Raw genomic sequence first — 57,137 nt, 5'->3', positions numbered from 1 at the left:
TTACCCAGAGCAAAAATTATTCGACAACTGGTCAGCCGAAATTCCTGCAGGCATCACGTTGGTGCGCGGCGGCGATGGACGTGGGAAGAGTAGTTTGCTGCGGCTTCTGGCCGGCGACTTGGCGGCACAAGCGGGGGAATTGCAAATCAACGATGTGCGCTTGAATGAGCAGCCCGATGTTTATCGGCGGCAGGTATTCTGGGTGGATCCGCGTTCGGAAGCATTCGACCAGATGACGGCGCATGAGTATTTTGCTTCGTTGCACGGTGCGTATCCCGGGTTTGATGATGCGCTGTTGCCAGTACTCACCGAAGGGTTGTCGCTGACGCCGCATCTGGACAAGCAGCTGTATAAGTTATCCACAGGAAGCAAACGGAAAGTCTGGCTGGCTGCAGCGTTCGCTGCCGGCGCCACGCTTAATTTGCTGGACGATCCGTTTGCGGGGTTGGATAAGGCATCGATTAATTTTGTTGTGAAGATGTTGAATCAGGTGGCTGGCAATCCGGGGCAGGTTTGGGTGATTGCGCTTTATGAGGCGCCAGAGGGAGTGCCGTTGGCGGCTACGGTGGAACTGGGAGATTGAAGGTTACGATGCGTCAATGGCGTTGGCTGGCATCCGTGACCGCCAAAGGACCGAATTCAAGCTCCGCAAATGACAAATAATTCTTGAAAAATCAATAAGTTGTGTAATTTCCACGTTGTTTTTATAAGTTAGTCTTTTTTCCCATGTCCCTTTGGCCATGAATGCTTGAAACCATCGAGTTTATGACGTACAGTTTCACTGTACGTGTACGTCACAAGGATATGGGGTCAATATGGAAACGAAACTTACGCTTCGGCTCGATGACAAGTTGATTAAGCACGCGAAGGCGCATGCAGAAAGATCGGGTAAATCCCTCTCTAAAATGGTTGGTGATTTTTTCGCGCTCCTGGATGACTTGGAACCAACTGCTGGTCAGCAGCCAGCCAAAGATTTGGGACTGCTCGATAATCTCCCACCCGTCACAAGATCCCTCTTAGGGATCTTGAAGCCAGGCCATGATGTTGACGATAAGCGAGATTACCGCGCGCACCTAGAGGAAAAATATCGGTGAAGATCCTCTATGATACGAACGTCATCCTTGATGTGCTACTTAATCGACAGCCGCACGTGACCTTATCTGCACCACTCGTGGCAAAAGTTGAAACCGGGAGAATAAGCGGCGCTATTTGTGCGACCACCGTGACCACGGTGTTCTATTTCGTAGAAAAACAACTAGGAGCCGCGGTGGCTCAGGCCAGCATCAAGAAGCTGCTCAGCATCTTTGAAGTGGCCGCCGTTACTCGCTCCGTGCTGGAGGCAGCACTAAATGACGGATTTACCGATTTTGAAGATGCAGTGCTTCACCAAGCGGCACTCAGCGTTGGCGCACAAGGCATCGTCACAAGAAACGGGCCGGACTTCAAAAAATCGACTATCACAGTGTATTCACCAGCCGAGCTGGAAGCTGCCGTAATCTTCTGATACGAAACCGCAACAACGAAAAACACCGCACAGGGTCCTATGCCGCGCTCTTTTGAGCGGAGTTTCCTGATGTCCTCTGGTTGGTAGGGGGCCGCTAGTGGCTTCAACAGAATTAGGGGATTAATCACGGAAACACTGAACAGAACCCGCAAATAAAGATTTTTCCAGGAGTGAGACGCTGGTCGTAAATTTCATTAAGCAGCTGTTTGGGACAAAAAAAACGGTTCTCCAGGAAGTAGATCCGGTAGCTATAGAGGTTAAGAACGACAAATTCCCCGGCGAATTTGATCCCTACACGGTGATGGATAGAAGCCCAAGGATCAGTGGTTGGTGCAACGAGGAAACCGGAGAATTGTATAAAGGGTTTCCGGTTTCTGAAAGTGACGTCGTTTTGGATGTGGGATGCGGCGGCGGCGGGAATGCTGCCTTTTGCGCGCGCCAGGGTGCTCACATCGTATTTGCTGATATCGACCAGGCGATGGTTGAGGAGACCGGGCGCTTGTTGCAGGGCACCCCGGCCCGAAAAATTGAAGCCATCGTGACGGATGCCGATCCTCTTCCGCTTCCGGATGAAACATTTACCAGAATCGTCTCAACGGAAGTTATTGAGCACGTCGCAGATCCAATGGTGTTCCTGAAAGAGTTGGTCCGGGTCGGGAAACCGGGCGCGTTGTATTTGCTGGCAGTGCCGGATCCTGCTTCAGAGGCGATTTTCAAACAAATCGCGCATCCGTCGTGTTTTGAACCGCCCAATCATATTCGAATTCTAGGACGCGATGAATTTGCTCAGCTGGTATCTAATCCTTGTGCCAATTGATTGATATCCGCTAATTTCTTAGAAAAAGGAAGCCGTAAGAGAGTCGTGGGAAATGCAAAACAGTCAAAAGCGTATGACTCCATCTCTGGATCACTGGCCAATACCGAAAGCATATCTCCCCATGTGCCTAAGCGTGATCCAGATAAACCATGTACGAAAAGGATTAACTTTTCCCCCGTTTTTCGCATTTCCATATTTATTTTTCTTGGTTAATTTTTTACAACGAATATTGTATGTCGCTCTACTCGTCTATGTGGTGAGGCCAGAGTCTTCATAGTCAGTCTTCCGACCTACCAACTGTTTCAACAATTCAGCTTTTTGATGCCCAATAGTCCCCTGCCGACGGACTATTGAAACGTACCGGAGTTGATTTATCAGGACCTGATAGCTTCCTACTCCAAGGAAAAATTTCTACATGTCTATGTTAAAAATATCTATCCTTACTAGTGAGTGTGAAAGTATGGACTTGCATTGAACCTTGTGGCCACCAGGTAAGTAACAGACGTTTCCGGCAAACAATCGTGTATGTCTTGGTGCACTCAGTTAAAAAAAATGCCAACCACGAAGGTTGACATTTTTGACAAAAATTTCTCACTTAGTTGGCACGTTTTCCAGTTTCAATGTCATCCGACAAATCAAACATCAATATTCCCAGCCTGCAGCGCATTCAACTCAATAAACGCTCTCCGAGGTTCAACATCATCCCCCATCAACGTCATAAAGATCTGATCCGCAGCAATAGCATCCTCAATCTGCACCTTCAACAACCGGCGCACAGTCGGATCCATCGTGGTTTCCCACAATTGCGAAGGATTCATCTCTCCCAGACCTTTATAGCGCTGCTTGCTAACGCCGCGTTCTGCTTCGTCACGCAACCAGGCCATGGCCTGATGGAAATCGATAATGGCTGATTCTTTGACTTTCTCACCAGCACCGCGACGGATCACAGCACCAGGACCAATCAAACCCTTGAACGTTTCTGCGGCGTTGACCAACACCGTGTAGTCAGGGCTAGCAACAAAATCACTATCGATAGCGCTGGCTTTGATGTTGCCATGATAGCGGCGATGAATACGCAGAGCATGCTTGTCGGACAGTTCATCCGATTTGACGAAGACTTCTACCGATGGCTCATTGATCGATGCTTGCAGTGCCTTCGCCGATGCTTGTGCATCTTCCAGCGTATCCAGCTTGAGAGTAACACCGGTCATAATGGAGGTGAGCGCTGCGCCATCCACCGCGCGGGTGAGGCGGGTAATGATCGAGTTCGCCATGTTGTACTGACGCACCAGCTCAGCCAGGGCCGGGCCACTGATCGGCAACGCGCCTTCGCTCGGTATCAGGGCGGCATCGTTCAACGCAACCTGCATCATGTAAGTAACTTCTTCAGCGTCATCTTTCAGATAGCGCTCGTCCTTGCCATGCTTAACCTTGTACAACGGCGGTTGCGCAATGTAGATATGACCACGCTCAACCAATTGCGGCATCTGACGATAGAACAAAGTCAGCAGCAGAGTACGGATGTGGGCGCCATCAACGTCCGCATCGGTCATGATAATAATGCGGTGGTAACGTAGCTTATCAGCGTTGAATTCATCCGCGCCGATACTGGTGCCGAGGGTAGCGATCAGCGTAGTGATCTGCTCCGACGACAGCATTTTTTCAAAACGTGCTTTTTCAACGTTAAGCACCTTACCGCGCAACGGCAAAATCGCCTGGAATTTACGATCGCGACCCTGCTTGGCGGAACCGCCCGCAGAGTCACCCTCGACGATGTAAAGTTCGCACAGCGCCGGATCTTTTTCCTGGCAGTCGGCCAGCTTCGATGACAAGCCAAGCCCGTCCATCACGCCTTTGCGGCGGGTCAGTTCGCGCGCTTTGCGGGCGGCGTCGCGGGCACGGGCGGCTTCGACGATCTTGCCGCAGATGATCTTGGCGTCGTTCGGGCGTTCTTGCAGATAATCATTGAGCGTCTTGGCGACGATTTCTTCTACCGGCAGGCGGACTTCGCTGGAGACCAGCTTGTCTTTGGTTTGCGAGCTGAATTTCGGCTCTGGCACTTTCACGGACAAGACGCAGGTCAGGCCTTCGCGCATGTCGTCGCCACTGGTTTCTACCTTGGCTTTCTTGGCAAAGTCATGCTCTTCGATGTACTTGTTGAGCACCCGGGTCATCGCGGCGCGCAGACCGGTGAGGTGGGTGCCGCCGTCGCGTTGCGGGATGTTGTTGGTGAAGCAGAGTACTTGTTCGTTGTAGGCGTCGTTCCATTGCATGGAGACGTCGACCGAGACGCCGTCTTTTTCGCCGGTGGCCTGGAAAATGGTCGGGTGCAGGACGGTTTTGGCTTTGTTGATGTATTCGACGAAACCGCGGGTGCCGCCTTCGAACGCGAAGTTTTCTTCCTTGCCGGTGCGCTGGTCGGTCAGCTTGATGTGCACGCCGTTGTTGAGGAAGGACAGTTCGCGGATGCGCTTGGCCAGGATTTCGTAGTGGAATTCAACGTGCGTGAAAATCTCTTCGTCGGCCCAGAAGTGGACTTCGGTGCCGCGCTTGTCGGTGTCGCCGATGACTTTGATCGGGGAGACGAGTACGCCTTCCTGCATTTCGGTTTCGCGATTTTGCGGTACGCCGCGCACGAATTCCATGTAATGCACTTTGCCGTCGCGGCGGATGGTCAGCTTGAGCAGTTTGGACAGGCCGTTAACGCAAGACACACCCACACCGTGCAGGCCGCCGGACACCTTGTAGGAGTTCTGGTCGAACTTGCCACCGGCGTGCAGCTCGGTCATGACGATTTCGGCTGCGCTGCGCTTTGGTTCGTGCTTGTCGTCGAACTTGATGCCGGTCGGCACGCCGCGGCCGTTGTCGGTGATCGAGATCGAGTTGTCGGAATGGATGGTGACGTGGATTTCGGTGCAGTGGCCAGCCAGCGATTCATCGATGGAGTTGTCCAGCACTTCGAATACCAGGTGATGCAGGCCGGTGCCGTCAGAGGTGTCGCCGATGTACATCCCGGGGCGTTTACGTACCGCTTCCAGGCCTTCGAGAATTTGGATCGAGGACGCTCCGTATGCATTGGGTTGCGGCTGATTGGTGTTGTCTTGAGGGGCTGATGACATGGCTACCTTCTGAAAAGCTTACTTCGGAACTACACATATTGGGGCAGGATGCTACTTTTGCAAGCAAATGCGGCCGTGGGGTGGGCACTTGGGCCCACGCTGTACGGTATCTGGTACACAGCGTGGGCAAAAACCTTGCCCACCCTACGAGACCGGGATTAGATTCGCATTGGCATTACTACGTACTTGAAATCGGCGTTTTCCGGCACGGTGATCAGTGCTGAGGAATTGGCGTCGCCGAGGGCGATGTTGACGTTGTCGCCTTTCAGGTTGTTGAGTACATCCAACAGGTAGGTGACGTTGAAGCCGATGTCGACGCTATCGCCGCCGTAATCGATTTCGAGTTCTTCAATCGCTTCTTCCTGATCGGCATTGGTCGAGCTGATTTTGAGGCTGCCTGGAGTGACTACCCAGCGTACGCCCTTGAACTTGTCGCTGGTCATGATGGCGGCACGTTGCAGGGAGCGCAGCAACTGGTCGCGGCTGATGGTGAAGTCGTTCTTGTAACCCTTCGGCACCACGCGGGTGTAGTCGGGGAACTTGCCTTCTACCAGCTTGGAGATCAGTTCGATATCGGCGAACGACAGCTTGACCTGGTTGTTGGCGATTTCGAGTTGGACCGGTTCGTCGGTTTCTTCCAGCAGGCGCTGCAGTTCGATGATGGTCTTGCGCGGAATGATGACTTCCTGGCGCGCAAATTCCTGCTCGGTGGCGACCTGGCAAAACGCCAGACGGTGGCCATCGGTGGCGACGGCTATAACGTTCTTGCCATCGAGTACCAGCAGCAGGCCGTTCAGGTAATAGCGGATGTCTTGCTGGGCCATCGAGAAATGGACCATGTTGAACAAATGCTTGAGGGTCTTTTGCGGCAGGGTGACGGTGGCGTTGTAATGATCTGCCTGGGCTACTGTCGGAAATTCTTCGGCGGCCAGTGTTTGCAGCGCGAAACGGGATTTGCCGGATTGCACAGTCATGCGTTTGTTGCTGAGGGTCAGCGAGACTTCACCGGTGTCCGGCAAGGCGCGCAGAATATCCAGCAGCTTGCGTGCTGCAACAGTCGTTGCTGCAACTTCGCTACCGCTGCCGACCTTGGCGTTGGTGGTGATTTGCACTTCGATGTCGGTTGACAGGAAAGAGACCTTTTCGCCGTCTTTGCGAATGAGGATATTGGCCAGAATCGGCAATGTGTGCCGACGCTCGACAATACCGCTCACGATCTGCAGTGGCCGGAGAAGGGTATCTCGGTTGGTTTTGACCAATTGCATAGCTATATCCTTGTTATTTAAAAATCAAATATTGCCGCTTGCTGGCATGCTTTGCTTATTACTTTGCGAATACTTTCAAGCAGTCTATAAATGTAACTTAATTCGACTGCCAACGACTCATAAAGCAGGTAAATCTGCGCCAGTTTCAGGTTTTTTTATAGTTTCCACCAGAACATCTTTATTTTGGCGTAGCGACAAAAAAACCACACTTGCAACCGATTTTCAAAATTGCCCTATCCAAACTTATCCACAGGATTGCAGGCAACCCTGGCTGTGGATAAGGCACTCTTGAAATCAGCCCTTGAGCGTTTGTTCCAGCACGTGCAACTCATGGTTGCACTCTGGATTCTTGGTACGGTCGCCGGCGATCTTGCGGACTGCGTGCAACACAGTGGTGTGATCGCGGCCACCGAACAATTCGCCGATTTCCGGCAAGCTCTTCTGGGTCAACTCTTTGGCTAGATACATAGCGATCTGGCGCGGACGGGCGATATTGGCCGGCCGCTTTTTCGAGTACATATCGGCAACTTTGATGTTGAAAAAGTCGGCAACGGTTTTCTGGATGTTCTCGACGGAGATCTGCCGGTTCTGCACCGACAGCAAATCTTTCAATGCATCTTTGACAACATCGATGCTGATATCTTTGCCATGGAAACGTGAGTAAGCAAGAATCTTGCGCAGTGCGCCTTCCAGCTCACGGACGTTGGAACGTAAATGTTTGGCAACAAAAAACGCGACGTCATCGGAGAAGGTGACGCCTTCCGATGCTGCTTTTTTAAGCAGAATCGCTACCCGCATTTCCAGTTCCGGCGGCTCGATGGCCACCGTCAGGCCGGAGTCGAAACGCGAAATCAGGCGGTCATCCATGCCTGTGATTTCTTTTGGATAGGTGTCGCTGGTGATGATGATTTGTTTCTTTGCGGCAATCAGCGCTTCGAATGCGTAGAAGAATTCTTCCTGGGTGCGACTCTTGCCGCCGAAGAACTGGATATCATCGATCAGCAGCAAATCAAGCGAGTGGTAATAACGCTTGAAATCGTCAAAACCCTTACGTTGGTAAGCGGTCACTACGTCGCGAACGTACTGTTCTGCGTGAATGTAGCGAATCTTGGAGTTCGGATTGTCGGCCAGCAGCTGATTGCCGATGGCGTGGATCAGATGGGTTTTACCGAGCCCGACACCGCCATACAAGAACAGCGGATTGTAGGAAACACCCGGATTATTCGCCACCTGGATAGCTGCCGCCCGTGCCAGTTGATTGGCTTTACCGGTTACGAAACTGTCAAAACTGAGTGCCGTATTGATACGTGACTGATCGCGCCGGGCGCTGACGGCACTGTTCTCGGTCTGCACTTCCGGCAGGCGATCGAAGTTGCTGTTGCCATAACTGCCACCACTGGCAGCGGACGACTGGCCGCTCGACTGTTCGCTATTGTTACTATTATTAATAGCGACCGGCATGCTGGAGCTGGCCGGTGCTGCGGTCGACTTGCGTGGATCGAGCACGAACACCACTTCGATCGGCGCTTCCCAATATTGGTGCGCCAGGGTCGTGATGCGGCTTGCAAATTGTGTTTTGACCCAATCCAGCTTAAAGCGATTCGGCGCAGCTATGCGCAACCGCCCATCCTCGTAATCGAGTGGCGCCAGTGGTTTTATCCACGCGCTAAATTGTTGAGGCGTCAATTCCTGCTCCAACTGGGTAGAGCAGCTCTGCCAGAAATTTTCCATGAATCGTTCTATGTGAAGGTGTGCGGGATGAGGTTCTTTACGCCCTGGCTGAGGGGGTTGTTGGACTTAGGATAATCGGCTGCAAAAACAGCTGGCCGGCCCATATTTCACCGCGCTCTCGGTCAATAGCTCGCTATTGACGCTTCGATCACGGCAAAATCTGGCCTCGCCCAGCTATTTTTTCGCTTCGATGACCTAAATCCAACAACCCCCCGTTATTTTTATTGCACGCTGGGTTCAGTAATGAATTTCGTACTACTGAGCAATGCATAACTGGCGGGCGTGCCACACATAAGCCGCTATTCTACCCTTGCCGGCGCAAGTTATCCACAGGCACGGCCAATTAATACCGACTATTAAAGTAAAAAGCCTAAGTGTAAAAAACCGCTAAGTGATTGACAAACAAGCAGAAAATGGGTTCTAATTCAAGGTTCACTGTCCGCTGAATTGCCGGTTTGCGTGTTGACTGCTCTCTGTACTTGTCCCGATTTCGTTATTCGAAACCGTGGCGACCAGGCTCAGATCCAATGGCGAAAGGGTAAAAACCCAGCGCTCTGAGTGTGAAGATCCGATTTATTTTTGCTGATTAGCGAGACCAACATGAAACGTACTTACCAACCTTCCGTCGTGCGCCGTAAGCGTACTCACGGCTTCCGCGCCCGTATGGCAACCCGCGGTGGCCGCGCTGTGCTCAATGCACGTCGCGCCAAAGGCCGCAAGCGTCTGGCAGCTTAATCTCAAGCCTGACGCTTAAAGCGTTGCTTGCGTGACAGAGAATTCAGACGACCGTTTAAAGAAGTGCGAAAACTGCGTCCAAGACTTTGCACGTAAACGGCGCATCGTTAAAACGGATGAATTTTCATCCGTTTTTCGTTTGCGCCCTGTCTTTAGAACGGCGCATTTCGTGTTGTATACCCGCCTTAATGCGCTGCCGCATGCCCGTCTGGGCGTAGTGGCGGCAAAACGGCTGGCACCACGCGCTGTGACGCGTAACACGGTAAAACGGGTTACGCGTGAGTTGTTTCGTCTGACACCATTGCCGCCAATCGACTGCGTTGTGCGTTTATCCAAACCGGTAAACACCAAAGCAGGCCCGGCTACGACTGCGCGCTTGAAGCGAGAGCTACATGGCGAACTAAAGCAGTTGTTCGCCTCGCAACGTCTGGCGGCTGGTACGCCGTAGCAGTGCAGCCTTGTAACGTCGTATTTGTATCGATAATTTCAGGGCTTGTATTGTTCCAGCCTGGCTATAGATAGCACTAGCCCATAGTCCAGGCCCGGAAGAAGAAGGAAAAAAGCTGTCATGAAAATGCCTCTACTGTTCCTGTTGCGCCTCTACAAACTGGGCATCAGCCCGTTTCTGGGACAGAATTGCCGTTTTTATCCCAGCTGCTCCGATTACGCAGCCGAAGCTATCCGCACGCATGGCGCCCTGAAGGGCAGCATGCTGGCCGGACGTCGCCTGTGCAAATGCCATCCGTGGCATGCAGGCGGACTCGATCCGGTTCCGCCACACCAGTCATCCACATCTCCCTCTGCAACCAAACCCGCATCGGTTTCCCGATCGTGTGGTTGCGGCCATTCCTGAATCATAGATAAATACTCTTATGGATATCAAACGTACCGTCCTGTGGGTTGTATTTTCGGTTTCGCTGTTGTTCCTTTGGGATCAATGGCAGCGCCATAACGGCCAGCCGTCATTGTTCTTCCCAAGTGCTAACCAGACTGTGCCGGCTGTAACCGGTCCTGCCGGCTCTGCCAGCGCTGTTGCGTCAGCCGACGCCAGCACTTCGGTGCCGCAAGCTTCTGCAGCATCTGCTGTCACCGGCGCCGCCGGTGCATCGGCTAGCGCCGTGCCTGCCACTGCGGCGGACACCAAAGGCCAAATCATCACCATCACTACCGATGTCGTCAAAGCTGACATCGATACGGTTGGCGGTGAACTGACACGCCTGGAACTGTTGCACCACAAGGACACGGTCGATCCGACCAAGAACCTGGTGTTGTTCGACCACAGCGCGATCCGTACCTATCTGGCTGAAACCGGCCTGATCGGCGGTCCTTTCCCTAACCACAAGTCGCCATTCACGGCCTTGCCGGGCGCCCGCACTATGGACAACGGCAACCAGGTGCAGCTGGTGCTGGAATCGACCGAAGGCGGCGTCAAGCTGACCAAGACCTACACCTTCAAGCGCGGCGATTACTCGATCGACATCAAGCACACAGTTACCAACGACAGCGCCGCGCCAGTGTCGCCTTCGCTGTACTTGCAACTGGTGCGTGACGGCAATGCACCAGAAGGCGAACAGCGTTTTGTGCACACCTTCACTGGCGCCTCGGTGTATACCGATGCCAGCAAGTTCCAGAAGTTTGCCTTCGACAAGATCGAAAGCGGCAAAGCCGACCATGCAACCAAGTCTGACGACGGCTGGTTTGCACTGATCCAGCATTACTTTGTCTCCGCGTTCATTCCGCAAGACAAGGCGCCGCGCGAAATCTTCACCAAGAAGATCGCTACTAACCTGTATGCAGTCGGCAACATCCTGCCGCTGGGCACGATTGCTCCGGGCGCCAGCGTAACTATGGATGCGCGTCTGTATTCCGGTCCGGAAGTGCAGGCTGACCTGGAAGCTATTGCTCCTGGCCTGGAACTGGTCAAGGATTATGGCTGGCTGACAATCATCGCCAAGCCGATTTTCTGGCTGATGACGCAAATCCACAAAGTCCTCGGCAACTGGGGCTGGACCATCATCGCGCTGACCGTGCTGATCAAACTGGCGTTCTTCCCATTGTCGGCTGCCAGCTATCGCAGCATGGCCAAGATGAAACTGGTCACGCCTAAGATGACGTCGATCCGCGAGCGTTTCAAATCCGAACCGCAAAAGATGAACCAGGCCATGATGGAGCTGTACAAGACCGAGAAGATCAACCCGCTCGGCGGCTGCCTGCCGATCGTGGTGCAGATTCCGGTGTTCATCTCGCTGTACTGGGTGTTGCTGGCCAGCGTCGAAATCCGTAACGCACCGTGGCTGGGCTGGATCCACGATCTGGCAGCACCGGATCCGTTCTACATCTTGCCGGTTGTGATGGCGATTTCGATGTTCATCCAGACCAAGTTGAATCCGACTCCGCCGGATCCGATGCAAGCCAAGGTGATGATGTTCATGCCGCTGATTTTCTCGGTCATGTTCTTCTTCTTCCCGTCCGGCCTGGTGCTGTACTGGGTCACCAACAACGTGCTGTCGATTGCACAGCAGTGGGTGATTACCCGCAAGATGGGTGCAGGTCCGGCCAAGGCTTAAAATCGGATATACCGATTGTCGTAAAAAAGCCCGTGAATTAAAAATTCACGGGCTTTTTTGTGGCCATTTGCTTATCGTTGTTTCTATTATCCAACAACCCTCGTAGAATAATTCCATGTCTTTCGATTCCTCTCCCATCGCCGCAATTGCCACCGCACCAGGACGCGGCGGCATTGGCGTAGTCCGTATTTCCGGCAAGCAGCTGGGCTCCCTGATTGAAGCCGTTTGCGGCGTTCCGGAAAGCAAGCTGACCCCGCGCCACGCCACCTATCTGCCTTTCAAGAATACCGACGGCAGTGTCATCGACCAGGGGCTGGCGATCTATTTCAAGGCGCCGCATTCCTATACCGGCGAGGACGTGCTGGAGCTGCAAGGCCATGGCGGCCCGGTGGTGTTGCAGATGCTGCTGACTCGCTGCCTGGAGGCAGGTGCAGATATCGGACTGCGGATGGCGGAGCCGGGCGAATTCACGCAACGTGCGTTTATCAACGACAAGCTGGATCTGGCCCAGGCTGAAGCGGTGGCCGACTTGATTGAAGCGTCCACCGAGGCGGCTGCCAAATCTGCTTCGGAATCGTTGTCCGGCGCGTTTTCCAAAGTGATCCACGCCTTGGTAGGGCAGGTTACCAATCTGCGCATGCTGGTTGAAGCGACGCTGGACTTTCCGGAAGAGGAAATCGACTTCCTGGAGAAATCCGATGCGCGCGGCCAGTTGGCGAATATTCGCAGTACGCTGGATAACGTGTTCAGCCAGGCCGCGCAGGGTGCTTTGCTGCGCGATGGCTTGAACATTGTGCTGGCGGGCCAGCCGAATGTCGGTAAATCGTCCTTGCTGAATGTGCTGGCCGGATCCGATGTCGCCATTGTCACGCCGATCGCCGGCACCACCCGCGACAAGGTAACTGAAACCATCCAGCTGGAAGGCATCCCGCTCAACATCATCGACACCGCCGGCATCCGCGAAGCCGAAGATGCCAACGACGAAGTGGAACGGATCGGCATCGAGCGTACCTGGGCCGCAGTGGCCAGCGCCGATGTAATCCTGCACATGCTGGACGCCAATCACGGCCCGTCGCTGGCGGATGAAAAAATCGTCGCCCGCTTCCCGAACAGCGCGCCGATCATCCGCATCTGGAACAAGATCGACCAGTCCGGCCACCGGCCTGCGGTCGATGTGATGAACGACGCTACCCATATTTACCTGTCAGCTACCGACCATCTTGGTATCGACCTGCTGCGTGGAGAGTTGCTACGCATCGCCGGCTGGCAGCAAACCGGCGAATCGCGTTACCTGGCCCGCGAGCGGCATTTGATTGCGCTTAAGGCAGCGCGGGATCATCTGGATATTGCCGATCAGCACGCGTCGCTCGACAACCGCGTCAACGATCAGTCGCTTGATTTGTTTGCGGAAGAGTTGCGGCTGGCGCAGGACAAGCTCAGCAGTATTACCGGGGCGTTTACGCCGGATGATTTGCTGGGGGTGATTTTTTCTCGGTTTTGTATCGGAAAATAAACAGTTATCCAATAACGTCCAACGACATCCACAAAACACCTTAAAAGCCTCATAAAGTATAAGGTAAATGCCCTGTGACGTCCGAAGCCGTCCGTTGACATCCAGTGGTTTTAAGTACACACTTGAGTACACAAATCTTGCGATATTTTTTACCGTGTACTCAAAATGCCAAAAATTGCCAACCCACTCAATGACACTCGTATCAAGGCTCTGAAACCAAAAGCCAAGCGCTATTCCGTTTCGGATGGTGAAGGTTTGACGCTTGAGATCATGACATCAGGCGCGAAGATCTGGCGGTACCGGTATCGGCTACATGGCAAACAGCAGCCTGTTGTTACTATCGGCGACTATCCAGCGGTCGGCCTACAAGATGCACGTGAGCGGCGCCGGCGCTACGCTGAGGTTGTCGCTAGCGGCGTTTCCCCGATCGCAGACGCCAAGAAAGATCGAGGCACATCCAAGGTGCTTAACTCTATACGGGAATTCGCTGACTACTGGTATCAAGCAGAGATCGCGCATAAATCGGAGTCCTATCGCACCATCACGAGGCGTCAGCTTGATAAGGACATATTTCCGGCCATCGGCAACAAAGCGCTATCCGAAGTAACAGCAGGCGACGTGTTAGCCATCTGTGATCGGATCAAGGGTCGCGGCTCACCACAGTCTGCGCTCGTCACTCGTAACGTCATTAAGCGTATGTATGAATACGCGATATCGCGGCAGGTAGCCACAGCCAATCCCGCACAGCAACTTGTCGCACGGTTTATCGCAACACCTCAAAGCCGTACGCGCGTTCTCACCCCCGACGAGATCGGCAGCGTGCTGCGCACCGTATATGCATCCGATATGGCGCGCCCTTCAAAGTTGGCGTTACACCTCTTGGTCATCACGATGGTGCGCAAATCTGAACTAATCGAGGCCGAGTGGTCCGAATTTGATTTCGTTACCGGCATCTGGCGCATTCCCGCTGAGCGAATGAAGAAGGACCGCGAACATTGGGTACACCTATCAAGCCAGGCGATTACCCTCTTAACCGAATTGTGGCAGCTGTCGCATAGTGACCGCTACATATTGCCAATGCGCCGCGGCTATTGTGAAGATCGACCAATCGCCAAATCTACCCTCAATGCCGCAGTTAGGGCCATGAATACCGATGTGCAACATTTCGTCATTCACGACTTCCGCCGTACAGCGTCGACGCACTTGCATGAAATGGGCCAGTCATCCGATGCCATTGAGAAGGCGCTGGCGCACTCAATCAAAGGAATCAAAGGCGTTTATAACCGCGCAGAGTATGCGGATGAGCGCCGCAAGATTCTGCAACTATGGGCGAATTTCGTGGATGCACAGATCAATGAAGGTCGCAAGGTTGTAATCGGGCAATTTGGTAAGGCGGCATAAGAATGCCCGCATTTGATTGGCCAAGATAGTTTTCTACCCGCTTCCTCACTAAGGAACCACGGCTTTATGCTTTATCTGTGCTGCTGAATCCAGCGGACAATCTCCTTATGTTGCGCGCAGGTGAGATTTTCAATCTGATCTAGTGGCAGCAGGAACGCAGCGGGTTTAGAGAGGAGAGGATTACTATATAAACCGCCCATTTTATTACTTGTACCCCTAGACAGTTCTGGACTAGAATTGCCGTCCCCCGACAGAGCTGGACAATGCCGAGGTTACGAGACGCTTTATTTTTTAGGAAATGCAATGAAATTAATTTGTAAAAACGGGCGCACGGTAAATCTATTAAGTGGTTTGGAAAGGGAAGGCGCCGTGACTAAGCTCCAAAGGTCGTATGGCAGTGATATTTATAACGCATGCATGTCTCGTCACGCTGGTGGCCCATCATACAAAGGTACGACGGCAGCAGTAACGGCTGATTGTGCAATTGAATCTCCTGGCAGCGACGGCGCGACCGCAGGAGCTGCTGGCGATGACGATGATGGTGGCGATGGCGATCCTGATAGTGATCGAGCGTCCCACATCCCGCAAAAATCCCGCTATACAGAAATACTTCAAACCGCGCTTCATAAAAAGCGTATCACCACGTCCAAACGCATCTTGCGAATGGCAGAGTTAAAAGTCCAAATCGGACTATCTCGCAGCACAATCTACGAATTCATAAAAAGTGGGAATTTCCCGCGATCAGTGTCATTGGGTTCTCGAGCCGTAGGATGGTTGAGTTCCGATATTGATGCGTGGGTAGAAAGTCGCGTCATTACCTCTAACGTAGCTTAAGGGGACGATATGACAGACAAAAAGAAAGCCACCGTTGGCGCGGTAGCTCATGAAATCACACGTCCCGACGAATCCAACATTAGCGGTGCGATATGAGCGCGCTAGTTCAATTGAAAGAAGCCGTTGATGCAGGCGGTATGCCTGACAAGCGTATTGTTTGGCTTGGCCTTGGTATCACGCCACCAAAATTCAACTCGATAAAAATTGAATTCGATGATCTGCCAACTGACGACGAATGTCTATCAGTAGCAGGCCTGGACGTAGTGCTAACCTATTGCGGAGACCTGATTCGATACAGCATTCTGTGGAAAATCTGCAAGGCGTTGTTAAAGGCAAGGCCTCGACGGCTGCAAATTGTTGACCTGGACACAAAGCGTGTTGCATTTCTCAAATTGGGGGCGGTATGAGCCCAGCCGCCATATCCGGGAAAATGAAAATCGTACCCGCCGAGCCGGACTTGATCGAGTTGCGAGAGCTACTGGCAAAGAGTCGCGCCGATCAACCTATTAAGCATATTGACGGTATGCCCAAAGGTTTTGTCGTATCTAAATCAGGCGTCTTTTTTACCCCCGACCAATCGGGAGACCGCGAGTCGAGGACTATTCGCGTGTGTTCTGAACTGTACGTCATTGCGTTAATTCGAGATCGTTCATCCGAGAACTGGGGGCGAGTGATCAAGTTCAATGATGCCGATGGAGTCTCCCATAAATGGGCAGTTCCCATGGAAATGTTGGCAAGTGATGGCGCAGATATGCGGCGGGAGTTGTCGCGTCAAGGATTGGCCATAGCACCCAGCATAACAGCCCGGAACAAGCTGGCGGAATACCTAATCGAATGCGTGCCCAAGGCCAGGGCGCGCTGCGTTCAGCAAACGGGCTGGTTTGATAACGTGTTCGTCATGCCAGATCGCACCATCGGGGAAAGCAAGGAAATTGTTCTGTATCAATCGGGAAGTAAGACGATCTGTCAATACCTGCAAGGCGGTACACTTGACCAGTGGCGCAACAGCGTAGCGCAGCTTTGCACCGGGAATAGTCGCCTAATCTTTGCTTTGTCTGCCTCATTCGCCGGGATGATTCTTCATCATGCCGGGCAGGAGTCTGGTGGAATCCATTTTGTCGGCGGCAGTTCAACAGGGAAGAGTACGGCGCAATTGGTCGCTGCTTCGGTCTATGGCAGTTCAGCATTTAAACAGAGTTGGAGGGCCACAGGGAATGCATTGGAAGGTACTTGTGCGCTTCACAACGATGCGGCGCTTATTCTGGACGAAATGGCCGAGGTAGACCCGAAAGAAGTTGGCAGCATTGTGTACATGATTGGCAACGGCACGGGCAAAGGGCGTGCCGGACGCACAGGTGAGGCAAAGCAACGAAAGACGTGGCGCTTGATGATTGTCAGCTCAGGTGAGATTGGACTGGCACAGCATATGCGCGACGGCGGCAGAATTGCCAAGGCAGGCCAAGAGGTACGCATGATCGACATTGCAGCCGATGCCGGTGCGGGTCAAGGCTTGTTTGAGGAGTTACACGGCTATGAGGGCGGCGCGAAGTTGTCGGATGCTATCAAAGAGGCCACCCAGACTTATTACGGCACGCCTGCAATTGCCTTCTTGGAGCAACTTACCGGTGATCTGGAAAATTTTCCAGCTGCTCTAAAAACGGCAATGAACGCCTTTGTCGCGAACCACTTGCCACGTGACGCAGGTGGACAAGCAGAGCGTGTCTGCAACAAGTTCGCCGTCATTGCCATTGCCGGCGAGTACGCAACCGGGGCAGGCATTACCGGATGGCAGCAAGGTGAAGCAGTAGCGGCGGCGGCAACATGTTTTCGGTCATGGCTCGACAGTCGGGGCGGCGGAGGGAATCAGGAGAAAACCGCGATTTTAGCTAGCGTAAAGGCGTTCTTTGAATCGCATGGAGAATCAAGATTCTCAGATATAAAGGACACCTCCGGTAGAGTCACGATCAATCGAGCGGGCTTCAGGAAAACGACAGACGAAGGACAGGAATATTTTGTGCTGCCCGAAGCATACAGGCGCGACGTATGTGCCGGGTTCGATACGAAGACCGTCACAAAGGTTTTGAAAGAAGAAGGGTGGCTGGAGTCTGACAAGGACGGGAAAACATCGCAGAAAAAACGATTGCCGGGAATTGGCTCAACGAGATGCTATGTGTTCACGTCAAAAGTGCTGGGGGACTGAATATGTGGCTAGATGCATTTAAACCAAAAGCAGGAAACATGCAAACAAATGGTGGGGCGGGTGGAACAAATGGAACACCGCCTTGCAAACCCAATGAATACAAGGATTTCACCGTTCCACCTGCGCACTCAACTGCAATAGGTCAAGATGGAACAAATGGAACAGAAATCTATCTTGTTCCACCTGGCCCATTATGTTCCACCGCGACAAAAACAAACTCGAACACTGATGCACTACCCCGCAAACCCAATGAACACCTAGGACTCGCTATTCCCGTTCCACTTGTTCCACCCGATCCACCGCAAATCCACGTCAAATCGGAAAATGAAGTCGGCACGGGAGATGTGCTGGCACGATTTCGATTTGATCTTGTGCAGCGGGATATTGCGTCAGGCTTTCCCGGAGAGGATCTACGGCGCGTCAATAACATTGCTTACCGATTGATTATGGCGCGTGGTTTCCAGTTTGAGGAGGCAATAGCAGAAGCGGGGAGGTGGGTTGCTGATAATCCGCCTCGCAGTGACGAAGCAGCGTTCGTTGATGTGATGGCCCTGATTGAAAGGGCAAAGCAATGACCGCTAGTTAAACAGGAAATCAATCGCCGGATGGACGCGCTGATGAGGGCCGACACACTGGGATGGTTTAATCCTGGCTCACTGGGCGACGTTCTTCTGGCGGAGCTTAAAGAAGTCTCGTACGACTTCGGTACCGGAATGGGGACCTCCGCCGATTCCTTGGCTCCGCTTTAAGCATTCAGTTCGAACTAGATTATGAGCATCATTACGGGTTAGAAAACTTCTACATCCGCTCCTATTGCGAGAAATTTTGTGTATAATTTTTTCACCTCTTGCAACTGAGGGGTTTGGGTATCTCTATGAAGAGTGCCTTTTTTGCCAGTCGGAGTGACTCTGCTGGTTCCCGTGATGTTGTGACAACGAGCGGGTTCCTTTAAATATCGGAGCTGCTCATGACTACCTCTCTATCTCGTCTTCGTTCTGTCGCGTTCACCCGCCAATCGGGCCGCTGTTTTTACTGTAATGTGCCAATGTGGCAGCGCGATCCCGCTGAACTCATCAAGAAACACAAAATTACAGTTGGCCAGGCCAAGCGTTTGCAGTGTACAGGCGAGCACCTACAGGCTCGTTGCGCTGGAGGGGCGACATTGCAAACAAATATTGTCGCCGCGTGTTTGTATTGCAATGGTACCCGCCACAAGAGCAAGCGTCCGCTTTCTCCAGATAAGTATAAAGAGCGAATACGGCGTCTGATGAATGCTCAGCGATGGCATGAGCGATGGGTTTTCAAACACGGTTTGTTTAAGTAGCCGGAAGCCTTTCGGTGCCGACTTTGACGAGGCCAAAACACATTACGAACTCGGGGTACCATTCCATTAGCCTCGGCCAGAAGCGGACCAATTCTCAGATCGGATTTCCTAATTCGATTGCAATTTGTTTAGTGCGTCGGTAGCTTCGGGATAACCAAGCTGCTGCGCCTGTTTGTAATAACGCGCCGCGTCCTTTGTATCCGGAGTCAAACCTATCGCTCCCACTTCATACCAGTATCCCAGTTGATAGTTAGCGACCGCATCTCCCGCGGCCGCAATTTTTTTCTGTTGCCGCAATGCCATTCGATAATAGGTCAAGGCTCGCTCGGGATTCTTCGCATTCCCGTAGACCCCGAAGGCGTAGGTCGATGCCGCATCGGTAAGGGCCTCAAAATCCTCGCCGGCTTCCGCTCTACGAAGCTGGATCCCGGTCGCGGCTTCGGATAATTTATCCTCGGTCGCCAAGCCGGCGTCCTTCTCGGCTTCAGGCAAGGTTCTCCAATACATCAACGCAGACAACTTGCTGCCGGCCTCCGCCGCTTTGATGTAATAAGTAGTGGCCATGCGAGTATTTTTTTGAATTCCATTGCTGCCTTTTTCCATGAACATTCCCATTTTCTGAAGCGCTCGGTACTCTCCTAGCGCTGCGCTTTTTTGATAAAGCTCGACGGCAAGCGCCATGTTTTTTGAAACCTGAGACCCCCTCTCCAACAGCGAGGCGTATTCGTACATGGCCTCGGCGTTGCCGGCGTCAGCGCCTTTCCTATACCAGTCGACGGATTTCTTCATGTCGACCGGGCCGGCAAGTCCTTGTTTCCAGAACATTCCAAGGCGCGCCATAGCCGCGCCGTCGCCGGCGGCAGCAGCATTTTCCAGAGACGGCATTTCATTGCGCCGCTTGGTTTCCATCGCGCTTTCACTGGTCTCAACAGCTTTATCGACGCGTGTAATGGCTTCCGCCCGGAACTGCGGACTCTTGTTGAAAACGACCTCTATCCGTTTGGCAACGCCCGCGCCAAGCGTGAAGCTTTGCTCAAATATCTGGTCGTAGTATTCGTCACGTTTTTTTGTTGCCCTGATCTGGATGAGGCCTGTCTTGACCTCCATGTCAATCGGGCATTCCCCTTTCAGAACGCCATTGACGCTCACCTGCGCGTCCATGCTTTTCCCTTCGCAAAAGACACGTATTGCCGACAGTTCCGCCGGCGCTTGCTTTGACGAGTTTGCCCCTTTTGCTTTGGCGGGAGACGCCGTTTCTGCAGAGCTGACTAGGCCGTGCGCAAACAGCAATGCAATCAATAGATAGCGGCGATTCATTATTTTTTCCATTTTATTTTCTCGCTGTTAACCACGGACCATACCGTAGCTCTTTCTGTAGATGTCTTTATGCAGATTTATTTCGGAACGCAGGTAAAAGTGCCGTCTGCGCGATCTTGAATTTCATCCTTGCCGAATGAAATTCCGCCTTCGCACGCAGCATAGTGATAGTTGTCGATAGCACGTGCATATTGTTTGTCTCCAGGCATCACGTTGATCGAATGCGTGTAGAAACTGTTGCCAGTGGGGCCGTCCCCGCAATGTTTGTTCGAATATTTGAGATCACCGCACCACACCACGAAGATCTGGATATTGCAAGTGTTGCTAAAAGCGACGTCTTCCTTTTCACGCGCGACGGAGACGCAGCGTATGGCGTCGCGTCCGGTATTGATCGAGTTCGATTTCTTTTGAGTTGTTGTTGTGGCCGCTGCTGTAGCCGGCGCCGCCTCGCGAACCGGTTTGCTCTCCGACGTACGTCTCGTTTCTGCCGCAACAGCCTGCGCACGTTGAGTTTCCTGCTGTGCTTGCACCAATTGAATACGCTGGGTTTCGGCCTGGCGTTGCTGCTGCTGGCGTTGTGACTCGATTTGCGAACGTTCCTGAGCCAGGCGTCGTTGATCGTTCGCTACGGTTCTCGCGGCCTCCGCCTGCTGCTTCTCAAATTGTCGATTGCGCGCCTGTTCTGCCGCCCGCACATTTGCCTGCGCGCGGATGGTTTGCGAATACACATTGCCTGCTGCAGCGATGCGATTGTTGAGGTTTTCACGTTCGTCGGCCTCCGCCTGCGCTTGCCGATCGGCATCGCGCGCACGTTGTTCGGCTTGCAGCAGCTGGGCCTCCTGCTCTTCCAGTTCGCGCTGGCGCTGCGCGATGACGCGCTCCTCTTCTCTGATGCGTTCTTTTTCCGCGAGAGAGGCGTCTTCGGCGCGTTTGAGTGTGCTTTTGGATTTACTGTCGTTGGCGAGCTTGCGTGCTGCGCGCAAATGGGTGTCGGCACAGTTGAAGTCGCGTGCAGCAATGCACTGGTTTGCCTTGGAAATCGAGACGTCGAAGTCGCCTTTGTCCATTTTGTCGAATTGGTCGCTCATGCGCAGAAGGTCCTGTGCATGTGGAGTTCTGCTATAACACGCCATTGCGCAACAGGCGAGAATCAACAGAGTACGTAAGCGGTAGGTGTCCCAGCTGAATTGGAATTTCCCCCCATCACAAAAATTTGCCTTGTTCAAAATGATTCTCCCCTGCCGCATGCTGATGCACGTCGGCTAATTGTTATAAATAGCGCTTTAGAAAATTGGAAACCGACCGTTACTCCGGACCGATGAATTTGTTTCGTTCGAATTTTCCGGCTGTGCGGGTACCGTCTGCGCTGATTAGCACGCCCTTGCCGTTCATCTGGCCGTTTCTCAATTCGCCTTCGTAGCGATCACCGTTCTTTTTGATCAGAATGCCCTTCACAGTTGTTTTCCAGTCCTGGAAGTCGCCTTCATAGCGATCGCCATTGGCGTACATCTGCACGCCACGTCCGCGTTGCTGACCTCCGACAAACATGCCCTCAAAATTTTCCCCGTTGTGAAAAATTTGTTTGCCCTGTCCTTCGATCTTTCCCTGAACGAAGTTGCCTGTGAGACGACCGTACTCCTGGATGCCGTCCACCGACCACACCAACTCTCCGGGGCCTGAGCCAGCGCCCCCCTTGCAAGCGCCGCTCCAGGACTTGACAGATGCATGCATATCCTCAGGCATATTCAAAAGGAAATAGCAGCCTTTGCTATCAGCTAGATAATTCAGCGCCAATTCGGCTTTGGCGAGCGGACTGCCGGCCGTGACCCCACGCATGAGCACGGGAAAAGGCGTTCTTCTTGCCCAGAAATTGTCCCATTCGGGCGGTTGGGAATAAGCAGGGGCTTTTGGCAATTCAATACGTTGTGCGACACCAGCGCCTAGAGGTACGTCCACGCTATAGACGAGTTTGTATTTACCATCTTTTTTTGTTGCGACTTCCAGTCGATGACTGCCCGGCTTGGTGGTGATATCCACCGGACATTTGCCTTTGTAATCGCCGTCCAGCACTACATCGGAACCTCTGTCCTCCTCATCGCAGGTCAAACGTACGTATGAGTCGGCAGCAAACGCATGTGCCGAAGTGAGAAGTACCGTTAAGCCTATAAGCCGAAGAGTAGTCATGGGAAGAGGACGAAAGTTTGCGAAATTGGATACGATTAAATGTATCTAATTGTTACATAGATCCATTTATTCTCCGTTGCAAAAATTGTCCTCTTCCCTATTCGTGCCACAGTTCCAGCACTTGAAGTATGGGCCGTACTTTCCGTTCGAATGATATGAGGCGGGCATGCTGCAGGAATAACATAGTTCGCCAATTCCTCGCCACTCTTGCCAAACCCGCCAGGCGTTGTAAGCCAGGCACAAGATGCTGGCCGCTATTGATGCGAGGCCAGCGTAATTTATCCGTGCCCAGTTTAGAAAGACAATCGTTTCCCTCGTCATTGAATTGATACTAACATTATATAAATGTAATGCCAGATTGCAACTTGTCACTTCTCTGGCAAATGGCATAATAAATTCCTCTCTACCTTTCTAGGGATCGATGTATGTGCGGACGAATCACCCAAACCAGAGAAGCCAGAGCATACGCCAAGAAAGTCGGCTGGTCGGAGGTTGACTATCGCGACCGTGACTGGCATCCAGACTGGAATATGCCACCTGGTCGCAACCCGTTCGTGTTGCATCTGCTTGGCGGGAAACCAGCAATTGATTCTGTACACTGGGGATATCACCCCAAATGGGCTGTCGAGCGAAAGCTGCCTATGATGATTAATGCACGGCTTGAAAAAGCGGCTACCGGCGCAGCATGTTTAAGTCTGGGCGGGTGATTGTCCCCGCCGAGGGGTGGTACGAATGGACGGGCGAGAAAGGTCACAAACAGCCGTGGTACATACGGCTAAAATCGGGCGAGTCGATGCTCATGGCTGCGATAACCGATTTCCGGCCAGGGAGTGAAATGCACGAAGGCTCGGGTTGGGCCGTTTCCAATTCCCGCTATTGCTCACGCGACAATTGGCGATCTATCCGCAAATTCCAGACTTGAGAAGAAGTGGCCGACTACTTGAAAGCAAAAACTAGAAAAAGTCAGTGCCCGTTTTCGCCTCAGTATGTGCTTGAGCCATCTCATGGAATCACCTCAATAGCACCAGTGGAATGTCGCGAAGATGCGGTAAGAATTGATGAGTCAGCGAGGGAAGCCAAGTACCTCCTCCGGAATTAGTTTCGTCGATTCCGTATTTATCAGCATGGGCGATGCCTGTGATTAGCGAACAGAAAAAGAAAGCTACAACGGTGCGCATCCGAAACCTATCATTTGAGGTGATGGGTATGAGAAGCCGAATTGGCGAGGTACGCGGTCTCTATGGGTTGAGGAGTGAGTGGCTGCAATACTCACTGAGTAGCGAGCAACTTCTTCTTCTGGGACTCAAACTCTGAGTCTGTAATCACGCCCGAGTCCTTCAAGTCTTTCAATTTTTTGAGTTCGGTGTACAAGTCTTTGGTCTCCTTGGTAGAAGAAGACTGCCGGACAGTTTGATCAATTTCGATTCTCTGGGTTGGGGGCTTCGTGCTATCGAAGTCACCTTTGCGCCCGAAGCTTGAGACCTTACCGCTTTGAATTGCTACGTAGTAGTCACCAGGCCGATTAGCATCGGCGGCTATAACAGTCTTTACCCAACTATATTGCATGTACTCGGTATCACCGCTTGCCGAAACGGACTTGGGTGGGCCGAGCAGCTTTAGCACATCACTCTTAGGCATGCCTATGGACAACTGGTTGAGTTGGTCCGCCGTGCCAAAGACCATGGCCATGCATCCGGTGAGCGAGAAAGCGAGCAAGATAGTGAGGAATCTGGTCATGCAAATACTCTCTTGATTTTTGAATGGTAACGACGAAACAGCTAAGCGACGCCATTGTTGTATGACTGGTCGCATTGTTTAATTTATATAGTAGCAATCTTTCTACATAAATAATACAACTATTGCAATGCGGTACGATGTACATCTATCAGAGTGTCAAATTGCCAGCGCAGTCGCTACGGCCGCCAAGTTGTCGGCCGACAGAAATAGACGCGCTATGAGCCTTTATCCAATGGGCGGCAAAGCAACAGCCAAAGCAACACGAAAACCGTAGTTGATATCATGCGACGACAGCGGGTTTGCGAGAATAGGGGTACTCCCAAATTTGGGGACACCCCCAACGGACAAGATGCCCCTGGAGAAAATTATCCGGATGCACGCGCTGGAGTTCAGCACTCACTAACAGCTGTGGGACTAATGAGTCTGACTTTTCAGGAGTCGTCGCGGAGAAGCGCTATTCAACATCCACCGATGGTGGTTAATCACGCCTGCGCACGCATGAGTGACACATTTAATCCTATCCACAAATTGTGGCTGGGATGCCTCGTGCACGCCCGCGAGTGACGCTGTCGAACCCTCATTGAGGAGTGGAACCGTCTTCCCAAAATTGAGGAGGCGGTACCGCCGACAATGAAAAGCCCGTGCGCCCGAGAGTTGGGTGCGATTCGGCTTGGTCGGATTTGAAATCCAGCCAAGTCCGTGCGCGCGCGAGTTCGGTGTTTCCAGTTCTGTTTCCACGGAAAAGGCTGCTGAAAATAGTTACTCAAATCCGCCTGGACGCTATAAACGGGGGCTTTTCAAGAGCGCTTACGCCATCCTTTGCGGCGTGAGACCCATCCAGAATTGGATGCATCTTTCCCAAGGCGCCCTCTAAATTTTTAGGAACGCACTCACCGATATCTTTCGGGCAATGAGAATGCAGATTCAAAATCCGACTTCTATGTCGCGTTTCAAACGCTACTTCCGCCATTGGCGGATGTTGAACGGACGGTGAGTATGGCGACTATTTTGTATCGATATAACGGTGGCTTCACGGTTAGGTAACGCTGAGCATTACTGGTACGCAAAGCAACGGTACGCAACGTGGTGCGCACGGAAACGGGCATTTCAAATGCGTACCTTGGTTCGCCAGTAATAACTAGCTTGCCGCAAGACTAGGTCAGCGCGGTAGCTCAAGCCGTTTCAAAGAGTCGCGTTCAAACGCTACCCCTCCGATACTTCAATCATAAATCGCCTGTCACCCGCATGATGCTGGCCCGGGATACACCATAGGTCCGAGACAGTGCACTTACGGATGCCCCGTTCTTCCGCATGTCGATGATCTCAGTGCGCTGCACGTCGTTTGTCTTGGTTGGCCGGCCAAGGGTCTTGCCTTCAGCCTTCGCACGGGCCAAACCAGATTGAGTCCGTTCGACCAGCAGATCCCGCTCCATCTCTGCGACGGCCGTCAACATATTCAGCATCAGCTTTCCGGCTGGCGATGCCAGATCGAGCGTCCCGAGCTGCAGGACTATGACCTGAATCTTCCGCGCGGCCAATGTCTTGATCGTTACGCCAACATCTTGGGCATCACGGCCGAGACGATCCAGTTTTGAGACCACAAGCGTTTCGGCATCGCGGATCTGGCCGAGCAGTGCTTTGAACTGCGGTCGTTGTGATGCATGGGTCTTTCCACTCACGCCCTCATCTGCATACCAGTAATCAACTTTGAAGCCCGCCTTCTCGATATCCCGGCGCTGATTCTCGGTCGTCTGGTCTTTTGTGCTGACTCGACCGTAAGCGAAAGTTGCCATGCTGCTGTTCTCCATTAATTTTGTGTTGCGGCAACGTCCATTGCCGTTCAATAATGTATTAAATATATATGAACATGTTCAAAAATGAAATGCATAAGTTATGAACAGTGTAAATAGTTCTTCCCGTCAGTGTTCATAAACGGTCGTTTTCGAACACGCATGCATCGAGCCAAACTGAGTGTCGTAGCAAAGTAATGCCCCGATACTGAAATCCTGTTGCTCAATAGAAAACGGTGGTGTACTTTGAAAACATGTTAAACAGATGACACTTCAGAAGAGCTGCGAGCAAAGGAAACTATGGCGCGCCGACGGTCAAATGCAGGGTTGATAGACGTCTTGCTGAAACTCCCAGCGTGGGTGAGTTTGCTCGTGGGATGTGTAGCTTTCGCGGGGATGCGCTGGATACTGCCGGCGATGTGGGCCGGCAATCTCTACCTGAAGAGTATCGCCGCAGGATTGCAAGCGATCGCTTGGATGCCGTTATTGGTCTTCGGGTTTGTTGGACTCATTGCCTTTGCCACTGCCAAGGCCGGCAAGGCAGTCGAAAATATTGATACGGGCAAACGGCCGCGATTCAAGCGCGAACCATTGAACCCGCCATCCGGTTCTACTCTGGATAACCGCTGGGGTGCTTCCAACCAGACCATCGATGAAGCTATAAGGGGTAAAGGTCCATCTGATGCCTGGAGTGTGGAAGCACTGAGATCACTGGAGTGGAAGCGATTCGAATTGCTGTGCGCGAAATACTACGAGGCAGTTGGATTTAAGTCCGAAACGATACGTTGCGGCGCCGATGGTGGAATTGACGTGAAATTGTTCAAGCACGATCCTGCCAAGCCGCTGGCAGTTGTGCAATGCAAAGCCTGGAACGCCCGCTTGGTAGGCGTCAAAGAAATACGCGAATTACTAGGGGTGATGACTTCAGAGAAGGTGGTACGCGGTGTGTTCATTACCACCGGCTCATACAGCAAAGATGCATTGGTATTCGGTGATGCCAATCCTATGCAGTTGTTGGACGGCCCAGGCTTCGTAAAGAAGATTCAAGAGTTATCGACTGAAAATCAAACTGAACTGCTCAAGTTCGCATTCGGGGGTGATTACGCCACCCCTACGTGTGCATCTTGCGGAATCAAGATGGTAAAACGAGATAGCAAGCGTGGAGTATTTTGGGGCTGCCGCAATTATCCGCGTTGTAAAAGCAAATTCATAATCAGAGAGCAATAGGGCGGAACTGCACGCTATATTGCCGGACAGGGAGAGAAAATGAAAAAAATAATTGCATTGCTTTTTACGATGATTGTGGCCACTGGTTGTAGCAAGCCGCAAGACGTAGTCCTTTCACCGGACCCAGCGAAGTGGGGGCAGGAGGTGAGCGATGCCGCACAAAAATTGTCAGAAGATGATCGCAAGCTGTTGGCCGGATATGCAATGCGAAGCGCAATCGGAACTGCATTTGGCGGAAAAGGAATAGTCCCAGGCACAACAATTGGGACTGCAATCGCTGAACAAAAACAATGGATTTTGCAGCAGCAAGCGGAGCAAGCCGAGCAAGAAGCTCTCAAACAAAAGCTAGTTGCTGAGCAACTGGCATTTCAAAAAACGGTGGCGGAGGCTCTGACGGTAACGGTTTTGGAAAAAAAGGTACTACCGAAGGACTACCATGCCAGTCGCTATTCTGACTACCAGACTTTCAAATTGGGTCTGCAGAATAAGAGTGGAAAAGATATTGAAGGCGTGGCTGGGCGAGTACAGTTTTATGACATATTTGATAAAGAAGTGTATTCCATCCGGTTTAGTTTCGATGAAGGAGTCAAGGCAGGTGCTACTGCTGTCTGGGAAGGTGGCCTAGACATCAATCAATTTAATGATGGGCAAAAAAACCTTGCTAATCTTGCAGAGGGAAAATACACAACTCGTTTTTTTCCTAGTGCAATCGTCTTTGCTGATGGCACGAAATTGAAAGTGTCTGATTAACCGCATCCCGGCAGGTGTGGCACTGGGCAATGGTGTGGCGGCTGGCTACGGGTTCGAGCTTCATCCCATCGATGTGCTCATGGAATGTCGAACCGAGCTTGAGCCAGTCGACGTCGACGACGAATATGTTGTTCGCCTGGATCTGCTGCACCTGCTAGCTCGTCCATTTGGTGAGTGTGACAAGCAGTGTTGATGTGTAGTAGTCGCTATCTTCAAATACATTACTTTAATCGTAACGCGCCGTCGATCTCTGATATTGGAATCATGCCCAAGCCGTTAAGCGACAGCCGGCCGGCGCGTACCATCTTACAAATCGTCTGCGCGGAAAGGCCCAACATTTGCGCTGCCTGCACCTGCGTTACCTGTGAAGGCCGCGGATGTTGCTCGGCGTAAATCTGCGCACCGCGCCTGGCGCACTCAATCAATATATCTTCAGTCACCATGTAATCGTCCCATTCGCTCTACGACCATCTCGGCAATTTCTTCAGATCGAAAATCCAGTTCCAGGCCAGTATAGGTGCCTACGACAAAGTGAGAGTAGGAAAGCTCAACCGCGTGACTTTCGTCGACGTCGCCGGCAATCGCCTTGATCACGTCAGCGATGCGTGAGTAATCGTAATCCTCCGCAATTTTTTCGTCACCGGTGAAAACCTGGTATCCATAAAATCCAGGCTTAATTTTTGAAATCGCTGCTTTCACTGACATCATTTGGCCTCCGGATTGGTTAAAACGATATGCGAAAGCATTAGCTCACATAAGTTTTCCGACAGTACAGCAATTAGCAGTAGTCGCGATGTTTTTTGGCAACATTGAAGAATACACACAATAACTTGCTGTATTGTTGATCCAGGGAGAAAAATGAAAAATACAATACTTGCTCTTGCTGCAGCCGTAGCCTTGTCTGGATGCGCCACGCAAACTGGTGTCATTTCAACTGGCCCAGGGACATACATGGTCTTGAAACAAGGAAATGGTTTCTGGACAGCGCCCAGTACCTTGAATGCCGACGTCATTCAGGAAGCTAGTCAATATTGCGCTAATCAAAGTAAGGCACTCAAAATCATCAACACCCGCCAGGCCGGTGTCGGCTTTCGACCAGGCGCATATCCTGAAGCTGAAATTGAGTTCAGCTGCATCTAACAAATAAGGCGCCACGGCACGCTCATTTGCCGGAGGGGATTGAAAAATGAAAACAACCATCGCATTGACGATTCTGTTTGCCGCCTCGCTATTTGCCGTCACCCCAGCCGGCGCCAGAGTCGAGCGCAGCGCCTCAGCAAAACATGAGTTTCAACATATGACGCCGTGTCCAAGCACTGGGCAGAATCTCGGCAAGTGCCCTGGTTACGTGATCGACCATATTGATCCGCTATGTCACGGCGGAGCTGATGCACCGGCTAACATGCAGTGGCAGACAATTGCTGATGGAAAGGCTAAAGACCAGAGAGAGCGGGAGTTGTGCCACGTAAGCTATCGGCGCGTGCCATCTAGTTCAGCCTGCCTAACCGGCCCGCGCGGTGGCCGGTATCGAATGGTGAATGGACACAAGCGGTATGGGTGTTGAGAAATGAGGTGAGCGCCTAGTCGCCGGCAATTGGTTGCCAGTCCAAGCACTTGACGCAGTCGTGGCGCATGATCGTTGATTGCAAAACAAAAACAGCATCAATATGGGGAGCAATGTAAACTGTGGATATGTCTACTTTTCGAATTACTTATGATGGTCCGGCACTTGAAACATCTGAAATGGATGTTCGCGAGCTCGCACCCGCCTTATTGTCGATAGGGGACCTTCTAGAAGCGGCAACTACAGCGCTATACGGCGATCAGATCAAGCCACAGGTGAGCGTAAAAGGAAGCTTTAAAACCGGCAGCTTTGGAATTGATTTCAATCTAGCAACCAGTCTTCTATCTCGAGTGCGCGACATATTCGCAGGAGACAACGCAGCTGCGATTGCAAACTCCTTAGCAATTCTTGGCGCACTCGGCTTTGTCTCTAAAAAAGTCGCAAAGCCTGGACTGTTCGCGGTCCTAAAATGGATCAAGGGCAGAAAGATTGAGCGGGTAGAAACGTCCGAAGATTCTGCAGTGATTTACGTTGATGGCGATCAGCTAACTATTGAATTAAGTGTCCTTGTGCTACTAAGGGATGTTTCAGTACGCAACGCGACAAGCAAAGTTTTGGAGCCGCTTTCTAGGAGTGGCATCGATACATTCGCGGCTGGCACAGACAGTGAAATTGTGGAAACAGTAACAGCAGATGAAATAAGTTGGTTTGTCGCCCCTGTGCCAACAGATGAATTGCTACTAGACGATGTCCGAAAAATGGCATTTTCAATCGTCTCGCTTGCCTTCAAAGAAGATAATAAATGGCGGTTGTATGACGGCGCCGCGACAATCCACGCAACAATTACCGATATTGAATTTTTGAGCAAAGTAGATCGGAATCAGATTGCTTTCGCAAAAGGTGACGTTTTAGTATGTGATGTGCGCGTCTTGCAATGGCAAACCACATCTGGTGCGAAGACAGAATACGAGGTAGTCCGGGTAATAGAGCATCGGACATCAGCAAGACAAATACCGCTGCCTGGCCTATAAATCACGACTATCCAGCCCACCCTACGCGGTGGGCTTTTTTACGCCGGTCGCTCGACCAGGCTCACATCCCAATCCCCTTCGTAGCCAAATGACGGCGCCGGTCTTTCCTCTACCATCCAGAAATTAGTCCTGGCAATGAAGTCCGGCGCCATGTACCAGTGCGCATCCCGGTCGGCATCCATCGCCCACCACCTAGCGCCCGTCGGCGCTTTCTTCCAGTCGATCTCTGTCGGCATGGCATCACCCTCCCTCGCTCCATTCTAGTCAGCCTTTGCGATATGGCAACGTCAAACCGCTTCAGTGGTTTTTTACGCCCTGTGGATAACTCGATGCAGTTTATGTTTTAAGTACACAGGTAAGTACACAATTTCAAGATGATCTTCAAAAACCCAATATGGCAAAGGCTTTCAAGATGCTCACTAGCTTCTGTATCGAAATAGGCACTGATATAAATAGCTTAAAAGGGTATTGAAAATCGGTTGAGGGACACAATATTGATTTGGTCTCCTCCAACTCTCCCTAAGTTTTGGACTTAGCCCGCAACCGAAAGGTTGGCGGGCTTTTTTTTGGTTCATCGCGGATTGCTTTACTGCGCAGCAGGAGTAAAGTGAACGGGCACGTGCATCTTCCTTAAAACAGTAATTAACAAAGGAGATTCGTATGTCCGCACATACTTACAAGATAGTCGAACTCGTCGGATCGTCCACGATTGGCACTGACGACGCCATCCAGAACGCGATTTCCAAGGCCGCACTTACGGTAAAACACATTGACTGGTTTGAAGTCATTGGAACCCGGGGACATGTAGCTGACGGCAAGGTCGCTCACTTTCAGGTCACGCTCAAAGTCGGCTTCAGACTTTTGGACGGCGCGCCCTGACCGGGCGATTGCCATATATAAATAGTAAATAACTCAAAAGGTCTTGAAAATTGGCCGGTGGGCACAATATTGTCTTGGTCTCCTCCAAATCTCCCTAAGTTTTGGACTTAGCCCGCTGCCGAAAGGCTGGCGGGCTTTTTTTTGTTTATTGCAAACGCATGAGATAATGACAAAATAATAATAAAGCCGATTCACAAACTCGCAGAAATTATTTTCAACGACAAATCAAAGGTGTACATTGCCTATAACGTCGAACCGAGACGCATATGAAACCGCATATGAAACACTTCTCCACCTTTCTTCGCGAAAATCCCCTCTACGCGGCGTTGCTGGGTGTACTCGCGATATTTGCCGTGATAAAAGGTATCACCGTCGGAATTGCCTACGTCATTGGCGCGACGCTTAAGCTTGGCGTTGTGGCAGTGGGTCTTTTACTTGCCCTGAAAATACTGCTGGTGACTGCATGGTTTGCCAACAGGGCAAAGCGTCAGTCCAGGCCCCTCCTGCTGAAATAACGCGATTTTCGATTACCAGCCTGAACCGGCTTACCTCACCCAATCGCGCCACAACACCATCAGCACCGTCATCAACGCAGGACCGATGAACAGGCCGAGCAATCCGAACGTCTGCGCGCCGCCGAGAATACCGAACAGAACCAGCAGGAACGGCAGGCGCGTCGAGCTGCCGATCAGCAGCGGTCGCACCAGATGTTCGGCAATCAGCACGACGACAAACCCGAATATGAGGACGCTGACGGCGCCGACGGTTGCACCCTGCACAAACAACCACAGAGCGGCTCCGCAAAAAATGATCGGCGCGCAAAACGGCAGCATGGCGGCAATCGCCGTCAACAAGCCAAGTAGCGTCGCATGTGGCACACCGGCTATCGCGTAGGCGATACCCAGCAGCGCACCTTCGCCGATGCCGACCACCACCAGGCCGGCGACGGTGCCGCGCACAGCTGCCGTCATCTGGCTTGCGATCAGCGCGCCGTCGTCGCCAAAAGCGCGGCGGGTTGCCTTGACCAGGTTTTCGCTCATGCGCGGACCGGCCAGGAAGATAACGAAAAGCGTGACCAGCATGAAACCGAACAGGATCAGCCCGTGCGCGGCGACCGCGCCAAAATGGCGGCCGAAAGCAACGGCCGTTTCACCATGCAACCCGTTCATTACCGGTGAATCGTGTAGCGGACGTGCGAGATTTTCTTGCCACCAGCTTGCGATCTGCTGCGCCCCGAAAGGCAAGTGATTGATCAGGTCAGGCAGTGGGATGCCGTTGGCTTCCGCCTGCTTGAACCAGGTTACGAAATCGTGCGTCTCATGCGCGGCCTGCGTAATGACGAGTACGAAAGGCAGCACGACGAACAACGCGACAGCGGCTGTGAGCAATAAAGCGACGATGGTTGCGCGGGCCCGCGATCCACGCTGCGGTTCCAGGCGCAACAACAGAGGCCACAACGCTATCGCAATTACGGCGGCCCAAACCACTGCCGGAATGAAATCGCGCACAACCCACAGCGCGAGTATGACGAGCACCGCGTAGAGCGCGGTCGATGCGGCTTGCTGGATTTTCTTGTTGCCGGGTTCTGGCTCGCCAGACTTGCGTTGGATCATAGAGGTGTCTTTTTTAGTTGATATGCGCCTTGGCCAACCGGAGCCGTTTTCAATGGTAACCGAAACGTGTACAGTCCATATTCCGCCTAATAAAGGGATCTATGAAATACCTCTCCAGGCTGCTCCGCGACGAGAACCTCTACCTGTGCCTGCTGTGCATACCCATGATGTTTGCCATTTTAAGAGGCAGCAAATTTGGCATTGCTCATGTCGACAGCATGACGCTCAAGATCTGCATTGCAATCCTGGCTCTTTTCCTGACATTGAAAATGACGTGGCTGGCTGCCTTGATCATCCAGATGGCAAAGAGCCTGTACAGGATTTGCGTAAGGAAGTAGCGCGCCTCGTATCCTCTCGATATCGAGGGTCGACGATCAGCGTACGGCACGACTGACGGCAATAGTGCCCGCCACCTGCGATCAGTGATTAATAGCGGTTGGGGTTGTCATCCCTGCGACGATCATCGCCTCTGTCATCGTGGTGCTCGTGCTGGTCGCCGCCATTTCTATAACCGCCATCTCTCGGACCATACGGGGCAACTACGCAGCCGCTGAGCAGGACAGCCAAACCAAACAAGATAGCAAGGCGTTTCATGATGTATTCCAGACTTTTCAGGGATATCAGTTTCGACGCTTGAATCCGCGTATCGTTCATTCCGCCCGAATCGGTCCGATATGGAAACGGCTAACTGGCCGGCCGTTCGGTCAGGCTCTCGCGCCAGTCGCCGGAATAGCCGAAAGTCGGGGCATGGACTTCCTGGGCGTACCAAAAATGTGTCCTGAGCTTATGATTTGGCTCCATGAACCAATGGGCGTGCCCGCTTGCATCTATTGCCCACCAATGCGCGCCTTTCGGCGCATGCCTCCAGTCAACGTCGCCGTACATATTTGCCTCTTGCTTCTCAGCTACAAAAATAATGTCTTGAAGCAGCAATTTCTACAATTTTCATTACAGAACCCAGACGCTTAACAGACATCTACACAGAATAAAAATTCTGACAGGCAAATTGATTGACGAGTTCCGTTATTTACACAACACCGTGGCGAGGCAGCCGCTGCCGCTAGTCGACCATTGGACCGGATTGCCGGCGGTTGGCGTCAACACGTAGGTATCTGTGGCAAGAATGCCATCTTTTACTTGAGGGACAATTGTAATGACGCCGTTCTTGGTGCTGACCGTAGCCACTCGGCCGCCGGGATCTCCGGTGGAGTCCGCAGGAATCCCATTGGCGCCGCCATCGCAACCGGCGATGGCATTCAATTTCTGCACGCAAGCCTCGACTGCAGATTTAGCCGCGACACTCGCCGCAATCACCTCTGCAAATTTTTCTTTCTTCAGACGGTTTTGATAAGCAGGTATAACAACCGCTGCCAAAATACCAATAATCGCAACAACCAGCATCAACTCTATCAACGTGAAACCTTGATCCCTCCGGACAGGCAGGCGATGTGAATTTTTCATTTTGACACCCTCTGATTTAGTGGAGCAGGCGGAGCTTCCAATTAGAGAGGCGGAAGCAGATTTTGTTCTTTCGGTTCGTGCAAGACTGGTGCGCGTGTTGCCTATGATGGATTTTATGCATCCATTGCCAAAAATGCAAAGTATCGGCTGTCAAATTTATTCGTTGATCTTCGCTCCCCGGGCTATCGACTGCAACGGCCGCTTCAGGTGTTAATTACTTTCTCGATACGGCGATCAGGAATTAACCACATGATCGCAACCAGCACATACAACCCGAGCGCCAGCCACCGATTGACGAAAGAGAACGGAATCGCAATCGCGTACGAAATCACCGAAATCTTCCCCTTGAAGTCATTGCCGACCGCCTGGGCCAGGGTCGATTCCTTTCCATGTAGCTTGATCAACGTGCGACTCAAAATGTAGTAGGCGACGCCGGCCATCAGCAGCACCACGCCATACAGCGCCACCGGCACTTCGGAAAAATGGTTTTCCCCCATCCAGCCGGTGGCGAACGGAATCAGCGAGAGCCAGAACAACAGATGCAGATTGGCCCACAAGACCGAACCATTGATCTTTTGTACCGCATGCAGCATGTGATGATGGTTGTTCCAGTAGATACCAGTATAGATAAAACTGAGTATGTAGCTGACGAACACCGGCAGTATCAGCCACAGCGCGGCCAGGCTAGGTTCGTGCGGCACTTTCATTTCAAGCACCATGATGGTGATGATGATGGCGATGACGCCATCGCTGAATGCTTCCAGCCGGCTCTTTCCCATACAAGATTTCCTTTAATTCAGCTAAACCCGTTCCTGATTATCTATTCTCTAAGATTCTGTTGCATAAATCCGAATTTTGGACGGATAAGCATGCCAAATGCACAAAAGAGAAGACGATTTTGCATTCTCATTTTGCTACATTCATTTACTTAAAGTTACACTTGTTGCCCCTCCGAACAACATCTACTCATTATTGTCCGTACACTGAAATCATGAAACGGCGAAATCGCCAGATGGTGTGCAGGTAAACAGGAAATAAAATGAAAAAACTTTTAGCATGTCTAGCGTTTGGTGTGATCGCTGCTGGTGCTTGCGGCAGCGCTGCAGCACGCGTGGATGTCGGCGTTGGCATTTACGTCGAGCCGCCGCAACCGTATTACCCGCCAGTTGTACAGTACGAACCGCGTTATGTTCCTGCGCCGGTGTATTACCCTCCGCAGCCAGTCTACGTGGAACCCGGCTGGCGCGAGCGCCGCGAATGGCGGGAGCGTCGTGACGACGAGTGGCGCCGCGAAGAATGGCGGCGTCGTGAAGGTTGGCGTGAACACCGCCGCCATCGCGATGATGATTGAGGTTGCAGCCTCGGTGATTTAATCGTATTGCCGAGCCCGCTGTCAGCGGGCTTCTTTTTTACGACTAACGTCCCCAGCATGCCGGCAACGAGGCAGTATTGCCGATTAGTCCCCGTGCGCCGGTGTGATCCAAAGTAAATGTGCCGCATTTGTCGGCAACAACCGGCGACGCTTGCAGCTGATAGGTTGTGGCATGGGTTTGCCCGGTCATCAAACTGATCGCATACTTTGCCGTACCGCTTTGAGGCGAACGATCCAGGCCGTCCGGCAGGACAGGGGGCTGGTTATCGCTGCCGAGGTAGTTGTGATGCACGGAGAATCGACGCTCCATCCAGTTTGCCGCTTCCAGCATGATTGCTCGCGCTGCCAGGCGTTGGCTGCGCCTGACATGTTCGCTATAACTTGGTAGCGCTATGCTGCTCAGGATAGCGACGATCGCCACCACGATCATGATTTCGACCAGGGTGAAGCCTCTTTGCCTGCCCATACTCTTTACCCCTGGCTCGGATCAACGCTACTCGACGGCACCGGCAGTTGACGCCAGGCCCTTATCGGGCGTCGCGTGGCGGGGTTCAGATCAAGCGTTTGCAGCCCGCCGTCGAGGCCTCTTATGACAAGTTGCCGGCGGCCATCCGGCAGCGTGATGAAGACGGGCGTCACGGCTGACACGTCGACTTCCAGCATTGAAACATCTTGCGGGAAATCCGCGAGTGCTGCTTCGGCTGTGGCGCCGCCGGTGGCGAAATCGATTGCAATCAGATACGATTTTTCCGCGCTGGAAGAGTAGGTCAGCGCCCACAATACGCCATCGATGATTTGTAATTTTCCAATTACCTGGCCGACTTTGGCGGGCAGGTCGATGTACCAGCCGCGCTGCGTACCCCAGTTGATGATATTGCTGGTTAATTGCCATTTTCCAGCGTCGCCGTCTGTTTCTGTCAGGATTTGTTTCTGCAACTGGCTTCTACTTGCGGCAGGAGCGGCACCTGTTTTTTCCAGGATGCCATACAAGCTTGCTGTTTGCGGCTTGCTTCTGGCATCGTCGTCCGTTCTACCTGCGCCAAACATGATCATGGCGCCACCCTGGGGATGATGTTCAAGCAAAGCTTGCTGCACCAGGGATTGCATCTTGCCGCCGCTATCGGCAGCCTCAAACAGGGGACGACCGTCGAACGCGACTTGCCAGCGCTCCGGCTCGCTTGCGCTAAGATCGAATTTCCAAAGACTGCCTAGCAAGTCGCCGGCATAGGCCGTAATTGCGTCACGCTGCTGGCTAAAGACCAGAGCCGGAGTCCCCAAGCCGTTTGACGCCACGGGATCAACGGCGCCAGCCACCATTTTCTTTCTCAATCTGCCGCTAACCAGATCGACCAGAACCATGACAGCGCGTTGCTTCTCGCTCTGATAACCATTGCCATAAAGCGCAGCCCAGCTACCGTTGCGCAAACGAATCGCGAATGCCTCGCCCAGCAAATAACCCATGTCATCATCGGGTACCCCCTGGCCATCGTCTTCCGCGCTCTTTTGCCATAGGAGTGTGGATATCTGCGCTTCCGGATCGCTGACATCGATCGCAAACATGCTCTTCGCAGCGGCGCCGGTCGAACCCAGGAGGATGCTTTTCCATGCGGCGCTTCCGCTATTGCCGAGATAGGCGTCACCGGCGGTGATCTGGCCATCAACAAATAAACGGTGTGCATAGTCGATGTCGCTCAACAACGGCAAATGGTCAAAAATAGCGCTTGGGATGAAAGCAGTTTTTTCGATTCCGCTGATCGCATCGAAACCATGCAGCATGCCATCATTGGCGCCAACGTAAAGCATGGCGCGACGCTGCCTCTTGCTATCGACAAACTGCCGATAACTGCTACCGCCTTCTGCTGCGGGCAAAAACTGATAAGCTGAATCGGAGACACTGACATACAACGGTGACGAATTGACGATATCGCCGAGCTTGCCTTTGCGATCCCGGAACTGGCCGACGCCATGTTCTATTTCCAGCGCGTCGTTCCCTCGCAGGTATTGCAGGACATCCGCCGAGGACAAGATGGATTTTTGCATGTCATTCAAATGCTGCCATTCAAATGGCACTGCTTGAGCGGCAGTGCCGTCGACTCCAGTCAGGATGCGCCGTGTCTGCCACTGCGGAATCAGATCGGCAGCATCCCATTGCGCCGTTTCGGAAACGCCGCTTTTGCCGATCGGATAGGCTTTGACATGACCTTGCCATGTGGTGGCTTCGTAGCTTGTTGTATAGATGAACGGCTGCTCATCGGGCGTATTTGCAGCTTGGGCATTAACAAACATCAGCATGGCTGCGCAGATGCCGGGAAAGACAGCTTTCATGCTTGGGACCACTTCCATGAGGAGCGACGTTTTGAAGGATATGACGGTTACAAAATCAAATAACTTTGCAACACAACCACAGCCGCCGTACTCGCACCTATCCCGCGCGCGGTAACTCTGTACGCTGGCCGTTGTTGTGGAAGGTGCTGCTGGTACTGCAGATCGCCGTCGAACTGCAACTTCTCAACCAGACAACGCGATGGCATCGCAGCAGCCGCGCCTTCGCTGCCCATGCGCGGCACGGCTACCGAGACATTGCTGTTACTCCAGCTATCTGCGATTTCCCAATAGGGTTTGCTATTTGCGCCGCCGACCGGAATCGGCCCTTGCTTGAGCTGCGGTATGGTTATCGGCGATAGCTGCAGCTGGTTTCCGCAAAAACGCAGGGCATGTTCGGCGACCTGGAATGCCATCTGCTGGTTGCTGGCATTGGCGGCCATTTTTTCTTCAAGCAGCGCGGCACGCAATGCCGCGAAACCCAGAAACAACATGACCATCAGGAAAATCAACACCATGGGTAAGGCCAGGCCAGACTGTGGATGCAATTGCCGACGAAAATTCTTCATGGCGAAACCAGCGCAGCGTAGCAAGACACATCTCGATGCAACACCGGATCGGCTGCTGTTGGCTGGCAATTTCTCGCAACTGGAGTAGCGCCGTCGGCCGCAGCAAGCATATCCAGGAAATACACCTTGACCGTAAAACCATCGGCCACCGAACCGGCGATCTCACCCCAGCCGCCAGCCATTGCATCGCCCAGACCAGTGCGCCATTCATGGATATCTTTTGCCGCCAGTTCCTGCGAAGTACAACTCCCGGGATCAGGGCAGGATGGCGCAGGCTCGCCGAGCGCGGGATATGTCTGCTGCGACAGATTGTAGGCGCCGTCATGAGCGCCGCGGATATTGGCCCGCATACGATCGGCCAAATCGGCGCTGAACTGGCTTGACATAGAACGCAGGTGCGCCGTCTTCTGATAGCGCAACGCGACGATCTGCATGCTGATCAAGGCAAACACGGCGAAGACCATGATGACGATCGCCACCATCACTTCTATCATGCCGATTCCGGATTGCATCGCAGCGCGATTGCCGGCCAAGCTCATATCCGTCTCCTTTTCAGTCCAACATCTTCTGAAAAGAATTATAGAAACGGCTTGTCGACGAGGGAATAGGTTATGCGCCTAAGTGCGCAGCAGGCAATACCTAAATAAACTTCAAGCTAAACTTCAAGCAAATTTATCCAGCAGAGCCGCCAGATGCCTGGCGCTCTGCTGTACTTGCTCAGGACCGTCTGCAGCGGTGGTGTGGGTAACGATGGCATCGGTCAACAGGGTGACGAATGCCCGGTCCAGCGCCTTGCGGGCGGCGGCAAGCTGCTGGGCGACGCCATCGCAATCTGCCGGCACGGCGGCATTGGCAATCAACTTCTGCACTCCGCGAATCTGCCCTTCAACGCGCGCCAGACGGTGCAGCAAATCCTTTTTCTGCTCATCCGTCAGCGCCGTGCCGTGCACGATTTTTATAGGGGTATCGCTCAATTTCAACCTCCTTGTTTCAACGATAAAGGCAAGGGAAAACTAAGCGTGACCTTAAGACCGGGAGCCTGATCCTTACGGTCGTCTCCCGCAGAAAGCGTAATCTGCGCCTGATGCATCGAAGCGATATCGCGCACGATCGATAAGCCGAGACCGGCGCCGCCAGGGTTTTGCTGCTGCGCCGACGGTGCCCGATAAAAGGCGGAAAACACACGCTCCCGATCTTCTTCCGCGATGCCCATGCCGCTGTCTTCCACTTCCAGTATGGCACGCTGCGCCACGCTAGCCACGTCATCGCGGCGCAGCCTCAAGACGACCTTGCCGCCGACCGGCGTATAGTGAATCGCATTGTCCAGCAAATTGCTGATCAATTCGTGCAGCAGCAGTGCATTGCCATTGACTACCAACTGGTCGGTTGCGTCAAACGACAGATCGATCTGCTTTTTGACCGCGCTGCGCGCCTGCTCCAGCCCTACCTGGCGCGTAATGTCGGTCAGCGACACCGGTTCGATACCACTCTCGGCTGCCCCGTGCTCCGCACGCGCCAGTGTCAGCAGCCGATTTGCCAGATGGACGGTGGCGTCGGTGGTGCCGGCAATGCTGGCGACGATCTCACGCAAGTCTTGCCAGGCGCGGGGGTCGTTGGGATTGCGGTCGAATTCGCGCAGGGCCAGTTCGGCTTGCGTCTTGAGTACGGTGAGCGGCGTGCGCAACTGATGCGAGGCATCGGCGATGAAACGACGCTGACCGGTAATCAGCGCTTGCAGTCGTCCCATGTAGCCGTTCATGGCAACCACCAGCGGCCGCACTTCCCGGTGCACCTGGTTGACCTCGAAATCGGCCAGATCGGTGGTGGCGCGCGCTTCCACCGCCGCTTTCAACTGCATCAGCGGGCGCAATACGAAACGCACCGCAAACCACACCAGCAAAGCTGCCACCGTCACCAGCAAACCTTGACGCCACATGGTGCTGAAGAGGATTTTACGGGTCAGGTCGCTACGCGCATCCATGGTTTCGCCAACCTGGATCAGGGCGATGCCGCGCATCGAATCGTCGTACACCGGTTGATACAGGGCGGCGATGCGCACTGGCTGGTTGTGATAATTGGCGTGATAAAAGCGCACCAGCGCCGGATAGATTTCCGAGCGTGGCACGTCCGGCGGCAACGCCGGTAAATCCTCGTAGCCGGAAACGAATTCGCCGTTAGTGCCGGTGACCTTGTAATAGATGCGCCCCAGGGTATCGGTTTCGAAGCTGTCCAGCGCCACATACGGCACATCGGCGACCACCTTGCCATCGACCACCGAGACCCGCTCGGCCAGCGCCCGGGTCGAGGCTAGCAGGGCGCGGTCATACGCCAGGTCGGCCACATCAAGCGCGTTGCGATAGACGGAAAATGCATCCAGCGCTACCACCAGCAGCAAGGGAATCAGCAGCCAGCTCAACAGCTGGCTGCGCAAGCTGCCTAAGGATTTAGCCGGCTTGGACTTGTGATCAGTGCCGGCAGGATGGACTAACGGCGCCGTCATTTTTCCGCGACAACTTCCAGCAGATAACCGAGGCCGCGCAAGGTAGTAATGGCAACGGCTTCGGCATCGGTGCGCTGCAACTTCTTGCGCAATCGATGGATATAGATTTCAATTGCGTCGGGATTGGCATCGTCAACCAGCGAAAATACCTCGTCGAATAATTTTTCCTTCGATACTACACGGCCGGTGCGGCTGATCAGCACCTCCAGCACCGCATGCTCACGCGGGGTCAGCGGCAGTACTGCATTGCCATAGCTGAACATGCGCGATACCGTATCGAACTGCAACGCGCCGCAACTATAAATCGGCGCCTCGCCGCCTTGCGCGCGGCGCAGCAACGCCTTGACGCGCGCTTCCAGCTCAACCAGTTCGAACGGCTTGGCCAGGTAATCGTCGGCACCGAGATTGAGTCCCTGCACCCGGTCTTGCAAGCCGCCGCGCGCGGTCAGGATCAGTACCGGTGTTTTGCTGCCGCGGGCGCGCAGCCGCTTCAAAACTTCCAGTCCGTCCATTTTCGGCAAGCTCAGGTCCAGTATCACCAAGGCATACTGCTGGGTGTGCAGCAAACTGTCGGCGTCGGCGCCGTTCATGGCGCATTCGACCGACCAATGTGCATCCTGTAGCGCCTTGGTCAGCCAGCGCGATAACTCGACATGGTCTTCAATCAGTAAAATCCGCATGGCTATTGGCGAGTAATGGGCGAGTAGTAGCTAAAATTCAAAAAACGGTCGCCAATACTCACACAGAAAACCGCGCTTGGCAAAACCTGAGTGAAAGGAAAATGAAAGACTGCGGCCGTTATGATGTAAAAAAATGAATAAAGCCCTGGTTTCGCATTTGCTCGCATACACACCAGGGCCTGTTAACATTTGATTTGGGAGATGCGTTCAAGCCCAAACGTGTGCTGGCAAGGCGCGTGGAGCAGCAGGGGCCGAGGCCCCTGCAAGCCATGTAACGCGGCCAGCGCACGTTTGGGCTTGAACCCTCCGGGAACGGCTGCAGGCATCGCCTGCCGCGCGTTCGCACTCCCAAATCAAATGTTAACAGGCTCTGGTATTGCAGCTGAAACAACAACAGAATGGGTAGGAGACAATGACTTCCGTTATCAACTGGATTGGTGCACTCGGTGCATGTGTCACGCTAGGCGCTTACGCGGCGCCGGTGCAATGCATCGCCCCGGCAAAACCGGGCGGCGGCATGGCCGTGACTTGCAAGCTGATCCAGAAAGGCCTGCAACTGCCGGCCGTAGGTGCAAAGCAGGATACCCCCGTCAAGATCAGTTACTTGCCGGGCGGCATCGGCGCTGTGGCCTGGAATTCCATCGTCACGCAACGCCGAGCTGAAGCCGATACGCTGGTGGTGTTTTCCGGCGGCTCCCTGATGAATCTGGCGCAGGGAAAATATGGCGATGCCGATGTCAGCAATGTTCGCTGGGTCGCGGCGGTCGGCGTCGACTACGGCATGATCGCGGTGCGTGCCGACTCACCGTACAAGACCTTGCACGAGTTGCTGGACGCGCTCAAGAAAAATCCGGGCAAGATCACCATTGGCGCTGCCGGTACCGTCGGCAGCCAGGACTGGCTGAAGATTTCGATGCTGGCCAAACAAGATCAGATTGATCCCAAGACGCTGCGCTTTGTCGCATTGGAAGGCGGCGGCGAGGCATTTACGGCTTTGCACGCCGGTCATGTGCAAGTAGTTTCCGGCGATGCTTCTGAAGCCACCCTGCATTCCCTGGACGGCGAGATCCGCGTGCTGGTGGTGTTATCCGACAAGCGCCTGCCAGGCGCGCTGGCCCACGTGCCGACGGCGCGCGAGCAAGGCTTTCCGGTCAGCTGGCCGATCATACGCGGCGTCTACGTTGGCCCCCAGGTCAGCGATGCCGACTACAAACGTTGGGTCGGCACTTTCGACAAAATGATGGCGACTCCCGAATTCGACCGCCTGCGCGCCAGCAATGGCTTGTATCCATTCGCGATGAGCGGCGACAAGCTCACTGCATATATCAGGAAAACCGTTGATGACTATCACCAGCAATCGATCCAGCTTGGCTTGATCAGATAAATCCGGCTTCGACCTGCTGATCTTGCAGGTCCGGCAAAACCCCGCAAGCAATGCCAGATGGCAGCCATCACATGGCTGGCTTCTGCTCGCCTGCGCCTTTTGAATGACTTACCTCGTTCGCAGTATCCATAACTACCAGGAGATGATACCCATGCTGATCAAAAAACCTCTGGCAAGCGCGCTCGCCGTTCTGTCCCTGAGCTTGACGCTGAATGCTTCGGCTCAGACGCCTGCAGGCTACCCGGCCGACTACGCCAAAATTGTCGACGGAGCCAAGAAAGAAGGCAAGCTGGTGATTTACAGCGCCACCGATTCCAAGGCGGCAGAACCTTTGATCAAAGATTTCAGCGCGCTTTATCCAGGCGTTAAAGTTGAATTCAACGACATGAATTCGACCGAGGTATACAACCGCTTCATCTCGGAAGCAGCTGCCGGCGGCGCCACTGCCGACGTGCTGTGGTCTTCGGCGATGGATTTGCAATTCAAGCTGGTCAGCGAAGGTTATGGCGCGGTGTACAAATCGCAGGAAGCCGCTGCAATTCCGGCCTGGGCCAACTACAAGGATAGCGCTTACGGCACAACTTTCGAGCCGCTGGCAATCGTCTATAACAAACGACTGGTCAGCGCCGACGAAGTACCGTCGACCCATGCCGAACTGACCAAGCTGCTGATCACCAAGGCCGACAAGTTCCGCAACAAGGTCACCACCTACGATATCGAAAAATCCGGCGTCGGCTTTTCCTTCATTACCGAAGATGCGCAAATCAATCCGCAATTCTGGGATCTGGCAAAAGCCTTCGGCGATGTCAGCGTCAGAGTGCAATCGTCGACCGGCACCATGCTGGAAAGAATTTCGTCCGGCGAGAACCTGATCGGCTACAACGTGATCGGCTCTTACGCCCAGGCTCGTGCTGCAAAGGATCCGTCGCTCGGCGTCACTTTCACCAAAGATTACAACCTGGTGCTGTCGCGCGTGGCGTTCATCAACAAATCTGCAAAGAACATGAATGCAGCCAAACTGTGGATCGACTATCTGTTGTCGAAACGCGGCCAGACCATCATTTCGAATGAATCCCAGCTGTATTCATTGCGTTCGGATGTCAGCGGCCACGCGACGCTGGCGAGCCTGACGACACAACTCGGCACCGCCCTCAAGCCAATCGCGATTACACCGGACTTGCTGCACTACCTCGACCAAACGAAGCGCTTGGCATTCCTGAAGCAATGGAAAGCCGCTGCAGGGAAAAAATAACTTAACAACGTCATCCCTGCGTAAGCGGGGATGACGGCTTTTCAAGATTCCGGTTTTCTGCAAGGTACAACTATGTCATCCATTTCTCCTCCCCATCCGCTGGCAAGCCGTTCCCGGCTGGCGCGCCTTAACTGGCCGCGCGGACTGGTGGTTACGCTGGCGGCGATAGCCATTTTTCTGCCGCTGGTATTGATTTTTTATCAAAGCTTCTTATCCGCGCCGTTTTTCGCGCCGGTCAAAACCCTGAGCCTGGAACCTTATCGCTTCATTTTCGACGATCCTGATTTCCGCCAGGCTTTCATTAACGGCTTGTTGCTGGCTACCGGCCTCGCCTTTATCGCCGTGCCGCTGGGCGGCATGCTGGCGTTCCTGATGGTGCGCACCGATCTGCCTGGCCGCAACTGGATTGCGCCGATGCTGCTGGTGCCGATTTTCGTATCGCCGATGGTGATCGCTTTCGGTTACGTTGTCTCGATGGGCCCGGTCGGTTTCTATACGGTGTGGGTGCAGGATCTGCTGCGGATGATCGGCATCGAAGCGACGCCATGGAATGTGTATGCCTTCCCCAGTATTGTCATCATCGCCGGCCTGACTCATGTCCCGCACGTTTATCTGTACGCCTCGGCTGCGCTGAAGAGCCTGGGCGCCGACGTTGAAGAAGCTGCCCGCGTGGCCGGCGCTTCGCCGTTGCAAGTGGCGCTGAATGTCTCGCTGCCAATGATCATGCCGGCGCTGGCCTATGCCGGCGTGCTGGTGTTTTTCCTGGGTTTCGAAGTGTTCGGCCTGGTGTTGGTTCTGGGCGATCCGGAAGGCCATCTGGTACTGCCGACTTATTTGTACAAGCTGACAAACAAACTCGGCACCCCCTCCTATCATTTGATGGCTGCGGTTGCGGTGTGTCTGGTGGCGGTGACCTTGCCGCTGGTGATGATCCAGCGCTGGCTGCTGCGTTCGGCCAACAAGTATGTCTCGATCAAGGGCAAGGGCGCGCGCCAGAAAGCGCTGCCGCTGGGTAAATGGAAATGGCTGGCGTTTAGCCTGATCGCCGCCTGGCTGATTTTCACGATCGTGATTCCATTATCCGGCATCGCCTTGCGTGCGTTTGTGTCGCATTGGGGTTACGGCGTATCGCTGATGGATACCTTGACCTTGCAGCACTTCCGCGATATCTGGGACCAGCCGGCGCTGGTGCGCGGTATCGTCAACACCATCATGATCGGTGTCATCGGCGGCGCGATTGCGGTGGCCTGCTATTGCTGTGTCGCGCTCGCCATGCATCGCAAATCGGATGGCATCACGCGCTTCCTCGATTACAGCGTGCTGATTCCGCGTGCTGTACCGGGCTTGCTCGCTGGCCTGTCGTTCCTGTGGGTGTTCCTGTTCGTACCATCCTTCCTCGATAGCATGCTGAAGGGTTATGACAACGTAGTGGCGCAATGGCTGGTGGAGAATTTCATTCCGCAATTGCGTGAGCTGCGCTCCACCATTTTCTCGGTGTGGCTGGCGTACTCGGTAGTGTGGCTGGCGTACGGCTTGCGCCTGATCACCACGGCGCTGCTGCAAGTCGGTCCGGAACTGGAAGAAGCGGCACGTGCGGTTGGCGCTCGCCGTGCTCAGGTGACACGCGATGTCACGTTGCCGCTGGTGCGTTACGGCGTACTCGGTGCGTGGTTGATGGTGTTCCTGATTTTCGAACGCGAATATTCGACCGGCGTTTATCTGCTGTCGCCCGGCACGGAAGTCATCGGCGCCTTGATCGTTTCGCTTTGGGCCTCGGGCTCTGTCGATCTGGTTGCCACTCTCTCCTTTATCAACATCACGCTGGTGGCCATCGGCCTTGGCATTGCACTGCGCTTTGGCGTGAAGTTGCACGACTAGATTGCACAAATAAGTTGCATCACATAATCAGGAAATCATCATGAGTGAATTAAGCGTCAATAACTTGCATCTCGACTACGGCAGCGGCGCTAGCGCCAATCCGATACTCAAAGGTGTGTCGATGGAATTGCAGCGCGGTGAAGTGGTTGCGCTGCTCGGACCATCCGGCAGCGGCAAGACCACTTTGCTGCGCGCGGTAGCCGGCCTGGAATCGCCGAAGTCGGGCAACATCCAGATCGGCGAACGCGCCATGTTCGACGGCCAGCGCAAGCTGGAAATACCGGCGGAAGAACGTAATCTGGGCCTGGTGTTCCAGTCCTACGCGCTGTGGCCGCACAAGACTGTGTTCGACAATGTCGCCTACGGTTTGAAGCTGCGCAAAATGAACGGCAGCGACATTGCCGAGCGCGTCAAAACGGTATTGAACCAGCTCGGCCTCGGCCATCTGGGCGATCGTTTCCCGCATCAATTGTCCGGTGGCCAGCAGCAGCGCGTCGCGATTGCCCGTGCACTGGTGTACAACCCGCCGGTCATCCTGCTGGACGAACCGTTATCCAACCTGGATGCCAAGCTGCGCGAAGAAGCGCGCGCCTTTCTGCGTGAGCTGATCGTGCGGTTAGGTTTGTCGGCGTTGATGGTGACGCACGACCAGGCCGAGGCCATGGCGATTTCCGATCGCATCCTGTTGCTCAACAACGGCAAGATCGAACAGCAGGGTACACCGCAACGCATGTATGAAACCCCGGATACGTTGTTCACGGCGGAGTTCATGGGCAGTAACAACCGCCTGCGGGCCAAGGTGCTGCAACACGACGGCGAACAAGCCTTGCTGCAGGTCGAAGGCGGCAACGTGAAGGCAACACTGCGTGGCCAGGCCATCAATAACGACGGCAAGGATGCAGTCGCGATTATCCGCGTCGAGCAAGTCAACATCTCGGACACACCTGTGGATAACGCCATCAAGCTGCCGCTGTCGACCTGCATGTATCTGGGCGACCGGTGGGAATGCGTGTTCCGCAACACCGACGCAAGCGGTACCGACAGCACCGTCTTGCGCGCCTATGCACGGCAACGGCTGGCGCCGGGCGAGTACTGGCTGCAATTGCCGCAAGTCTCGCTGTGGGCTTTCTAGCCAGAGATGTATAGATATAGAGATATAGAAACAGGAAAGGGGGAGTCATAAAAGGGGAGCTCTATCGATATCCGACAACAGCCTTTGTGCAGCTTAACCATCACCGCACAGTCAACAACAAAATCGCAGTAAAAAAATCGCATTAAAAAAATATTACACAACGGAGGAACAACAATGAAAAGAAAACACCTGGCGACAGCCACCTTTGCTGCACTTGGCTTGCTGGCATCCGGCGCTTATGCGCAATCCAGCGTCACTGTTTACGGTCTCGTCGATACCGGCGTCGAATATGTGAATAACGCCAATGCCAACAAGGATGGCGTGGTCCGCCTGAGTTCCGGCGCGATGAATACCTCGCGCATCGGCTTCCGCGGCACCGAAGATCTGGGCGGCGGGTTGAAGGCCGTATTCCAGCTGGAAAACGGCTTCAAGACCGATACCGGCGAATTCGATAGCGCCGGCCTGCTGTTCGGCCGCCAAGCCAACGTGGGCCTGGAAGGTAGCTTCGGACGCATCGTTGCCGGCCGTTCCTACTCAACCACCTATGACTTCATCTTGCCGTTCGACCCTATGGGTTATTCCGGCCAGTATTCATGGGTGACTTCGGCCGGCGCTACCGGCGGCCGTAAAGACGGCATGCTGACCAACCTGCCGAACATGCTCAAGTACACGGGAAAATTCGGCAGCTTCAAGCTGGGCGCAACCTATGGCTTCGGTGAAGTCGCAGGCAGCACCGGCGACACAGCAAAATACGCGCTGGGCGTTGGTTACGAAAACGGACCGTTCCGGGTCGCAGCGACATTCGACCGGGTCGACGGCACCGCGGCCATCGCCGGCGGCGCTTACGACAAGGCCACCAGCATCCACCTGGCCGGCGATTACCAGCTGAGCAGCACGCTGGGCCTGGACCTGGGTTATCGCAACTACAAGAAGACGCTGGCATCGAATGCGGCCGATCTTCGTAGCGATTTCTTCTGGGGCGGCGCTACCTACAAGGTAACGCCGGTAGTAACGCTGATCGGCGCTGTCTACTATCAGAACATCAAGAATGTAGCCAGCGGCAAGGATGCTGATCCGATCATGTATTCGGTACGCGGCAAGTATGCACTCTCGAAACGCACCGACCTGTACCTGAGCGCGGCCTATGCCAAAGCCAAGAACCAGCAACTGGTTGGCGTGTCGCGTGACGACGTTGCCTATGGCACCAGCCAGACCGGTGTTATCGGCGGGATTCAGCACCGGTTCTAAAGTTCGCATTATTGCCTGGCGAGACGCAATATAACTTGCGTCGTTACCGGGCTGCTTTTTTACACGAAAGACATGGCGTATTTTTTGTCATGTCTTTCGTGTTTTTTTTACATCCGGTTTTTATCAATATAGTCCGTGATCCCCCCGACCTTGAATGCTGACGTAGAATGTTTCGTCAAAAAAATAATTCCCAGAACCAATATCAGGAGAATTGATGCAAATTTCTACACGATGTATTTCACGACATATTTCGCTATGCGGATTGATGTTAGCTGCGGCTGCGGGAATGATGGGATGCTCGGCTATTGGCGATACGCCAACCAAGACATCACAAGCCACCGCCACCGCAGCGCTCGCTGCAAGTTCTCCCTTCGCCCAGATCAGTTCCCTGCCTTACAACTTGCCGCCGTTCGACAAGATCAAGGACAGCGACTACAAACCGTCATTCGAAGCCGGGATGGCGCAACAACGCCAGGAAGTCAACGCGATCGCCGCCAATCCGGCGGCGCCGAGTTTCGACAATACGATCCTGGCGCTGGAGCGTTCCGGCCAAATGCTGACACGCGTCTCGGACGTGTTTTTCAACCTGGTCAGCACCAATACCAGCCCTGAGCTGGACCAGACCCAACAAGACATCGCGCCCAAGCTGGCTGCGCACAAAGACGCCATCTTTCTGGATCCGCAATTATTTGCCCGCGTAGATCAGCTATATCAACAACGCAGCACGCTGGGCCTCGATCCCGAATCGCTGCGGCTGCTGGAGCGCTATCACATTGAATTCGTCCGCGCCGGCGCCCGTTTGTCGGCGGCCGACAAGGACCAGTTGCGCACGCTGAACCAACAAATTTCCACGCTCACCACGCAATTCCAGCAAACCCTGCTGAAAGCGAATAACGACGGCGCTATAGTGGTCGACAAACGAGCCGATCTGGACGGCTTGTCGGCTGAGTCCATCGCCGCCGCCGCGCAAGCCGCGAGCGACCGCAAGCTCGACGGCAAGTGGCTGATCGCACTGCAGAACACGACCGACCAGCCGCTGCTGGCGCAGCTCAAGAATCGCCAGCTGCGCGAACGGATCTATACCGCCTCGATCACCCGTGCGAATGGCGGCAGCGACGATAATGTCGCGGCGGTCGCCCAGATCGTCAAACTGCGCGCCCAGCGTGCCGCATTGCTGGGTTACCCAAACCACGCCGCCTATGTGCTGGAAGACGAAACCGCCGGCACGCCCGAAGCCGTCAACCGCATGCTGGCACAACTGGCGCCGGCAGCCGCAGCCAACGCCCGTAAGGAAGCAGCTGTGATGCAACAGCTAATAGACCGCCAGGCTAAAGCCAGCCATACCAAGCCATTCAAGTTGCAGCCGTGGGACTGGGCGTTTTATGCTGAACAGGTACGCAAGGCGCGCTACAACTTCGATGAATCCCAGACCAAGCCTTACTTCGAATTGAATCATGTCTTGCAGGACGGCGTGTTCTACGCGGCCCACGAGTTATATGGCTTGAGCTTCAAGGAACGCACCGATCTGCCGGTCTACCAGAAAGATGTACGCGTATTCGAAGTGTTCAACCACGATGGTTCGCCATTGGCCCTGTTCCTGTTCGACCCTTTCGCGCGTGAAAACAAGCAGGGCGGTGCCTGGATGAACAGCTATGTCGCGCAATCGCGGATGTTCGGAACCAAACCGGTGGTGTCCAACAATATCAACATCGTCAAACCGCCGGCCGGCAAACCTGTATTGCTCACTTTCGACGAAGTCAACACCATGTTCCACGAGTTCGGCCATGCGTTGCACGGCATGTTCTCCAACGTCGAATATCCGCGCTTCTCAGGTACCGAAGTGCCGCCCGACTTCGTCGAATATCCGTCGCAATTCAATGAAATGTGGTCGCACAATCCACAAGTTCTGGCGCACTATGCCAAGCACTACAAGACCGGTAAGCCGATGCCGCAGGCGCTGGTTAACAAGGTCCTGGCTGCACGTAAATTCAATGCCGGTTTCGATAGCTCTGAGTATCTGGCGGCTTCAATACTGGACCAGGCCTGGCACCAGTTGCCGGCGGACCGGACTCCAGCGGCCAAGGACGTCATGGCGTTTGAGGCGAAGGCGTTGCAGACTGCAGCCGGCAGCGATGGTTATGTAGTGCCGCCCCGTTACCACACAGCGTATTTCCAGCACATCTTCGCCAACGGTTATTCGGCCGGTTATTACGCGTATATCTGGAGCGACGTGCTGGCCAAGGATACCGAGCACTGGATGGATACCCACGGCGGCTTGAAACGCGCCAACGGCGACCTGTTGCGCTCCAAGGTGCTGTCGCGCGGCTTCAGCGCCGATCCGAGTGCTTTGTTCAAGGACTTCTACGGACGCGGGCCGGAAGTCGGCCCGTTGCTGGAGGCTCGTGGATTGACGGAAGCCGCAAAGTAATCTGAATCAACGTAAAAACGGGGCAGAAAATCTGCCCCGTTTTTTTTCGTCTTGGAAGTCCGTATTGGAGTCGAGTAGGGTGGGCAAGTTTTTTTTCCCACGTGTTAGCAAGATAACCGGTACGAGAAAATTTGCGGTCCGCGTGGGCATTCATGCCCACCCTACGGAAGCTGTCACAGCGGTTCAAACACTCCCGCCGCCCGATTTTTTTCGACTTTATCCCACGCAAAAATCTTGCCGTTCATCGCCACATACACGCCAGGAGGCAAGGCTTGCGCAACGCCGCAAGCAAAGCCGAAATTGAACAGCGCATCGGAATTGGCAATCGAGTAGGGAATCATCGCGCCAGTCACCACGATGGTCTTGTCCAGCGCAGCAGCACCCAACACGGCCGCAGTCTCACGCATGGTGTCGGTGCCGTGGATGATCACTATCGACTGTTCCGCAGCATGGGTACAAGAAGCCAGCACGCGTCGGCGATCTATATCCTGCATGTCGAGTGAATCCAGCAAAGGCAATTCTTCCAACGCGATTTCGGTAGTGATGCGCGCGCGCTTGATCACTTGCGGCAGGTGGCTGGCGGCAAAAGTCAGTTTGCCGGCGATCTCGTCGTAATGCTTATCGAAGGTGCCGCCGGTGGCGATAATACGTAAAGCCATGGGAATTAGTTTCCTTTTCAATAATTATGGTTGATCGCGCTCACTTCGGCGGGGCACGTGGAGCAGGCGGCCGAGGCCGACGACGCGCAAACAACGAAAACAGTATAAATACCACGATCAGCGCTGCCGCCGCCAGCCCCCACGGCAATAAAGACAGCATGGGTGAAACCGGTCCCCCCTGACGTTGGGTTTTGACCATTTCAGGAGTGATGGTTGGCGCGTCCGCGTGGCCGTATTGCTTCAGAATGTAGTTGGTCAGCGTTGCAATCTGGGCATCGTTCAGATGATCTGCGAAGCCGGGCATGAAGGCTTCGCCATCCTTGCCGCCGCGCTGCACGCCGTTGAGGATCACCATCAGCAGATTGCCTGGCTCGGGCGCGCCGACCACGCTGTTGCTGAACAACGACGGGTAATAACCGCCGACCACACCGCTGCCGCTAGCCGAGTGGCAGCTGGCGCAGTTCCCGCTGAATAACTCTGCACCGCCGGAAGCATTGCTGCTGACCGATACTGCGGCTACGCCGCGCAAATCGGCGTCGTCGTCTGCAGGTTGGCCCCAGGCGTAACGTGGCTTCTTGTCGGCCGCATCACTGATGGCCGGCACGCTGCGCATGTAAGTAACTATCGCCTTCAGGTCGGCGTCACTCATATATTGCAGGCTATGCTCGATCGCTTCAGCCATGCTGCCGGCAGCGGAAGCCTTGCCTGGCACCAGGCCGGTTTTCAGGTACTGGGTCACTTCTTCGTCTTTCCAGCCGCCGATGCCGCTGACCGGATCAGGTGTGATGTTGAATGCCGTCCAGCCACCCAGTTGCGCGCCACCGAAAGAACGTTTGAGGTCGACACCCATGGTCAGGTTACGTGGTGTATGGCATTCCTGACAGTGGGCCAGTCCTTCCACCAGATAAGCGCCTCGATTCCATTCGGGGCTCTTGGCTGCGTCGTCCTTCCATTCGCCCGCCTTGAAATTGAACAGGTTCCAGCCGGCCAGGATCCAGCGCTGGTTGAGCGGGAAAGGTAAATTGTTTTCCAGGTTTTTTTGCTGTATCGACGGCAGGCTGAACAGATAAGCCTTGATCGCCAGCACGTCGTCGCGCGACAGTTTGGTATAGGAAGCGTAGGGCATTGCAGGGTACAGGTGCTTACCTTCGTCATCGATACCATTGTGTAGCGCGCGAATGAAATCTTCATCGCTCCAGTTGCCGATGCCGGTCTCTTTGTCGGACGTGATGTTGGGGCCGTAGATGGTGCCGAACGGTGTCGCCAGCGGATAACCGCCGGCGAACGGCTTGGCCGCGTCGATCGTGTGGCAGGCGATACAGTCGGCAGCTTTAGTCAGGTACGCGCCACGCGTGATCTGGTCGGCATTGGGAGGGGCGGCGGGTGTGGTCGAGACTGTAGCCGGTGCGGCATCCGCAGCAGCCGCGCCGTGCGCCATGCCGGCGACCAGAACCATGCCGCCGATCCAGCGGGCGAGGCGGTAAGTGAATTGAGAGCGGGCCGTCATAGCACTGTCCTCAAAGTATCAGCGATGCGTAAAGACAGCGCGGCAATCGTCAAAGTGCAATTCACCGTGCCGGCCACCGGCATCACCGAACCGCTGGCGATGAACAGGTTTTCGTGATCGTGTGAACGGCAATGGGCATCGACCACCGAATCACGTGGATCGCCGCCCATGATGGTGGCGCCCATGATGTGATTGTTGGGTGCGAAATCGTCGTCGAATTTGATGTCCGTGCCGCCGAACATGGCGGCGATGCTGGCATAGGCCTGGTGCGTCAGCACTGCGCTTTTCTTGACGTAATCGTTGATCGAATAGGTAATCTCCGGCTGCGGAATGCCAAGCGCATCGCGCTTTTCCGTACTTGGCCGTATGCGGTTTTGCGGATCCGGCAGGATATCGTGGAAGCTGTTGATATTTACTGTACGTGCGGCGCGACGGCGGATTTCCTGATTCAGTTTGACGCCGACCAGACCGTCTTTCAGAGCCGTCTGCGCAGCGTGATTGGTTTGCGCCATATTATTCAAATGCAGCTTCTTGGCAGCATATTCGGCGCGGAAAGCGCCATCGCGCATATCGACGATGGAAGTCATTTCTATCGGGCCGCGCCCCGGCCACAGGTCTTCATTGGCAAGGAAGGTGACGCCGGTGCCGGGATGATCCATCAGGTTGCGGCCGACCTGGTCCGAGCTGTTGCCCACGCCGTTGCCATGCTTGTCGTCGGTGGACATCAGCATCAGTTTGGGAATCTCGATGCCGTTCGCTGCCAGCACGAAGTACTTGCCGGTGACCCTGTGGGTAACTCCCTCCGGATCTTTGTAGTGCACTGCGCTGATGCGCTCTTTGGCGTCGACTTCTATCCGATAAACCACGGCGTCCGCCAGCACCTTGGCGCCGGCTTTTTCAGCTTTCTCGACATGGATGATGCCGCTATACATAGCGGCGATCGGACAGATCGGCATGCAGTTGTTGTTACCGCAGCAGTTAGGCCGTTGATCGTAGGCGCGGCTGTTGCGCGCCACCGGTTCCGACACGACTTTGTGGCCGTTACTGTTGACCACGGCGCTGAAGCGCTGGTCGTTCCAGGATAGCGGCAGGTGATCCATCGGGTAAGGTTGCTTGCGCGGCGAGCCGAGATCGGTGCCGTCGTTGGGGCCGGATACGCCCAGTTCGACTTCAGCCCGATAGTAGTAGGGTTCCAGTTCGTCGTAGCTGATGGGCCAGTCGCGGCCGACGCCGTATAACGTTTTCATCTTGAAATCATTGGGCAGGAAGCGCCAGGCGGCTGCGGCCCAGTGCCAGGTGGTGCCGCCTACCGCGCGGATGTATTGCGAATTGTATTTATGCGTGCCCTTGAGGATCAGGTAGTTATTTTCCGGCGTGTATTCGGGATGCGGTGCATATTTGGTGGACGGATAGGGCACCATGAAATCGTCTTTGCTCGGTGTATTCCGATAATTTTCGACGATGCGCCAGCGCTCCAGCCGCGGCCCCGCTTCCAGCACCAGCACCGAAGCGCCGGACAGGGCCAGTTGATGCGCCACCAGGGCGCCGGCGACACCGGAACCGACAATCACAACATCCGCAGATAAGTTGTCAGCCATAGTCAAACCCTCGCTTTCAAGACTGCCGGTTGGGTAATCCAGTAGCCGGGGGCGGCACGACAATAGGTCGGCACCACGACGGCATCGCGCACCTGGTCGAACATCAATGCCTGTTCGAATGCGATTACCTTGGCGCCGCCGGTTACGCCACCGTCGCCGACGACACCCAGATACCATGCGCTGACAATCCGGTGCAAGACCAGCGATAGCGCACTGCCGGCGCCGACTGCGGCAGCCAGGTTATCGACGTCCTTGATATTTTTTTCGATGCTGAATTGCCACAACGCCGCAGCTTGTTTCTCAAACTCGATCGCTTGTGCGCTCAATGCGCTATACAGTCTTGCTCCTATGCGCGGGTTGAGTTTCGGCGCGCCGGTCAACAATGTCGACAAGGCCATGAAATCGGTTTGCTGCTGGTTGCTTGCGCTGGGTGGGGAACTGGTAGAACCGGAGGTGGAGGCAGGAGTGACGGTCTGGGCTGAAGCTTGCCGCAGCCAGTATGGGATGCTCATCGTCGCGAAACTGAGGCCTCCCAATAGCATGAGATTGCGCCTGCCGACGGAAAACGCGCCGCTATCGGTGGCTGCTGTGATGGGCTGGTCGCTTGATCGCTCGTCTACAACTGATGGACGTTGCTTCATATGGCTAGTCCTTTCTACCTTGGGGGGTTGCTTGATTATACTGAGGTAAGCAAATCGATGTTGCGCCTTTTGCCTATCCTATGAAAACGCGGCGCAGCGGCTACACTGGTAACATTTGCCATAAGCGTGCACTTTTTTAAGAATTCCGACTCATGAAACCCATCGCTCCCGGCACCGTTATTTTTCACCGCTTTCGCGGCTACGGCGTAATCACCTCGGTTAACCTGTTAACCGGCTGGATAGCTGCGCGTTTCGGCAGTGAGAAGCGGACGCTGGATTTGAATCTGTCTTCCGACGAAGTGCAGCACGCAGATGGCGAACCCATCATGTTCCGTCACGCACCGCCAGACCGTATGCCGCACGCTCGCCTGATGGCGCTGGTGCGCGAATTGCATCGCGCCGGCTATCAACGGCTGTATCTGTACAGCTGGCCCAAACCGTCCGGCTTGCACTGGCGCTGGCATCTGTTTTGCGGACGTCGCAGCTGGATGGAACGGCCGCGGCGTGAAGGCTGGTACGGGTCCGGCGCCGATTACAATTTCAATCCGATCCTGGGCTGGGGCGACCAGCCCGGCGCTTCGATACCGGAACTGGCAAGCGCGCTGGCGCAGTTCGATCCGCATGGCCTGGCGCAGGCATTGGGAAACGATGAAGACCATAGCAACTGGTTTGCCAAGGTGTGCGATGCCTTGCTGCCGGATTATGCCTTCAGCCTGGGCTGGAGCGAGGGCGTCATGCCGCATAGCTTGCCGGTGATCCCGGTGCGCAAGAACGTGCCTGAATATAGCGGCCCGCCATTGCCATGGCCGCCGGGCTGGAAAACCATGTGGCATGACACGACGCTAGCCGCGCCGGCAGCCCGGCTGAACAAGTTGATTCTGCCCAGTGGGGCCGATGATGACTGATTGCCTTTCGGTTGCTAATCGATGACATAGTGATCTGGGGTCGGAGTCGACTTTCGCAGGTTTTATCGCGAAACTCGACTCTGACCTCACATCACGGCTTCGGAGAGCGGTAGCTCACTTATCGCCGGTTTGTTTCTTTTTGTTTCACTGCTTGTGCTCCGTGGTCCACTAAGCGGGGTCAGAGTGGAATGGCACTTACTTAAGCGCTAAGTGCCTGAATTAGTGAGGAAAAACAGGCTGGCAAGATGGTAAGCTTAAGTCGCCAAACCATCGCCACCATCCAAGAGCCAGCCCTCATGCATAGTAATCGTTCTGTGTTATCTCGGCAACGTCGGGTTCGACATCACGCTGCCACCAACGACGCATTTCGTTTTTTCGATCTACTTACTTCGCCGGAACTATTTGACACACTGGAGGCGTCGTTGCCGGTTCACCGTGAACGGCTCTTCGCGCCAACGGAGACGCTGTCGATGTTTATGGCTCAGGCGATGAAACCGGA

Annotated in this window: 58 protein-coding genes and 1 pseudogene (1 of these 59 running past the window's edge); 33 read left to right on the top strand and 26 right to left on the bottom strand. The window is 54.1% G+C overall.

What is annotated here, in order from left to right; all coding sequences use genetic code 11:
• The 4 genes from BM029_RS05420 to BM029_RS05405 all read left to right on the top strand — a co-directional run.
• Positions 1–583, top strand: partial view of an ABC transporter ATP-binding protein gene (locus BM029_RS05420; RefSeq protein WP_092433355.1) — the 3' portion only. It extends 50 nt beyond the left edge of the window; the window shows 583 of its 633 coding nt (coding positions 51–633); its start codon lies beyond the left edge, outside the window; it ends in the stop codon at positions 581–583.
• A gap of 232 nt (positions 584–815) precedes the next feature.
• Complete coding sequence (locus BM029_RS05415) at positions 816–1,094, top strand: DUF6364 family protein (protein WP_092433353.1); 279 nt, start codon at positions 816–818, stop codon at positions 1,092–1,094.
• Positions 1,091–1,504, top strand: a complete 414-nt coding sequence (locus BM029_RS05410) for a PIN domain-containing protein (protein WP_092433351.1) — start codon at positions 1,091–1,093, stop codon at positions 1,502–1,504. The genes BM029_RS05415 and BM029_RS05410 overlap by 4 nt, the downstream gene beginning before the upstream one ends.
• A gap of 352 nt (positions 1,505–1,856) precedes the next feature.
• The gene (locus BM029_RS05405; protein WP_244544920.1) at positions 1,857–2,321 is read left to right on the top strand and encodes a class I SAM-dependent methyltransferase; all 465 of its coding nucleotides are present in this window, start codon (positions 1,857–1,859) and stop codon (positions 2,319–2,321) included.
• 635 nt (positions 2,322–2,956) lie between these two features.
• Here BM029_RS05405 and gyrB read toward each other — a convergent pair.
• The 3 genes from gyrB to dnaA all read right to left on the bottom strand — a co-directional run bounded on the left by gyrB (position 2,957) and on the right by dnaA (position 8,436).
• Complete coding sequence (gyrB, locus tag BM029_RS05400) at positions 2,957–5,440, bottom strand: DNA topoisomerase (ATP-hydrolyzing) subunit B (protein WP_092433347.1); 2,484 nt, start codon at positions 5,438–5,440, stop codon at positions 2,957–2,959.
• A 158-nt stretch (positions 5,441–5,598) separates the two neighbouring features.
• On the bottom strand, positions 5,599–6,705 hold the full coding sequence (dnaN, locus tag BM029_RS05395) for a DNA polymerase III subunit beta (RefSeq protein WP_038483788.1): 1,107 nt from the start codon (positions 6,703–6,705) through the stop codon (positions 5,599–5,601).
• A gap of 294 nt (positions 6,706–6,999) precedes the next feature.
• A complete protein-coding gene (gene dnaA / locus BM029_RS05390; RefSeq protein WP_092433345.1) occupies positions 7,000–8,436 on the bottom strand; it encodes a chromosomal replication initiator protein DnaA in 1,437 nt (478 codons plus the stop codon).
• A gap of 600 nt (positions 8,437–9,036) precedes the next feature.
• Here dnaA and rpmH point away from each other — a divergent pair.
• The 11 genes from rpmH (at position 9,037) to BM029_RS26550 (ending at position 19,010) form a co-directional block, all read left to right on the top strand.
• Positions 9,037–9,171 carry a 50S ribosomal protein L34 gene (gene rpmH, locus BM029_RS05385; RefSeq protein WP_061535510.1) on the top strand — a complete coding sequence of 45 codons (135 nt, stop codon included), beginning with the start codon at positions 9,037–9,039 and terminating at the stop codon, positions 9,169–9,171.
• Between the two features lie 31 nt (positions 9,172–9,202).
• Entirely contained in the window at positions 9,203–9,619 is a 417-nt protein-coding gene (gene rnpA, locus BM029_RS05380) for a ribonuclease P protein component (RefSeq protein WP_092433343.1), read from the top strand.
• Between the two features lie 120 nt (positions 9,620–9,739).
• Positions 9,740–10,024 (top strand): membrane protein insertion efficiency factor YidD, encoded by a 285-nt coding sequence (gene yidD / locus BM029_RS05375; protein ID WP_092413065.1) that lies wholly within the window; start codon positions 9,740–9,742, stop codon positions 10,022–10,024.
• 19 nt (positions 10,025–10,043) lie between these two features.
• Entirely contained in the window at positions 10,044–11,738 is a 1,695-nt protein-coding gene (yidC, locus tag BM029_RS05370) for a membrane protein insertase YidC (RefSeq protein WP_092433341.1), read from the top strand.
• A 115-nt stretch (positions 11,739–11,853) separates the two neighbouring features.
• A complete protein-coding gene (mnmE, locus tag BM029_RS05365; protein ID WP_092433340.1) occupies positions 11,854–13,251 on the top strand; it encodes a tRNA uridine-5-carboxymethylaminomethyl(34) synthesis GTPase MnmE in 1,398 nt (465 codons plus the stop codon).
• Positions 13,252–13,416: 165 nt separating this feature from the next.
• Positions 13,417–14,652 carry a tyrosine-type recombinase/integrase gene (locus BM029_RS05360; protein WP_092433338.1) on the top strand — a complete coding sequence of 412 codons (1,236 nt, stop codon included), beginning with the start codon at positions 13,417–13,419 and terminating at the stop codon, positions 14,650–14,652.
• 303 nt (positions 14,653–14,955) lie between these two features.
• Positions 14,956–15,486, top strand: a complete 531-nt coding sequence (locus BM029_RS26235) for a helix-turn-helix transcriptional regulator (protein WP_244544918.1) — start codon at positions 14,956–14,958, stop codon at positions 15,484–15,486.
• A 92-nt stretch (positions 15,487–15,578) separates the two neighbouring features.
• Positions 15,579–15,893 carry a hypothetical protein gene (locus BM029_RS05350; protein ID WP_092433337.1) on the top strand — a complete coding sequence of 105 codons (315 nt, stop codon included), beginning with the start codon at positions 15,579–15,581 and terminating at the stop codon, positions 15,891–15,893.
• Entirely contained in the window at positions 15,890–17,686 is a 1,797-nt protein-coding gene (locus tag BM029_RS05345) for a DUF927 domain-containing protein (protein ID WP_092433335.1), read from the top strand. Before BM029_RS05350 ends, BM029_RS05345 begins: the two co-directional genes overlap by 4 nt.
• Positions 17,687–17,688: 2 nt before the next feature.
• A complete protein-coding gene (locus tag BM029_RS25550) occupies positions 17,689–18,261 on the top strand; it encodes a hypothetical protein (RefSeq protein WP_139217200.1) in 573 nt (190 codons plus the stop codon).
• A gap of 392 nt (positions 18,262–18,653) precedes the next feature.
• Complete coding sequence (locus BM029_RS26550; RefSeq protein WP_371329083.1) at positions 18,654–19,010, top strand: HNH endonuclease; 357 nt, start codon at positions 18,654–18,656, stop codon at positions 19,008–19,010.
• A gap of 108 nt (positions 19,011–19,118) precedes the next feature.
• Here the strand turns inward: BM029_RS26550 and BM029_RS05335 are convergent, their stop codons facing one another.
• From BM029_RS05335 to BM029_RS05325, 3 genes are all read right to left on the bottom strand, one after another.
• Positions 19,119–20,327, bottom strand: coding sequence for a tetratricopeptide repeat protein (locus BM029_RS05335; protein ID WP_170850992.1), 1,209 nt, complete (start codon positions 20,325–20,327; stop codon positions 19,119–19,121).
• A gap of 77 nt (positions 20,328–20,404) precedes the next feature.
• Positions 20,405–21,415, bottom strand: coding sequence for a hypothetical protein (locus BM029_RS05330; protein WP_092433329.1), 1,011 nt, complete (start codon positions 21,413–21,415; stop codon positions 20,405–20,407).
• A 217-nt stretch (positions 21,416–21,632) separates the two neighbouring features.
• Positions 21,633–22,511, bottom strand: coding sequence for an MORN repeat-containing protein (locus tag BM029_RS05325; protein WP_092433327.1), 879 nt, complete (start codon positions 22,509–22,511; stop codon positions 21,633–21,635).
• A gap of 425 nt (positions 22,512–22,936) precedes the next feature.
• On the opposite strand from BM029_RS05325, the gene BM029_RS26440 reads away from it, so the two are divergent.
• Both BM029_RS26440 and BM029_RS26435 read left to right on the top strand, forming a co-directional pair.
• Entirely contained in the window at positions 22,937–23,218 is a 282-nt protein-coding gene (locus BM029_RS26440; protein WP_092433326.1) for an SOS response-associated peptidase family protein, read from the top strand.
• Positions 23,197–23,433 (top strand): SOS response-associated peptidase family protein, encoded by a 237-nt coding sequence (locus BM029_RS26435; RefSeq protein WP_092433324.1) that lies wholly within the window; start codon positions 23,197–23,199, stop codon positions 23,431–23,433. The genes BM029_RS26440 and BM029_RS26435 overlap by 22 nt, the downstream gene beginning before the upstream one ends.
• 347 nt (positions 23,434–23,780) lie before the next feature.
• On the opposite strand, the gene BM029_RS05310 is transcribed toward BM029_RS26435, so the two are convergent.
• Entirely contained in the window at positions 23,781–24,248 is a 468-nt protein-coding gene (locus tag BM029_RS05310) for an SHOCT domain-containing protein (protein ID WP_170850990.1), read from the bottom strand.
• A 1,223-nt stretch (positions 24,249–25,471) separates the two neighbouring features.
• Positions 25,472–26,041 carry a recombinase family protein gene (locus BM029_RS05305; protein WP_092433321.1) on the bottom strand — a complete coding sequence of 190 codons (570 nt, stop codon included), beginning with the start codon at positions 26,039–26,041 and terminating at the stop codon, positions 25,472–25,474.
• Between the two features lie 336 nt (positions 26,042–26,377).
• On the opposite strand from BM029_RS05305, the gene BM029_RS05300 reads away from it, so the two are divergent.
• Both BM029_RS05300 and BM029_RS05295 read left to right on the top strand, forming a co-directional pair.
• Positions 26,378–27,265, top strand: coding sequence for a restriction endonuclease (locus tag BM029_RS05300; protein ID WP_170850989.1), 888 nt, complete (start codon positions 26,378–26,380; stop codon positions 27,263–27,265).
• A 39-nt stretch (positions 27,266–27,304) separates the two neighbouring features.
• Entirely contained in the window at positions 27,305–28,015 is a 711-nt protein-coding gene (locus BM029_RS05295) for a hypothetical protein (protein WP_092433319.1), read from the top strand.
• A 432-nt stretch (positions 28,016–28,447) separates the two neighbouring features.
• On the opposite strand, the gene BM029_RS05285 is transcribed toward BM029_RS05295, so the two are convergent.
• Positions 28,448–28,723, bottom strand: coding sequence for a hypothetical protein (locus BM029_RS05285; protein WP_092433317.1), 276 nt, complete (start codon positions 28,721–28,723; stop codon positions 28,448–28,450).
• A gap of 150 nt (positions 28,724–28,873) precedes the next feature.
• Between BM029_RS05285 and BM029_RS05280 the strand changes: the two genes are divergently transcribed.
• The 3 genes from BM029_RS05280 to BM029_RS05270 all read left to right on the top strand — a co-directional run bounded on the left by BM029_RS05280 (position 28,874) and on the right by BM029_RS05270 (position 30,610).
• The gene (locus BM029_RS05280; RefSeq protein ID WP_139217199.1) at positions 28,874–29,155 is read left to right on the top strand and encodes a hypothetical protein; all 282 of its coding nucleotides are present in this window, start codon (positions 28,874–28,876) and stop codon (positions 29,153–29,155) included.
• Between the two features lie 46 nt (positions 29,156–29,201).
• A complete protein-coding gene (locus BM029_RS05275; protein WP_211482443.1) occupies positions 29,202–29,579 on the top strand; it encodes an HNH endonuclease signature motif containing protein in 378 nt (125 codons plus the stop codon).
• A gap of 128 nt (positions 29,580–29,707) precedes the next feature.
• Positions 29,708–30,610: an LAPAL motif-containing putative phage structural protein gene (locus BM029_RS05270; protein ID WP_092433313.1), complete on the top strand. Its 903-nt coding sequence runs from the start codon at positions 29,708–29,710 to the stop codon at positions 30,608–30,610.
• A 38-nt stretch (positions 30,611–30,648) separates the two neighbouring features.
• Here BM029_RS05270 and BM029_RS05265 read toward each other — a convergent pair whose 3' ends face one another.
• Positions 30,649–30,846, bottom strand: coding sequence for a hypothetical protein (locus BM029_RS05265; protein ID WP_092433312.1), 198 nt, complete (start codon positions 30,844–30,846; stop codon positions 30,649–30,651).
• A 424-nt stretch (positions 30,847–31,270) separates the two neighbouring features.
• On the opposite strand from BM029_RS05265, the gene BM029_RS05260 reads away from it, so the two are divergent.
• On the top strand, positions 31,271–31,489 hold the full coding sequence (locus BM029_RS05260; RefSeq protein ID WP_092413075.1) for a dodecin: 219 nt from the start codon (positions 31,271–31,273) through the stop codon (positions 31,487–31,489).
• 278 nt (positions 31,490–31,767) lie between these two features.
• Positions 31,768–32,004: a hypothetical protein gene (locus tag BM029_RS05255; protein ID WP_092433310.1), complete on the top strand. Its 237-nt coding sequence runs from the start codon at positions 31,768–31,770 to the stop codon at positions 32,002–32,004.
• 30 nt (positions 32,005–32,034) lie between these two features.
• Here BM029_RS05255 and BM029_RS05250 read toward each other — a convergent pair whose 3' ends face one another.
• The 5 genes from BM029_RS05250 to BM029_RS05225 form a co-directional block, all read right to left on the bottom strand.
• Positions 32,035–33,102: an AI-2E family transporter gene (locus BM029_RS05250; RefSeq protein WP_092433308.1), complete on the bottom strand. Its 1,068-nt coding sequence runs from the start codon at positions 33,100–33,102 to the stop codon at positions 32,035–32,037.
• A 426-nt stretch (positions 33,103–33,528) separates the two neighbouring features.
• Positions 33,529–33,696 (bottom strand): hypothetical protein, encoded by a 168-nt coding sequence (locus BM029_RS05240; RefSeq protein WP_244544916.1) that lies wholly within the window; start codon positions 33,694–33,696, stop codon positions 33,529–33,531.
• Positions 33,697–33,786: 90 nt separating this feature from the next.
• Positions 33,787–33,987 carry a hypothetical protein gene (locus tag BM029_RS05235; RefSeq protein WP_092433577.1) on the bottom strand — a complete coding sequence of 67 codons (201 nt, stop codon included), beginning with the start codon at positions 33,985–33,987 and terminating at the stop codon, positions 33,787–33,789.
• 138 nt (positions 33,988–34,125) lie between these two features.
• Positions 34,126–34,563: a pilin gene (locus BM029_RS26495; protein ID WP_092433301.1), complete on the bottom strand. Its 438-nt coding sequence runs from the start codon at positions 34,561–34,563 to the stop codon at positions 34,126–34,128.
• A 203-nt stretch (positions 34,564–34,766) separates the two neighbouring features.
• Complete coding sequence (locus BM029_RS05225) at positions 34,767–35,342, bottom strand: TMEM175 family protein (protein ID WP_092433299.1); 576 nt, start codon at positions 35,340–35,342, stop codon at positions 34,767–34,769.
• A 260-nt stretch (positions 35,343–35,602) separates the two neighbouring features.
• On the opposite strand from BM029_RS05225, the gene BM029_RS05220 reads away from it, so the two are divergent.
• A complete protein-coding gene (locus BM029_RS05220; RefSeq protein ID WP_092433297.1) occupies positions 35,603–35,914 on the top strand; it encodes a hypothetical protein in 312 nt (103 codons plus the stop codon).
• 64 nt (positions 35,915–35,978) lie between these two features.
• Here BM029_RS05220 and BM029_RS05215 read toward each other — a convergent pair whose 3' ends face one another.
• From BM029_RS05215 to BM029_RS05185, 7 genes are all read right to left on the bottom strand, one after another.
• A complete protein-coding gene (locus BM029_RS05215) occupies positions 35,979–36,401 on the bottom strand; it encodes a type IV pilin protein (RefSeq protein WP_092433295.1) in 423 nt (140 codons plus the stop codon).
• A 5-nt stretch (positions 36,402–36,406) separates the two neighbouring features.
• Positions 36,407–38,260 (bottom strand): pilus assembly protein, encoded by a 1,854-nt coding sequence (locus BM029_RS05210; protein ID WP_170850988.1) that lies wholly within the window; start codon positions 38,258–38,260, stop codon positions 36,407–36,409.
• A 47-nt stretch (positions 38,261–38,307) separates the two neighbouring features.
• Positions 38,308–38,826, bottom strand: a complete 519-nt coding sequence (locus tag BM029_RS05205; protein WP_092433292.1) for a pilus assembly PilX family protein — start codon at positions 38,824–38,826, stop codon at positions 38,308–38,310.
• Positions 38,823–39,365, bottom strand: a complete 543-nt coding sequence (gene pilV, locus BM029_RS05200) for a type IV pilus modification protein PilV (RefSeq protein WP_092433290.1) — start codon at positions 39,363–39,365, stop codon at positions 38,823–38,825. Before pilV ends, BM029_RS05205 begins: the two co-directional genes overlap by 4 nt.
• 123 nt (positions 39,366–39,488) lie before the next feature.
• Positions 39,489–39,800: a metal-sensitive transcriptional regulator gene (locus tag BM029_RS05195; protein WP_092433575.1), complete on the bottom strand. Its 312-nt coding sequence runs from the start codon at positions 39,798–39,800 to the stop codon at positions 39,489–39,491.
• Positions 39,801–39,802: 2 nt separating this feature from the next.
• Positions 39,803–41,326: a sensor histidine kinase gene (locus BM029_RS05190; protein WP_092433288.1), complete on the bottom strand. Its 1,524-nt coding sequence runs from the start codon at positions 41,324–41,326 to the stop codon at positions 39,803–39,805.
• A complete protein-coding gene (locus BM029_RS05185) occupies positions 41,323–42,006 on the bottom strand; it encodes a response regulator (protein ID WP_092433287.1) in 684 nt (227 codons plus the stop codon). Before BM029_RS05185 ends, BM029_RS05190 begins: the two co-directional genes overlap by 4 nt.
• Positions 42,007–42,418: 412 nt before the next feature.
• Here BM029_RS05185 and BM029_RS05180 point away from each other — a divergent pair, with 412 nt between their 5' ends.
• From BM029_RS05180 to BM029_RS05155, 6 genes are all read left to right on the top strand, one after another.
• Positions 42,419–43,390 (top strand): tripartite tricarboxylate transporter substrate binding protein, encoded by a 972-nt coding sequence (locus BM029_RS05180; protein WP_092433283.1) that lies wholly within the window; start codon positions 42,419–42,421, stop codon positions 43,388–43,390.
• 151 nt (positions 43,391–43,541) lie between these two features.
• A complete protein-coding gene (locus tag BM029_RS05175; RefSeq protein WP_092433280.1) occupies positions 43,542–44,642 on the top strand; it encodes an ABC transporter substrate-binding protein in 1,101 nt (366 codons plus the stop codon).
• Between the two features lie 72 nt (positions 44,643–44,714).
• Positions 44,715–46,520 (top strand): ABC transporter permease, encoded by a 1,806-nt coding sequence (locus BM029_RS05170; RefSeq protein ID WP_092433573.1) that lies wholly within the window; start codon positions 44,715–44,717, stop codon positions 46,518–46,520.
• A 40-nt stretch (positions 46,521–46,560) separates the two neighbouring features.
• Positions 46,561–47,652 (top strand): ABC transporter ATP-binding protein, encoded by a 1,092-nt coding sequence (locus BM029_RS05165; protein WP_092433278.1) that lies wholly within the window; start codon positions 46,561–46,563, stop codon positions 47,650–47,652.
• Positions 47,653–47,826: 174 nt separating this feature from the next.
• Positions 47,827–48,900, top strand: coding sequence for a porin (locus tag BM029_RS05160; RefSeq protein ID WP_092433277.1), 1,074 nt, complete (start codon positions 47,827–47,829; stop codon positions 48,898–48,900).
• A gap of 214 nt (positions 48,901–49,114) precedes the next feature.
• Positions 49,115–51,328, top strand: coding sequence for a M3 family metallopeptidase (locus tag BM029_RS05155; RefSeq protein ID WP_244544915.1), 2,214 nt, complete (start codon positions 49,115–49,117; stop codon positions 51,326–51,328).
• A gap of 173 nt (positions 51,329–51,501) precedes the next feature.
• Here the strand turns inward: BM029_RS05155 and BM029_RS05150 are convergent, their stop codons facing one another.
• From BM029_RS05150 to BM029_RS05135, 4 genes are read right to left on the bottom strand one after another with little or no spacing between them, the layout of a single operon-like run.
• Positions 51,502–51,987, bottom strand: a complete 486-nt coding sequence (locus tag BM029_RS05150) for an asparaginase domain-containing protein (protein ID WP_092433276.1) — start codon at positions 51,985–51,987, stop codon at positions 51,502–51,504.
• Positions 51,988–52,027: 40 nt separating this feature from the next.
• The gene (locus BM029_RS05145; protein WP_211482442.1) at positions 52,028–53,494 is read right to left on the bottom strand and encodes a c-type cytochrome; all 1,467 of its coding nucleotides are present in this window, start codon (positions 53,492–53,494) and stop codon (positions 52,028–52,030) included.
• The gene (locus BM029_RS26050) at positions 53,491–55,092 is read right to left on the bottom strand and encodes a GMC family oxidoreductase (protein ID WP_092433275.1); all 1,602 of its coding nucleotides are present in this window, start codon (positions 55,090–55,092) and stop codon (positions 53,491–53,493) included. Before BM029_RS26050 ends, BM029_RS05145 begins: the two co-directional genes overlap by 4 nt.
• Before the next feature lie 2 nt (positions 55,093–55,094).
• Positions 55,095–55,733: a sorbitol dehydrogenase family protein gene (locus tag BM029_RS05135; RefSeq protein WP_092433273.1), complete on the bottom strand. Its 639-nt coding sequence runs from the start codon at positions 55,731–55,733 to the stop codon at positions 55,095–55,097.
• Positions 55,734–55,885: 152 nt separating this feature from the next.
• Between BM029_RS05135 and BM029_RS05130 the strand changes: the two genes are divergently transcribed.
• Both BM029_RS05130 and BM029_RS05125 read left to right on the top strand, forming a co-directional pair.
• Positions 55,886–56,638 carry an L-asparaginase gene (locus tag BM029_RS05130; RefSeq protein ID WP_244544914.1) on the top strand — a complete coding sequence of 251 codons (753 nt, stop codon included), beginning with the start codon at positions 55,886–55,888 and terminating at the stop codon, positions 56,636–56,638.
• Positions 56,639–56,934: 296 nt separating this feature from the next.
• A pseudogene (locus BM029_RS05125) lies at positions 56,935–57,137 on the top strand (IS4 family transposase); the annotation flags it as partial.

It is taken from the genome of Collimonas sp. OK607, from assembly GCF_900111995.1.
Lineage (GTDB): Bacteria > Pseudomonadota > Gammaproteobacteria > Burkholderiales > Burkholderiaceae_D > Collimonas.
This window is presented reverse-complemented; position numbering and strand designations above follow the sequence as displayed.

Coding starts and splice junctions, on each gene's coding strand:
- BM029_RS05415 (WP_092433353.1), top strand. CDS start 816: ATGGAAACGAAACTTACGCTTCGGCTCGATGACAAGTTGATTAAGCAC.
- gyrB (WP_092433347.1), bottom strand. CDS start 5,440: ATGTCATCAGCCCCTCAAGACAACACCAATCAGCCGCAACCCAATGCA.
- dnaN (WP_038483788.1), bottom strand. CDS start 6,705: ATGCAATTGGTCAAAACCAACCGAGATACCCTTCTCCGGCCACTGCAG.
- dnaA (WP_092433345.1), bottom strand. CDS start 8,436: ATGGAAAATTTCTGGCAGAGCTGCTCTACCCAGTTGGAGCAGGAATTG.
- rpmH (WP_061535510.1), top strand. CDS start 9,037: ATGAAACGTACTTACCAACCTTCCGTCGTGCGCCGTAAGCGTACTCAC.
- yidD (WP_092413065.1), top strand. CDS start 9,740: ATGAAAATGCCTCTACTGTTCCTGTTGCGCCTCTACAAACTGGGCATC.
- yidC (WP_092433341.1), top strand. CDS start 10,044: ATGGATATCAAACGTACCGTCCTGTGGGTTGTATTTTCGGTTTCGCTG.
- mnmE (WP_092433340.1), top strand. CDS start 11,854: ATGTCTTTCGATTCCTCTCCCATCGCCGCAATTGCCACCGCACCAGGA.
- BM029_RS05360 (WP_092433338.1), top strand. CDS start 13,417: ATGCCAAAAATTGCCAACCCACTCAATGACACTCGTATCAAGGCTCTG.
- BM029_RS26235 (WP_244544918.1), top strand. CDS start 14,956: ATGAAATTAATTTGTAAAAACGGGCGCACGGTAAATCTATTAAGTGGT.
- BM029_RS05350 (WP_092433337.1), top strand. CDS start 15,579: ATGAGCGCGCTAGTTCAATTGAAAGAAGCCGTTGATGCAGGCGGTATG.
- BM029_RS05345 (WP_092433335.1), top strand. CDS start 15,890: ATGAGCCCAGCCGCCATATCCGGGAAAATGAAAATCGTACCCGCCGAG.
- BM029_RS25550 (WP_139217200.1), top strand. CDS start 17,689: ATGTGGCTAGATGCATTTAAACCAAAAGCAGGAAACATGCAAACAAAT.
- BM029_RS26550 (WP_371329083.1), top strand. CDS start 18,654: ATGACTACCTCTCTATCTCGTCTTCGTTCTGTCGCGTTCACCCGCCAA.
- BM029_RS05335 (WP_170850992.1), bottom strand. CDS start 20,327: ATGAATCGCCGCTATCTATTGATTGCATTGCTGTTTGCGCACGGCCTA.
- BM029_RS05330 (WP_092433329.1), bottom strand. CDS start 21,415: ATGAGCGACCAATTCGACAAAATGGACAAAGGCGACTTCGACGTCTCG.
- BM029_RS05325 (WP_092433327.1), bottom strand. CDS start 22,511: ATGACTACTCTTCGGCTTATAGGCTTAACGGTACTTCTCACTTCGGCA.
- BM029_RS26440 (WP_092433326.1), top strand. CDS start 22,937: ATGTGCGGACGAATCACCCAAACCAGAGAAGCCAGAGCATACGCCAAG.
- BM029_RS26435 (WP_092433324.1), top strand. CDS start 23,197: ATGTTTAAGTCTGGGCGGGTGATTGTCCCCGCCGAGGGGTGGTACGAA.
- BM029_RS05310 (WP_170850990.1), bottom strand. CDS start 24,248: ATGACCAGATTCCTCACTATCTTGCTCGCTTTCTCGCTCACCGGATGC.
- BM029_RS05305 (WP_092433321.1), bottom strand. CDS start 26,041: ATGGCAACTTTCGCTTACGGTCGAGTCAGCACAAAAGACCAGACGACC.
- BM029_RS05295 (WP_092433319.1), top strand. CDS start 27,305: ATGAAAAAAATAATTGCATTGCTTTTTACGATGATTGTGGCCACTGGT.
- BM029_RS05285 (WP_092433317.1), bottom strand. CDS start 28,723: ATGATGTCAGTGAAAGCAGCGATTTCAAAAATTAAGCCTGGATTTTAT.
- BM029_RS05280 (WP_139217199.1), top strand. CDS start 28,874: ATGAAAAATACAATACTTGCTCTTGCTGCAGCCGTAGCCTTGTCTGGA.
- BM029_RS05275 (WP_211482443.1), top strand. CDS start 29,202: ATGAAAACAACCATCGCATTGACGATTCTGTTTGCCGCCTCGCTATTT.
- BM029_RS05270 (WP_092433313.1), top strand. CDS start 29,708: ATGTCTACTTTTCGAATTACTTATGATGGTCCGGCACTTGAAACATCT.
- BM029_RS05265 (WP_092433312.1), bottom strand. CDS start 30,846: ATGCCGACAGAGATCGACTGGAAGAAAGCGCCGACGGGCGCTAGGTGG.
- BM029_RS05260 (WP_092413075.1), top strand. CDS start 31,271: ATGTCCGCACATACTTACAAGATAGTCGAACTCGTCGGATCGTCCACG.
- BM029_RS05255 (WP_092433310.1), top strand. CDS start 31,768: ATGAAACACTTCTCCACCTTTCTTCGCGAAAATCCCCTCTACGCGGCG.
- BM029_RS05250 (WP_092433308.1), bottom strand. CDS start 33,102: ATGATCCAACGCAAGTCTGGCGAGCCAGAACCCGGCAACAAGAAAATC.
- BM029_RS05240 (WP_244544916.1), bottom strand. CDS start 33,696: ATGAAACGCCTTGCTATCTTGTTTGGTTTGGCTGTCCTGCTCAGCGGC.
- BM029_RS05235 (WP_092433577.1), bottom strand. CDS start 33,987: ATGTACGGCGACGTTGACTGGAGGCATGCGCCGAAAGGCGCGCATTGG.
- BM029_RS26495 (WP_092433301.1), bottom strand. CDS start 34,563: ATGAAAAATTCACATCGCCTGCCTGTCCGGAGGGATCAAGGTTTCACG.
- BM029_RS05225 (WP_092433299.1), bottom strand. CDS start 35,342: ATGGGAAAGAGCCGGCTGGAAGCATTCAGCGATGGCGTCATCGCCATC.
- BM029_RS05220 (WP_092433297.1), top strand. CDS start 35,603: ATGAAAAAACTTTTAGCATGTCTAGCGTTTGGTGTGATCGCTGCTGGT.
- BM029_RS05215 (WP_092433295.1), bottom strand. CDS start 36,401: ATGGGCAGGCAAAGAGGCTTCACCCTGGTCGAAATCATGATCGTGGTG.
- BM029_RS05210 (WP_170850988.1), bottom strand. CDS start 38,260: ATGAAAGCTGTCTTTCCCGGCATCTGCGCAGCCATGCTGATGTTTGTT.
- BM029_RS05205 (WP_092433292.1), bottom strand. CDS start 38,826: ATGAAGAATTTTCGTCGGCAATTGCATCCACAGTCTGGCCTGGCCTTA.
- pilV (WP_092433290.1), bottom strand. CDS start 39,365: ATGAGCTTGGCCGGCAATCGCGCTGCGATGCAATCCGGAATCGGCATG.
- BM029_RS05190 (WP_092433288.1), bottom strand. CDS start 41,326: ATGACGGCGCCGTTAGTCCATCCTGCCGGCACTGATCACAAGTCCAAG.
- BM029_RS05185 (WP_092433287.1), bottom strand. CDS start 42,006: ATGCGGATTTTACTGATTGAAGACCATGTCGAGTTATCGCGCTGGCTG.
- BM029_RS05180 (WP_092433283.1), top strand. CDS start 42,419: ATGACTTCCGTTATCAACTGGATTGGTGCACTCGGTGCATGTGTCACG.
- BM029_RS05175 (WP_092433280.1), top strand. CDS start 43,542: ATGCTGATCAAAAAACCTCTGGCAAGCGCGCTCGCCGTTCTGTCCCTG.
- BM029_RS05170 (WP_092433573.1), top strand. CDS start 44,715: ATGTCATCCATTTCTCCTCCCCATCCGCTGGCAAGCCGTTCCCGGCTG.
- BM029_RS05165 (WP_092433278.1), top strand. CDS start 46,561: ATGAGTGAATTAAGCGTCAATAACTTGCATCTCGACTACGGCAGCGGC.
- BM029_RS05160 (WP_092433277.1), top strand. CDS start 47,827: ATGAAAAGAAAACACCTGGCGACAGCCACCTTTGCTGCACTTGGCTTG.
- BM029_RS05155 (WP_244544915.1), top strand. CDS start 49,115: ATGCAAATTTCTACACGATGTATTTCACGACATATTTCGCTATGCGGA.
- BM029_RS05150 (WP_092433276.1), bottom strand. CDS start 51,987: ATGGCTTTACGTATTATCGCCACCGGCGGCACCTTCGATAAGCATTAC.
- BM029_RS05145 (WP_211482442.1), bottom strand. CDS start 53,494: ATGACGGCCCGCTCTCAATTCACTTACCGCCTCGCCCGCTGGATCGGC.
- BM029_RS26050 (WP_092433275.1), bottom strand. CDS start 55,092: ATGGCTGACAACTTATCTGCGGATGTTGTGATTGTCGGTTCCGGTGTC.
- BM029_RS05135 (WP_092433273.1), bottom strand. CDS start 55,733: ATGAAGCAACGTCCATCAGTTGTAGACGAGCGATCAAGCGACCAGCCC.
- BM029_RS05130 (WP_244544914.1), top strand. CDS start 55,886: ATGAAACCCATCGCTCCCGGCACCGTTATTTTTCACCGCTTTCGCGGC.